Source organism: Idiomarina sp. 28-8 (assembly GCF_000320945.2).
Classification (GTDB): domain Bacteria; phylum Pseudomonadota; class Gammaproteobacteria; order Enterobacterales; family Alteromonadaceae; genus Idiomarina; species Idiomarina loihiensis.
In genome coordinates this window covers 355414-413084 of sequence record NZ_DF266790.1, presented here as the reverse complement: position 1 = coordinate 413084, position 57671 = coordinate 355414, and the positions used below count along the sequence as shown (strand labels likewise).

General features: G+C 46.8%; 60 protein-coding genes and 1 tRNA gene (2 of these 61 only partly in view). 16 read left to right on the top strand and 45 right to left on the bottom strand.

What is annotated here, in order from left to right:
* The 6 genes from lepB to rpoE all read right to left on the bottom strand — a co-directional run.
* Window positions 1-166: the 5' end (the start) of a signal peptidase I gene (gene lepB, locus RJ32_RS06765; RefSeq protein WP_034820508.1), read on the bottom strand. The gene continues 755 nt to the left of window position 1, outside the view; the window shows 166 of its 921 coding nt (coding positions 1-166); the start codon lies at window positions 164-166; its stop codon lies off the left edge, out of view.
* Window positions 167-169: 3 nt separating this feature from the next.
* On the bottom strand, window positions 170-1981 hold the full coding sequence (gene lepA / locus RJ32_RS06760) for a translation elongation factor 4 (protein ID WP_034820506.1): 1812 nt from the start codon (window positions 1979-1981) through the stop codon (window positions 170-172).
* Window positions 1982-2084: 103 nt separating this feature from the next.
* On the bottom strand, window positions 2085-2528 hold the full coding sequence (locus tag RJ32_RS06755; RefSeq protein ID WP_034820505.1) for a SoxR reducing system RseC family protein: 444 nt from the start codon (window positions 2526-2528) through the stop codon (window positions 2085-2087).
* Window positions 2528-3493: a MucB/RseB C-terminal domain-containing protein gene (locus RJ32_RS06750; RefSeq protein ID WP_034820503.1), complete on the bottom strand. Its 966-nt coding sequence runs from the start codon at window positions 3491-3493 to the stop codon at window positions 2528-2530. The genes RJ32_RS06755 and RJ32_RS06750 overlap by 1 nt, the downstream gene beginning before the upstream one ends.
* Window positions 3494-3497: 4 nt before the next feature.
* Window positions 3498-4085 (bottom strand): sigma-E factor negative regulatory protein, encoded by a 588-nt coding sequence (locus RJ32_RS06745; RefSeq protein ID WP_034820501.1) that lies wholly within the window; start codon window positions 4083-4085, stop codon window positions 3498-3500.
* Window positions 4086-4103: 18 nt separating this feature from the next.
* Window positions 4104-4682 carry an RNA polymerase sigma factor RpoE gene (gene rpoE / locus RJ32_RS06740; protein ID WP_011234067.1) on the bottom strand — a complete coding sequence of 193 codons (579 nt, stop codon included), beginning with the start codon at window positions 4680-4682 and terminating at the stop codon, window positions 4104-4106.
* Window positions 4683-4827: 145 nt separating this feature from the next.
* Here rpoE and nadB point away from each other — a divergent pair, with 145 nt between their 5' ends.
* On the top strand, window positions 4828-6429 hold the full coding sequence (nadB, locus tag RJ32_RS06735) for an L-aspartate oxidase (RefSeq protein ID WP_034820499.1): 1602 nt from the start codon (window positions 4828-4830) through the stop codon (window positions 6427-6429).
* On the opposite strand, the gene RJ32_RS06730 is transcribed toward nadB, so the two are convergent.
* Together RJ32_RS06730 and RJ32_RS06725 are read right to left on the bottom strand one after the other, a co-directional pair.
* Entirely contained in the window at window positions 6426-6695 is a 270-nt protein-coding gene (locus RJ32_RS06730; protein ID WP_011234069.1) for a hypothetical protein, read from the bottom strand. The genes nadB and RJ32_RS06730 overlap by 4 nt on opposite strands.
* Before the next feature lie 9 nt (window positions 6696-6704).
* A complete protein-coding gene (locus RJ32_RS06725) occupies window positions 6705-6977 on the bottom strand; it encodes a succinate dehydrogenase assembly factor 2 (RefSeq protein WP_011234070.1) in 273 nt (90 codons plus the stop codon).
* A gap of 80 nt (window positions 6978-7057) precedes the next feature.
* Here RJ32_RS06725 and RJ32_RS06720 point away from each other — a divergent pair, with 80 nt between their 5' ends.
* On the top strand, window positions 7058-7951 hold the full coding sequence (locus RJ32_RS06720; protein ID WP_034820495.1) for a folate-binding protein YgfZ: 894 nt from the start codon (window positions 7058-7060) through the stop codon (window positions 7949-7951).
* Window positions 7952-7955: 4 nt separating this feature from the next.
* Window positions 7956-8438 (top strand): peptidylprolyl isomerase, encoded by a 483-nt coding sequence (gene slyD, locus RJ32_RS06715; protein WP_034820491.1) that lies wholly within the window; start codon window positions 7956-7958, stop codon window positions 8436-8438.
* Between the two features lie 61 nt (window positions 8439-8499).
* On the opposite strand, the gene lysS is transcribed toward slyD, so the two are convergent.
* From lysS to RJ32_RS06685, 6 genes are all read right to left on the bottom strand, one after another.
* On the bottom strand, window positions 8500-10011 hold the full coding sequence (lysS, locus tag RJ32_RS06710; protein WP_034820488.1) for a lysine--tRNA ligase: 1512 nt from the start codon (window positions 10009-10011) through the stop codon (window positions 8500-8502).
* A gap of 36 nt (window positions 10012-10047) precedes the next feature.
* A protein-coding gene (gene prfB, locus RJ32_RS06705) for a peptide chain release factor 2 (RefSeq protein ID WP_110012522.1) occupies window positions 10048-11146 on the bottom strand; the annotation gives its coding sequence in 2 pieces (ribosomal slippage) (window positions 10048-11070 and window positions 11072-11146; 1098 coding nt in all).
* A gap of 39 nt (window positions 11147-11185) precedes the next feature.
* The gene (gene recJ / locus RJ32_RS06700) at window positions 11186-12898 is read right to left on the bottom strand and encodes a single-stranded-DNA-specific exonuclease RecJ (RefSeq protein WP_034820485.1); all 1713 of its coding nucleotides are present in this window, start codon (window positions 12896-12898) and stop codon (window positions 11186-11188) included.
* Window positions 12899-12901: 3 nt separating this feature from the next.
* Entirely contained in the window at window positions 12902-13633 is a 732-nt protein-coding gene (dsbC, locus tag RJ32_RS06695; protein WP_034820482.1) for a bifunctional protein-disulfide isomerase/oxidoreductase DsbC, read from the bottom strand.
* Window positions 13634-13688: 55 nt separating this feature from the next.
* On the bottom strand, window positions 13689-14591 hold the full coding sequence (gene xerD / locus RJ32_RS06690) for a site-specific tyrosine recombinase XerD (RefSeq protein ID WP_034820479.1): 903 nt from the start codon (window positions 14589-14591) through the stop codon (window positions 13689-13691).
* A gap of 100 nt (window positions 14592-14691) precedes the next feature.
* Window positions 14692-15177, bottom strand: coding sequence for a VC2046/SO_2500 family protein (locus RJ32_RS06685; protein WP_034820477.1), 486 nt, complete (start codon window positions 15175-15177; stop codon window positions 14692-14694).
* Between the two features lie 111 nt (window positions 15178-15288).
* Between RJ32_RS06685 and RJ32_RS06680 the strand changes: the two genes are divergently transcribed.
* A tRNA-Tyr gene (locus RJ32_RS06680) sits at window positions 15289-15373 on the top strand.
* A gap of 37 nt (window positions 15374-15410) precedes the next feature.
* Here RJ32_RS06680 and RJ32_RS06675 read toward each other — a convergent pair.
* Window positions 15411-16379 (bottom strand): NAD(P)H-quinone oxidoreductase, encoded by a 969-nt coding sequence (locus RJ32_RS06675; protein ID WP_034820475.1) that lies wholly within the window; start codon window positions 16377-16379, stop codon window positions 15411-15413.
* 84 nt (window positions 16380-16463) lie between these two features.
* Between RJ32_RS06675 and RJ32_RS06670 the strand changes: the two genes are divergently transcribed.
* Complete coding sequence (locus RJ32_RS06670) at window positions 16464-18107, top strand: tetratricopeptide repeat-containing response regulator (RefSeq protein WP_034820472.1); 1644 nt, start codon at window positions 16464-16466, stop codon at window positions 18105-18107.
* Here RJ32_RS06670 and RJ32_RS06665 read toward each other — a convergent pair.
* The 16 genes from RJ32_RS06665 to rpsB all read right to left on the bottom strand — a co-directional run bounded on the left by RJ32_RS06665 (window position 18104) and on the right by rpsB (window position 33815).
* On the bottom strand, window positions 18104-18940 hold the full coding sequence (locus RJ32_RS06665) for a pirin family protein (RefSeq protein ID WP_034820467.1): 837 nt from the start codon (window positions 18938-18940) through the stop codon (window positions 18104-18106). The genes RJ32_RS06670 and RJ32_RS06665 overlap by 4 nt on opposite strands.
* A complete protein-coding gene (locus tag RJ32_RS06660; RefSeq protein ID WP_034820464.1) occupies window positions 18937-19899 on the bottom strand; it encodes a glutathione S-transferase family protein in 963 nt (320 codons plus the stop codon). The genes RJ32_RS06665 and RJ32_RS06660 overlap by 4 nt, the downstream gene beginning before the upstream one ends.
* 94 nt (window positions 19900-19993) lie before the next feature.
* A complete protein-coding gene (gene lpxB, locus RJ32_RS06655; RefSeq protein WP_034820461.1) occupies window positions 19994-21133 on the bottom strand; it encodes a lipid-A-disaccharide synthase in 1140 nt (379 codons plus the stop codon).
* Window positions 21133-21900, bottom strand: a complete 768-nt coding sequence (gene lpxA / locus RJ32_RS06650; protein ID WP_034820458.1) for an acyl-ACP--UDP-N-acetylglucosamine O-acyltransferase — start codon at window positions 21898-21900, stop codon at window positions 21133-21135. The genes lpxB and lpxA overlap by 1 nt, the downstream gene beginning before the upstream one ends.
* Window positions 21901-22356 (bottom strand): 3-hydroxyacyl-ACP dehydratase FabZ, encoded by a 456-nt coding sequence (fabZ, locus tag RJ32_RS06645; RefSeq protein ID WP_011234085.1) that lies wholly within the window; start codon window positions 22354-22356, stop codon window positions 21901-21903. It abuts the gene before it with no gap.
* 14 nt (window positions 22357-22370) lie between these two features.
* Entirely contained in the window at window positions 22371-23396 is a 1026-nt protein-coding gene (gene lpxD, locus RJ32_RS06640; RefSeq protein ID WP_034820455.1) for a UDP-3-O-(3-hydroxymyristoyl)glucosamine N-acyltransferase, read from the bottom strand.
* A gap of 3 nt (window positions 23397-23399) precedes the next feature.
* Window positions 23400-23915: an OmpH family outer membrane protein gene (locus RJ32_RS06635; protein ID WP_051018736.1), complete on the bottom strand. Its 516-nt coding sequence runs from the start codon at window positions 23913-23915 to the stop codon at window positions 23400-23402.
* Window positions 23916-23959: 44 nt separating this feature from the next.
* Window positions 23960-26461 (bottom strand): outer membrane protein assembly factor BamA, encoded by a 2502-nt coding sequence (gene bamA, locus RJ32_RS06630; RefSeq protein WP_034820452.1) that lies wholly within the window; start codon window positions 26459-26461, stop codon window positions 23960-23962.
* Between the two features lie 31 nt (window positions 26462-26492).
* Entirely contained in the window at window positions 26493-27848 is a 1356-nt protein-coding gene (rseP, locus tag RJ32_RS06625; RefSeq protein ID WP_034820449.1) for a sigma E protease regulator RseP, read from the bottom strand.
* The gene (gene ispC, locus RJ32_RS06620) at window positions 27845-29038 is read right to left on the bottom strand and encodes a 1-deoxy-D-xylulose-5-phosphate reductoisomerase (RefSeq protein WP_034820447.1); all 1194 of its coding nucleotides are present in this window, start codon (window positions 29036-29038) and stop codon (window positions 27845-27847) included. Before ispC ends, rseP begins: the two co-directional genes overlap by 4 nt.
* A 4-nt stretch (window positions 29039-29042) precedes the next feature.
* A complete protein-coding gene (locus tag RJ32_RS06615; protein ID WP_034820446.1) occupies window positions 29043-29906 on the bottom strand; it encodes a phosphatidate cytidylyltransferase in 864 nt (287 codons plus the stop codon).
* Window positions 29907-29909: 3 nt separating this feature from the next.
* Window positions 29910-30683, bottom strand: coding sequence for a polyprenyl diphosphate synthase (gene uppS / locus RJ32_RS06610; protein ID WP_034820444.1), 774 nt, complete (start codon window positions 30681-30683; stop codon window positions 29910-29912).
* A gap of 82 nt (window positions 30684-30765) precedes the next feature.
* Complete coding sequence (gene frr, locus RJ32_RS06605; RefSeq protein WP_011234093.1) at window positions 30766-31323, bottom strand: ribosome recycling factor; 558 nt, start codon at window positions 31321-31323, stop codon at window positions 30766-30768.
* 31 nt (window positions 31324-31354) lie between these two features.
* Window positions 31355-32089, bottom strand: a complete 735-nt coding sequence (pyrH, locus tag RJ32_RS06600; protein WP_016341299.1) for a UMP kinase — start codon at window positions 32087-32089, stop codon at window positions 31355-31357.
* 103 nt (window positions 32090-32192) lie between these two features.
* On the bottom strand, window positions 32193-33071 hold the full coding sequence (gene tsf / locus RJ32_RS06595; RefSeq protein WP_034820442.1) for a translation elongation factor Ts: 879 nt from the start codon (window positions 33069-33071) through the stop codon (window positions 32193-32195).
* Between the two features lie 15 nt (window positions 33072-33086).
* Window positions 33087-33815 (bottom strand): 30S ribosomal protein S2, encoded by a 729-nt coding sequence (gene rpsB / locus RJ32_RS06590; RefSeq protein WP_011234096.1) that lies wholly within the window; start codon window positions 33813-33815, stop codon window positions 33087-33089.
* 285 nt (window positions 33816-34100) lie between these two features.
* On the opposite strand from rpsB, the gene map reads away from it, so the two are divergent.
* The 3 genes from map to dapD are packed head-to-tail and all read left to right on the top strand — an operon-like array spanning window position 34101 to window position 38384.
* Window positions 34101-34889: a type I methionyl aminopeptidase gene (map, locus tag RJ32_RS06585; protein ID WP_034820440.1), complete on the top strand. Its 789-nt coding sequence runs from the start codon at window positions 34101-34103 to the stop codon at window positions 34887-34889.
* Between the two features lie 21 nt (window positions 34890-34910).
* Complete coding sequence (glnD, locus tag RJ32_RS06580) at window positions 34911-37550, top strand: [protein-PII] uridylyltransferase (protein WP_034820438.1); 2640 nt, start codon at window positions 34911-34913, stop codon at window positions 37548-37550.
* 9 nt (window positions 37551-37559) lie between these two features.
* Window positions 37560-38384 (top strand): 2,3,4,5-tetrahydropyridine-2,6-dicarboxylate N-succinyltransferase, encoded by an 825-nt coding sequence (gene dapD, locus RJ32_RS06575; protein ID WP_034820436.1) that lies wholly within the window; start codon window positions 37560-37562, stop codon window positions 38382-38384.
* Between the two features lie 3 nt (window positions 38385-38387).
* On the opposite strand, the gene truC is transcribed toward dapD, so the two are convergent.
* Window positions 38388-39098, bottom strand: a complete 711-nt coding sequence (truC, locus tag RJ32_RS06570; RefSeq protein ID WP_011234100.1) for a tRNA pseudouridine(65) synthase TruC — start codon at window positions 39096-39098, stop codon at window positions 38388-38390.
* A 2-nt stretch (window positions 39099-39100) separates the two neighbouring features.
* Window positions 39101-39445, bottom strand: a complete 345-nt coding sequence (locus RJ32_RS06565) for a YqcC family protein (protein ID WP_011234101.1) — start codon at window positions 39443-39445, stop codon at window positions 39101-39103.
* 93 nt (window positions 39446-39538) lie between these two features.
* Here RJ32_RS06565 and RJ32_RS06560 point away from each other — a divergent pair, with 93 nt between their 5' ends.
* Both RJ32_RS06560 and RJ32_RS06555 read left to right on the top strand, forming a co-directional pair.
* Complete coding sequence (locus RJ32_RS06560) at window positions 39539-40570, top strand: DUF3549 family protein (protein ID WP_034820421.1); 1032 nt, start codon at window positions 39539-39541, stop codon at window positions 40568-40570.
* Window positions 40570-40878 (top strand): DUF3301 domain-containing protein, encoded by a 309-nt coding sequence (locus RJ32_RS06555; RefSeq protein WP_034820418.1) that lies wholly within the window; start codon window positions 40570-40572, stop codon window positions 40876-40878. The genes RJ32_RS06560 and RJ32_RS06555 overlap by 1 nt, the downstream gene beginning before the upstream one ends.
* Here RJ32_RS06555 and RJ32_RS06550 read toward each other — a convergent pair.
* From RJ32_RS06550 to syd, 3 genes are all read right to left on the bottom strand, one after another.
* Window positions 40852-41166: a DUF962 domain-containing protein gene (locus RJ32_RS06550; protein WP_034820415.1), complete on the bottom strand. Its 315-nt coding sequence runs from the start codon at window positions 41164-41166 to the stop codon at window positions 40852-40854. The genes RJ32_RS06555 and RJ32_RS06550 overlap by 27 nt on opposite strands.
* A 5-nt stretch (window positions 41167-41171) precedes the next feature.
* The gene (locus RJ32_RS06545) at window positions 41172-41852 is read right to left on the bottom strand and encodes a GNAT family N-acetyltransferase (RefSeq protein ID WP_034820412.1); all 681 of its coding nucleotides are present in this window, start codon (window positions 41850-41852) and stop codon (window positions 41172-41174) included.
* A gap of 97 nt (window positions 41853-41949) precedes the next feature.
* Window positions 41950-42501 carry a SecY-interacting protein gene (syd, locus tag RJ32_RS06540; protein ID WP_034820408.1) on the bottom strand — a complete coding sequence of 184 codons (552 nt, stop codon included), beginning with the start codon at window positions 42499-42501 and terminating at the stop codon, window positions 41950-41952.
* Window positions 42502-42560: 59 nt separating this feature from the next.
* Here syd and queF point away from each other — a divergent pair, with 59 nt between their 5' ends.
* Entirely contained in the window at window positions 42561-43385 is an 825-nt protein-coding gene (queF, locus tag RJ32_RS06535) for an NADPH-dependent 7-cyano-7-deazaguanine reductase QueF (RefSeq protein ID WP_034820405.1), read from the top strand.
* A gap of 4 nt (window positions 43386-43389) precedes the next feature.
* Here the strand turns inward: queF and RJ32_RS06530 are convergent, their stop codons facing one another.
* Window positions 43390-45183, bottom strand: a complete 1794-nt coding sequence (locus tag RJ32_RS06530) for a M61 family metallopeptidase (RefSeq protein WP_034820402.1) — start codon at window positions 45181-45183, stop codon at window positions 43390-43392.
* 151 nt (window positions 45184-45334) lie between these two features.
* On the opposite strand from RJ32_RS06530, the gene RJ32_RS06525 reads away from it, so the two are divergent.
* The 5 genes from RJ32_RS06525 to RJ32_RS06505 all read left to right on the top strand — a co-directional run bounded on the left by RJ32_RS06525 (window position 45335) and on the right by RJ32_RS06505 (window position 51312).
* Complete coding sequence (locus RJ32_RS06525) at window positions 45335-46858, top strand: diguanylate cyclase (RefSeq protein ID WP_034820399.1); 1524 nt, start codon at window positions 45335-45337, stop codon at window positions 46856-46858.
* 74 nt (window positions 46859-46932) lie between these two features.
* Window positions 46933-48288 (top strand): nucleotide 5'-monophosphate nucleosidase PpnN, encoded by a 1356-nt coding sequence (gene ppnN / locus RJ32_RS06520; protein WP_034820396.1) that lies wholly within the window; start codon window positions 46933-46935, stop codon window positions 48286-48288.
* Window positions 48289-48295: 7 nt separating this feature from the next.
* Complete coding sequence (locus tag RJ32_RS06515; RefSeq protein WP_034820394.1) at window positions 48296-48682, top strand: DUF3192 domain-containing protein; 387 nt, start codon at window positions 48296-48298, stop codon at window positions 48680-48682.
* Window positions 48679-50202 (top strand): hypothetical protein, encoded by a 1524-nt coding sequence (locus tag RJ32_RS06510; protein ID WP_034820391.1) that lies wholly within the window; start codon window positions 48679-48681, stop codon window positions 50200-50202. The genes RJ32_RS06515 and RJ32_RS06510 overlap by 4 nt, the downstream gene beginning before the upstream one ends.
* A gap of 105 nt (window positions 50203-50307) precedes the next feature.
* A complete protein-coding gene (locus RJ32_RS06505; protein WP_011234112.1) occupies window positions 50308-51312 on the top strand; it encodes an isocitrate dehydrogenase in 1005 nt (334 codons plus the stop codon).
* A gap of 44 nt (window positions 51313-51356) precedes the next feature.
* Here RJ32_RS06505 and rlmM read toward each other — a convergent pair whose 3' ends face one another.
* From rlmM to RJ32_RS06465, 8 genes are all read right to left on the bottom strand, one after another.
* Window positions 51357-52466 (bottom strand): 23S rRNA (cytidine(2498)-2'-O)-methyltransferase RlmM, encoded by a 1110-nt coding sequence (rlmM, locus tag RJ32_RS06500; RefSeq protein WP_034820389.1) that lies wholly within the window; start codon window positions 52464-52466, stop codon window positions 51357-51359.
* Complete coding sequence (locus RJ32_RS06495; RefSeq protein WP_034820387.1) at window positions 52466-52846, bottom strand: DUF423 domain-containing protein; 381 nt, start codon at window positions 52844-52846, stop codon at window positions 52466-52468. Before RJ32_RS06495 ends, rlmM begins: the two co-directional genes overlap by 1 nt.
* Entirely contained in the window at window positions 52843-53466 is a 624-nt protein-coding gene (locus RJ32_RS06490) for an alpha/beta fold hydrolase (RefSeq protein WP_034820384.1), read from the bottom strand. Before RJ32_RS06490 ends, RJ32_RS06495 begins: the two co-directional genes overlap by 4 nt.
* Complete coding sequence (locus RJ32_RS06485) at window positions 53466-54365, bottom strand: transcriptional regulator GcvA (protein WP_011234116.1); 900 nt, start codon at window positions 54363-54365, stop codon at window positions 53466-53468. The genes RJ32_RS06490 and RJ32_RS06485 overlap by 1 nt, the downstream gene beginning before the upstream one ends.
* Before the next feature lie 97 nt (window positions 54366-54462).
* Window positions 54463-55227 (bottom strand): SDR family oxidoreductase, encoded by a 765-nt coding sequence (locus RJ32_RS06480; RefSeq protein WP_011234117.1) that lies wholly within the window; start codon window positions 55225-55227, stop codon window positions 54463-54465.
* A 20-nt stretch (window positions 55228-55247) separates the two neighbouring features.
* Window positions 55248-56144, bottom strand: coding sequence for a 3-hydroxyisobutyrate dehydrogenase (gene mmsB, locus RJ32_RS06475; protein ID WP_034820382.1), 897 nt, complete (start codon window positions 56142-56144; stop codon window positions 55248-55250).
* Window positions 56145-56171: 27 nt separating this feature from the next.
* Complete coding sequence (locus tag RJ32_RS06470) at window positions 56172-57293, bottom strand: enoyl-CoA hydratase/isomerase family protein (protein WP_034820379.1); 1122 nt, start codon at window positions 57291-57293, stop codon at window positions 56172-56174.
* Window positions 57294-57302: 9 nt separating this feature from the next.
* Window positions 57303-57671 carry the 3' end of an acyl-CoA dehydrogenase family protein gene (locus RJ32_RS06465; RefSeq protein WP_034820377.1) on the bottom strand. It continues 789 nt past the right edge of the window, so 369 of the gene's 1158 nt are visible here — the last part of the coding sequence; its start codon lies off the right edge, out of view; the stop codon is at window positions 57303-57305.

Genomic DNA, 57671 nt, shown 5'->3' with positions numbered 1-57671 from the left:
GTGCCAGTGTGTCAATTTGCTGTTCGGTTAAAGCCTTGGTTGTTTTTGTCTCAACCTCAGCAATAACCGCTTTACGCTTTGGCTTCAGTACTCGCGCATCGTAAAGCCATAACAACCCGGACAGAACGGTAATAACGGTTAAAATAATTGAAAAATAATTGGCCATTTCCTATTTGCCTACTTTTAAAACCGCAAGGAAGGCTTCCTGAGGTACTTCTACGTTACCCAGGTTCTTCATGCGCTTTTTACCCTCTTTTTGTTTTTGTAAAAGCTTCTTCTTACGACTAATGTCGCCGCCATAACACTTAGCTGTTACGTTTTTACGCAGCTGCTTGACCGTTGAGCGCGCAATAACATGGTTGCCAATGGTCGCCTGAATGGCAATATCAAACATTTGTCGCGGAATCAACTCACGCATTTTATCAACTAACATGCGGCCGCGCCCTTCAGCGTGATCACGGTGGGTGATCATTGCCAGCGCATCTACCCGGTCGCCGTTAATCAGTATATCGACACGAACCATGTCCGCAGGTTCAAATTTCTTGAACTGATAATCCAGTGAAGCGTAACCACGACTGGTCGATTTTAACCGGTCGAAAAAGTCCATAACCACTTCTGCCATGGGCAGCTCGTAAGTTACCGCAACTTGTTTACCGTGATAAGCCATAGCCGTTTGTACGCCGCGCTTATCAACACATAAGGTAATCACATTACCCAGAAACTCTTGCGGAACCAAAATGTTGGCTTCCACAATAGGTTCATAAATGGTTTCAATATCGTTAACCGCTGGCAAGTTCACCGGGTTATCTACTTTGACTATGCTGCCATCGGTCTTTTCAACTTCGTAAACAACCGTTGGTGCTGTGGTAATCAAGTCTATGTCGTACTCACGTTCTAAGCGTTCCTGAATAATTTCCATGTGCAGCATGCCAAGGAAACCACAACGGAAGCCAAAGCCAAGTGCCGCAGAATTCTCCGGCTCATAAAAAAGCGACGCGTCATTTAACGACAATTTCCCCAAAGCATCCCGGAAGGACTCATAGTCCTCTGAGCTGATTGGGAACATACCTGCGTAAACCTGAGGTTTGACTTTTTTAAAGCCCGGTACCGGCTCTTTTGCCGGGTTCTTCGTGTTGGTTAGAGTATCACCGACCGGTGCACCCAGAATGTCTTTAATACCCGAAATAACATAGCCTACCTCGCCGGTGTGCAAAATGCCGGTCTCGTGAGGTTTCGGATCAAAATAGCCGACTTTATCAATTTGATACGACTGACCAGTGGACATTACTGTCATTTTCTCGCCGGCGCGCAAGGTGCCGTTACGCACGCGAACCAAAGAAACAACCCCCTGATAATTATCAAACCAGGAGTCAATAATCAGTGCCTGTAATGGCTCTTCTGGCTCGCCCTTGGGTGGCGGTATTTGCCGGACAATACGTTCAAGCACGTCGTCGATACCAATACCGGTTTTTGCGGAGCATTGAACGGCATCCACCGCTTCAATGCCAACAATGTCTTCTATTTCCTGCGCCACGCCCATAGCATCGGCCTGCGGCAGGTCAATTTTGTTCAGTACCGGAACAACTTCCAGATCCATTTCAATAGCGGTATAACAGTTTGCCAAAGTCTGCGCTTCAACACCCTGAGCTGCATCAACAACCAGCAGTGCCCCTTCACAACCCGCCAACGAACGCGAGACTTCATAAGAAAAGTCAACGTGCCCCGGGGTATCGATGAAGTTTAACTGATAGGTTTCACCATCTTTAGCCGTGTAATAAAGGGTTACGCTCTGTGCTTTAATCGTAATCCCCCGCTCACGCTCCAAATCCATGGAGTCGAGTACTTGCTCAGCCATCTCACGGTCAGTCAGTCCACCGCAATGCTGGATCAAGCGGTCGGACAAGGTGGATTTACCGTGGTCAATGTGAGCGATGATCGAGAAGTTACGAATATTACTTTGCTTGAACGCCCTATTCGGCATTGATGATACCTCTGTAAAACTGAATTCTGGAACTTAAAAAATTAGTCCCGATCATACTCATGTTAGCGGCAAGAACAAAGGACTTTATGACAGTTCAGGGGTTTCAGTGCTGAACTTCAGCCGCAACGCTTTCCAGTTTGACCATTGCATTGACTTGAATGTCACGTTTACGGAACCAACGTTTTAGTCCCCAGAAGGTAAAAGCAAAGCCGGTAAAGGACAGTAAGATAACAAAACCTTCGGGTAACGTACCTGTGTTTTCCAGTAGCACAGCTAATAGCAAAAGTGTCAGTATGGGTAAACCGTAAAGCAATAAAGCAAAGCGTGTCACCGCAGTTTCCGGTACTTCTAATTGCACCTGGTCGCCTGGATTAAAGGCTTGTTCGGTAACCACGGTAAACTGCGCATTTCGGTCAGCAAAAACTTTGCTTAAAATGCCGGCACCACAGTTAGACACCTGCGCACAACCTGAGCAGGCAGTTTTTAACTGAGTGGTAACGGTTACGCGATTGCCGTCAACCGCTGTTACTTCTGCTATTTCTTTCATTATTTAACTTCTGCCGCTATGCGTTGGGCCATGGCTAAAGGTACCTGACCCACCACTGTCACAAGAAAGTTATTATAACGCTTTGAGAACAAAGTGTGTGAAGAAGATAGCGCAAGATCGGTTTCCATGCCCTCAGTGAGTTCAGCTACATAAACAGAGTACTCGGCAAGACCATCGGAAAATAAATAGTGGTCAACCGGCGTTGAATCGACAACAAGATTGTGACTTTGTTGACTTAATAATTTGAACCCTCGCGGTGCCCATTGCGGCTCAACACTGTAATTTGTTGCACTTTGCACCCGCAAATCTTTTAGCAGCGGCGGCATTTCAATATTGCTTATTTCTTTGGTTATTTCAGGTGCGGTATTGCGAACCGATAAACTGGTTAATTGCATTTGCTCCACCACATCGCCGGACTGATTCATCATCATCATTTTAAGCGGCATACCGTGCTTACGGTCAATCCATAGTGCGTAGCTGTAACGCTGATTATCGCGGCTTAGAATACGAATATGCTGGGCATTACGACCTAAAACTCTTGCGCCACCGCCTACCGTAACCTGATAGCTATGACTAAGACGTTCAAAGGGTTGAGAAAATGCTGCCGGGAAAATAGCGGTAATAGTATCGGACTTTAATGCGTAGTTACTGGATGAGGTATTAAAGTGGGCAACCTTGTTATTCACTCTTAAGATGCGAAAGTCCGGACCATTCATTTGAATTAACAGTTCGGTACTTCCTGTCTCCGGATCGTTGCCCTGTAGCCACTGATAAGGCTCAATTTGGTCGCCATGTACATGAACTAACGACGCTTCAAAATTCAGTTCAGTTAAAGCTTCTGCCATACGGTTGAACCAGTCAGCACCACTTTCTGCTTGTTCGCTAGCCTGTTGTGCGCTTGCCGAAAAGGTTCCGGCGAATAACACAGCGCCACATAAAATAGACCGGTACAACCGAGTTATCATAGCCTTAATTACCTTTGTTGAGCTCCTGCTCTGACTGCTCATCTTTTGCTGTTTGCTCTGTTTTTTGCTGCAACATCAATTGTTGTTGATGATCAATCAGGTATGACTGAACCTGACGGCGTCTTTGCTGATCGCTGATTTGCGACATTGGCTCAACACGATTCAAACTCACCGGTTCACGGCCACCACCAATGGGGCTGGTCAGCAGAGTAGGTTCTGCGCTGCTACCATCGGGTGTCGCTGGTTGCTGATAAGTTTGCACTGTCATCACCGCAACCACGGCCACACTTGCTGCAACGGCAACTTTAGCGAAAGGCTGGAGCCAACGTGAAGCCGCTTTATTCTGGCTCTTAGAGCGACCAAAACCTGGCTTAACGACATTGGACTCCTGGCTTACGCTGACACGAACACGCTCGCTAATATCAAGGCTGATATCGGAGTTTAAGTCACCTTTTATTGCCGCGCGAATAACACTGTAACGGTGCCACTCCTGCTGAGCCTGTTCATCTTGCAACAGTGCTTCAATTTCATCGGCATTGATGAGTTGTTCATCAAACAGCGCGGATGTTGATTCTGATTTGTTCCGAGACATAGATGCCCCTCTGTTAGTTTACCGTTCCAGCAACGGTCGGAGTTGATTATCTATTGCTTCCCGAGCGCGAAAGATGCGAGAGCGGACAGTACCTATAGGACAATCCATTTCTAGCGCAATTTCCTCGTAACCGAGACCTTCAATTTCCCTTAAAGTAATTGCCCGACGTAAATCATCCGGCAATTCATCAATCGTTTTTAATACCACATCTCGAATCTCATCAGAGAGCATTTGTCTTTCCGGAGAGGCGCTGTCTCTTAGCGCACCGGCTCCTTCATAAAACTCTGCGTCTTCTGCATCAATGTCAGATGCGGGCGGTTTCCTACCTTGCGAAACTAAATAGTTTTTCGCCGTATTAACCGCAATTCGGTACAGCCAGGTATAAAAGGCACTGTCGCCACGGAAGTTCGGTAACGCCCGATACGCTTTTATAAACGCTTCCTGTGCAACATCAGCTACGTCGCCCTGTTGTTTGACATAACGCGATATCAAACTCATGACTTTATGCTGATACTTTTTTACCAGCAGATCAAAAGCTCGGTTATCACCTTGTTGTACTCTTTCGACCAGCTGTTGGTCACTCACCTGTTCGCTCATCCGAGCCTGTTCTCCCTTAACCCAGGAACTGCTGGAACTGGCGGCCCGTCCTGTTTCTTACTGACTGTGACAGAGCCGCATGTAAAAAGTTCGCAAAAATATCGTCAAATGCGTAAAATCGTTCAAAATTCACATTGAGTACTTTATGGAACCTGTTGCAAATTATCAATGCGATGTACTGATTATTGGTTCGGGAGCCGCGGGATTAACTACCGCTTTACAGTTGGCCGATAACTTAAACGTTACGGTACTAAGTAAAGGCCCGCTGACTGAAGGCTCAACCTTTTACGCGCAAGGCGGCATTGCCGCAGTATTCGACGAAAACGACAGTATTGAGAGTCACATCGAGGATACCTTAATTGCCGGCGCCGGCCTTTGCGATCCCGAAGCCGTTAAGTTTACCACAGAAAACGCGCGCGCAAGTCTGCAATGGCTGATTGATGCCGGCGTGGGTTTTGATCAAGTCGAGTCTAAAGACAGCAACCCAGCGTACCACCTGAACCGTGAAGGCGGTCACAGCCATCGTCGCATTCTGCACGCAGCAGATGCCACCGGCAAAGCGGTACAGACAACATTGCAGAAAAAAGCAATGGAGCATCCAAATATTCAGGTGCTGGAACGATACAACGCGGTCGATTTGATCACGGGTTCTCGTATCGGTAAACCTGACGGTTGCTATGGAGCTTATGTCTGGAGCCGTCAGAAAGAACAAGTGGAAACCGTTGCGGCAGGCTGTGTGGTATTGGCTACGGGCGGTGCAAGTAAGGTATATCAGTATACCAGTAACCCGGATATTGCCAGCGGCGACGGTATTGCCATGGCCTGGCGCGCAGGCTGCAGTGTGGCCAATATGGAATTTAATCAGTTCCATCCAACCTGTTTATTTCACCCCAACGCGCAGAGTTTTCTATTAAGCGAAGCCTTGCGTGGCGAAGGCGCTTTGCTGAAACGGCCCGACGGAACTCGTTTTATGCCGGACTTTCATGAGTCTGCTGAATTGGCTCCGCGCGACGTGGTTGCCCGCGCTATCGACTTTGAAATGAAGCGTCTGGGTGCTGTCTGCATGTATCTGGATATTTCTCATAAACCGAAAGACTTTATTCAGCATCACTTCCCTACCATTATGGAAAAATGCTTGTCGCTGGGTATTGATATCAGCAAACAGCCGATGCCGGTTGTTCCTGCGGCCCATTACACCTGTGGCGGTGTTAAAACCGATATGAACGCAGCGACCGATTTACCCAACTTGTATGCTGTTGGTGAGGTTGCCTGCACAGGTCTGCACGGAGCCAATCGCATGGCTAGCAACTCGCTGCTGGAATGTCTGGTTTTCGCCCGTGCGGCGGCTAAAGATATTTTATCTAAACGCCCTCATCAGAAGGCCTTAAATCATATTCCCGGTTGGGATGAAAGTCAGGTAGGTAATTCCGACGAGGAAGTTATAATTCAACATAACTGGCATGAGCTACGACTGTTCATGTGGGACTACGTTGGCATTGTGCGTACCACCAAGCGTCTGGAACGGGCCCTTCACCGAATTCAGTTGCTACAGCGCGAAATTCACGAGTATTACTCGAACTTCCGCGTGAGTAACAATTTACTGGAGTTACGTAACTTAGTGCAGGTATCAGAGCTTATTGTACGAAGCGCTATTAGTCGTAAAGAAAGTCGCGGCTTACACTATACTCTGGACTACCCTGACACATTGCCGGATCCTCAGCCTACGGTGCTGACACCGAAAAGTTAAGGCTCTGACAACTGTTGTAACTGGCGCCGCAGTTTTATCTGCTGCGCCTTTGACAACTGAAACCACCAAACCCGGAGCCAGTGCCGCTTTTCCTGACCTTTTTCTGTTTTATAGGCAAGCGGCAGTAAAACCAACATACCGCCTACGACCAGTGCTTTGCTGAATAATTGACAACGTTCACCCAGCCACCACCAGTAACGTCCGCACGCTGACACAGACAACACGCGCATAGGTCGCTGTAAACGAAAATAACTGTCAGGGTTCACCGCCCGAGTCTATACCTTAACGCGTGACAACATAAACCGAATCATTTCAGCAAGTTCTTCGTCTTCACACTTCTGGTGACCCATAAACCAGGCAAAAAGATCCGGGTCATCGCAGGTAATTAAACGGCGAAATACCGCTTTTTGTTCTTCACTTAGTTCGTCGTAAGCCTGATCAACAAAAGGTTCAAATAATACATCCAGCTCCAGCATGCCCCGGCGGCACGCCCAACGTAAACGACGCTTGTCTTTTAGTGCTTCTTCCGACTGTTTTAACGGCAACATAAAATCTCCGCAGCAATTGCCCTTGTAATTCGATAATGTGCCCTAATATTACCACGTAAGCCATTTAATAAGGAGTCATTGTGGTTGAGTTAACGCAGCATTTTACTGACGCAAATCAGGATCACCTTTCCGTTCAACTGACGGACTATGGTATCCTCTCAGTTTCTGGCGAAGATGCTGACAGTTTTTTACAGGGTCAGCTGACATGTGATTTACGCAAACTCGACCAGGATAATTGCTTATATGGCGCACATTGCGATCAAACCGGAAAAGCATTTAGTATCTTCTGGCTTTATCGCGAAGACGACACCGTTTTTTTAATTATGCACCGCAGCGCAATTGAAGGCTCTTTGGCACAATTAAAGAAATTCGGTGTCTTTAGTAAAGTCACTATTGAAGATGTAAGCGACGACTGGAGCATAGCCGGTGTTTTCGGTAGCAAAGCAGCCAGCGTTGCAGAAGAATTTGATGGCCGGGTAATACAGGTTGGGACCAGTCCCGACCAATATCTGTTACTCAGCCAACAACCAATTTCTACGGATTATCCGCAACCTTACTGGGATGCGTTGGAAATTGAACGGGTTCGTCCACAACTTACGTCTGAGAACATCCAGGCGTTTGTCCCGCAAATGATGAATTTGCAGGCGTGGGATGGAATCAGTTTTGACAAAGGATGTTATATCGGCCAGGAGACTATTGCCCGGATGAAATATTTGGGCAAACAGAAACGGGCGCTCTTTCGCTTATCCGGTAAAGTAACGGCTCAAGTTACTGCTGGTACGCAATTAGAGAAAGCCATTGGCGAGAACTGGCGTCGTGCAGGTACGGTCATTATGGCAGTGAACCGCACCGACACCCAAGTGGACTTATTAGCTGTTTTACCCAGTGACACAGACACTGACACGGCTATACGAGTCCGGGATGACGACGCAAGTCTTCTGGAAATACACTCACTGCCTTATCAATTAGGTTAAATTTATGAGCGAAACCATTGCACCAAACAAAGTCGTGGCTATCAACTATGCCGTTAAAACGGAAGATGGCCAGACGCTGGACCAGTCTAAAGATGGCAGCCCACTGAACTTCATCCACGGTCGTGGCATGCTGATTCCTGGTCTGGAAAATGCACTGGAAGGCAAAAAAGTTGGCGATAGCTTCACTGCAGAAGTTAAACCAGAAGAAGCTTATGGCGAACGTCATGACGGCTTAATCCAGACTGTACCACGTAACCTGTTCGGCGAAAACGAAGTACAGCCTGGCATGCAGTTCCGTGCCAGCACGGATCAAGGCGAGCAGTCTGTTGTTATCGTTGAAGTAAAAGACGACGAAGTAACTGTTGATGGTAACCACCCACTAGCCGGTGTTAACCTGAACTTTGACGTAGAAGTTATTGAAGTTCGTGAAGCGACTGAGCAAGAACTTGAGCACGGTCACGTTCACACTGACGGCGAAGACCACTAAGCGCTGTTTTTGATAAAAGAAACCCGGCTAATTAGCCGGGTTTTTTGTTTCAGAGAGCTAATTAATCCGCTTTTGGGCGCATATGCGGGAACAATAATACGTCGCGAATAGACGCAGAATCTGTTAACAACATAACCAGACGGTCAATACCAATGCCCTGACCGGCTGTTGGCGGCATACCGTGTTCCAGTGCGGTGACATAATCTTCGTCGTAGAACATGGCTTCGTCATCGCCCGCTTCTTTCTGTTCAACTTGCTCGCGGAAACGTTCAGCCTGATCTTCAGCATCGTTCAGCTCCGAGAAACCGTTCGCCAACTCACGACCACCGGCAAAAAATTCAAAACGGTCAGTCACAAACGGATTGTCGTCGTGACGACGCGCCAATGGTGAAACTTCCGCCGGATACGCAGTAATAAAGGTAGGCTGAATTAAACGGTGCTCAGCAACAGTCTCAAAAATTTCAATCTGGACTTTGCCTAAGCCCCACGACGGCTTAACACTGACACCAACCTGCTCGGCAATTTCAGTTGCTGTATTCATGTCATTAAGCTGCTCAATACTCACTTCCGGCATGTATTTAACAATAGCTTCCAGCACGGTCATGCGCTCAAACGGCTTACCGAAATCATAATCCACACCCTGGCTGGTAAACTGAGCAGAGCCTAAAACAGATTCAGCCGCACCGCGTAACATTTGCTCGGTTAAATCCATTAAGTCGTGATAATCCGCGTACGCCCAGTAGAATTCCAGCATGGTGAATTCAGGGTTGTGCCGCGTTGACAGACCTTCATTACGGAAATTACGGTTAATTTCAAACACCTTTTCAAAACCACCAACGACTAAACGTTTAAGGTAAAGTTCTGGTGCAATACGTAAAAACAGCTCCATATCCAGAGCGTTATGGTGCGTGCTGAAAGGACGAGCTGCGGCGCCACCCGGAATAGCCTGCATCATAGGAGTTTCAACTTCCAGAAACTGACGGTCACTTAAAAAACGACGAATATAGTCAATGATTTTAGAGCGAGCCATGAAAGTACTGCGAGACTCTTCGTTGGTAATCAGGTCCAGATAACGCTGACGATAGCGCATTTCCTGATCTGACAGACCATGGAATTTATCCGGCAAAGGACGCAGTGCTTTAGTCAGCAAACGTACTTCGTCAACTTGCACGCTTAACTCACCGGTTCCGGTAATAAACAAGGTGCCAGAGGCGCCGAGAATATCGCCTAAATCCCACTTTTTAAATTCCGTGTTGTAATAACCTTCAGGCAGATTGTCGCGGGCAACATACAGCTGAATTTTGCCGCTCATATCCTGGATGGTCGCGAAACTGGCTTTCCCCATAATACGACGGGTCATCATACGACCGGCCACTTTCACGCGAATGCCCTTTTCAGCCAGCTCCTCTTTGCTCACATCATCGTATTCAGCATGCAAATCGGCAGCCAAAGAATCCCGACGGAAATCGTTCGGGAATGCGATGCCCTTATCGCGAAGCGCCGACAGTTTCGCCTTTCGCTGCGCGATCTGTTCGTTTACGTCTACTTCAGGTGCCTGCGATTTATCAGTCATTATCGATTTTCCTCTGTCGGGATACTTAAATTAAACTTACAGCCCGCTTTTTAAGCTGGCTTCAATAAATGGGTCAAGTGCGCCATCAAGCACAGCCTGGGTATTACGGTTTTCGATACCCGTACGTAAATCTTTGATGCGCGCATCGTCCAGAACATAAGAGCGAATTTGACTGCCCCAGCCAATATCAGCTTTTGAGTCTTCTAATGCCTGTTTCTCTTCGTTCTGTTTCTGTAATTCAAATTCGTACAATTTCGCTTTCAGCTGTTTCATTGCTGAGTCGCGGTTCTTGTGCTGCGAACGGTCACTCTGACATTGCACAACAATGCCTGTCGGTTCGTGTGTTAAGCGAACCGCAGAATCGGTACGGTTAACGTGCTGACCACCTGCGCCAGAAGCACGATAGGTATCAACTCGTAAATCTGACGGATCAATTTCAATGTCTATATCGTCGTCAACTTCCGGGTAAACAAAAACCGAAGCGAACGATGTATGACGACGATTACCTGAGTCGAAGGGCGATTTACGTACTAAACGGTGCACACCGGTTTCGGTGCGCAGCCAGCCGTAGGCGTATTCTCCAACCACACGTACTGTCGCCGATTTAATACCAGCTACATCCCCTTCAGACAGCTCAGTAATTTCCGCTTTAAAGTCATGTGCTTCTGCCCAGCGCAAATACATGCGTAGCAGCATATTAGCCCAGTCTTGGGCTTCGGTTCCGCCGGAACCTGACTGAATATCCAGGTAGCAGTCTGCCGAGTCGTTGTCTTTTGAAAACATACGACGAAACTCTAAAGCTTCCAGCTGTTTTACTAAACCGGACAGCTCTTCATGGGCTTCGTTAAAGGTGTCTTCGTCTTCTGCTTCCACTGCAAGATCAACAAGACCTTCGACATCATCCAGCCCCTGCTGAAGTTTATCCAAGGTTTGTACCACTTGCTCTAATGCCGCACGCTCTTTACCTAAGGCTTGCGCCTTGGGTGGATCATCCCACACATTGGGCTGTTCCATCTCACGGGTGACTTCTTCCAGACGCTCTAACTTAGCATCGTAGTCAAAGATACCCCCTAAGCGAATTACTACGCTCACGCATTTCTTTGATGTTGTTGTAGGTTGCGTTGGTCTCGAACATGCGACTACCTAATTCTGTTAATTCTAAAAGGGGCGTAGTTTAACGTATTGCGCGGATTTGCTCCACCAACAACTGAACGTTTGTGCGTCCGCGAAAGTGATTAAGTTGTGGCTTGTATAAAAGTTCAACAACCGAGGCCTGCTGCGCCGGCCATTGTTGTGTATCAACGTTAAAGGCAATCGCATCTAATAATTCGCCTTGCGGGTGACGCACAACCAATTTTAGATGTCGCTCTCCGACAATACGCTGATCCACCAGCTCAAACTGGCCGTCAAACATAGGCTCGGGAAACTGCTGACCCCAGGGACCTGCACTTTGCAGCATATTCACACTGTCCTGCGAAAGTTGCAGTGTTGTGAGTTCGCCATCAGACCAGAACACACGTTGCTTCTGTTCTTCTGACAACCACTCCGACGCAACTTGCTCCGCCAGTTCAGAAAAGCGCGCCAGATTTTCTTTTTTCATGGTTAAGCCGGCGGCCATGGCATGTCCCCCGAAACGTTCCATAATGCCCGGCTCAAGACTATGAACACGTTCCAGTAAGTCTCGCATATGCAGACCACTGACCGAACGTGCGGAGCCTTTTAGGAATTCATCGTCATCGTTGGCTAACGCAATAACCGGACGGTTCACCTGCTCTTTTACCCTGCCCGCGACAATACCGATAACACCCGCATGCCAGTCCGGCTGATACAAAGTGACTAAATCAGGCACCTGTCCCTGATCAAAGCGCAACTTTGCGACAGCGCTTTCAGCGTGCTCGCGCATTTCCGTTTCAATTGATTTACGTTGCTGGTTTAAATCGTTAAGTTGCTGCGCTAACTGCTGCGCCCGGGTTTCACCCGCTAACAAGCATTCTATTCCCAGCCCAATATCGTCTAAACGGCCTGCAGCATTGATTCTCGGACCCAGAGCAAAACCTAAGTCGCTGGCAGCCAGCTGACTGGCATCACGGTTCGCAACTTCCAGCAACGCCTTAATTCCTGGGCGGCTCATACCTTTACGAATACGGGCTATACCCTGTTGCACCAATACGCGGTTGTTATAATCCAGCGGCACAACATCAGCTACAGTGCCAAGAGCAACGAGATCCAGCCAGTCAGCCAGGTTAGGTAGTGGCTCAACACCTTGTTCACGTAACGCTGAGCGCAACGCAAGCAGAACATAAAACGCCACACCCACACCGGCTAAATTTTTGCTTGGAAACTCACAGCCGTGCTGATTCGGGTTCACTATCGCATTAGCCGGAGGCAGTTCTTCAGGTGGTAAATGGTGGTCAGTAACCAGCACTTGTATGCCCTTTTCACGAGCAAGTGCAATGGCGTCATGCGCTGCAATACCGTTATCGACAGTCACAATTAACTGCACATTCTCTACGGCCAGTTGTTCTACCATGGCAACAGACAGGCCATAGCCGTCAGTCATTCGATTTGGTACACGATAACCCACTTGCTGCAGACCAAAGGCCTGCAGGGCCGACACCATTAATGCCGAACTGGTTGCGCCGTCGGCATCAAAATCACCGCAAATACAAACCTTTTCTTGATTTTTTAACGCATTTAGCAGCAGTTCAACGGCTTTATCGATATCTCTTAACGAAGAGAAATGGAGTAAACCGGAGGCTTTCAAAGATAATTCGTCAGCACGACGGACACCCCGGCGGGCATAAATTTGCCGCAACAAAGGCGGTATTTGTTGCGGCAAAAAGTCATCGTCAACGACTTGATAACGACGTATTTCATAATCACTCATGAATTACTGTGACTCACCTTTTTTAATTTCAGCAATTAAACGTGATGCAGGTAGCGCTCCCGGCACTAAACGACCGTCGGGCAGAACAATAGCGGGAGTACCGCTTACCCCAAACGATTTACCGAGTTGGTAGTGCTCCGCAACCGGATTGGAACAGCTTAAGTCGCCACTGTAATTTTCGTCTTCTTTAAAGGCGGTAATGGCCGCTTTTTTGTCATCCGCACACCAAACCGTCTGTAGCTGCTGCCCGCCTTTGCTACTCATACCACCACGGGGAAAGGCCAGGTATTTTATGGTAATGCCCTGTGCGTGATAGCTGTCCATGTTTTCGTGCAAGCGCTGACAATAACCGCAGGTAGTGTCTGTAAAAATCGTTACCTGATATTTCTCGTCCTCAGCCGGGTACACGATCATATCGTTTTCAAAACCTTTCAGCATTTTCAGACGAACTTTAGCCATACCCGCTTCACTTAAGTTTTCCGGTTCACTGCCGGTTATATCAAACACATTGCCGCTAATCAGCCGTTCACCATCATCTGACACATAAAACATGCCCTGATTAGTCACCGCACGGACATAGCCGTCAATTTCACCAGACTCTGTGGATAACACTTCAATACCAATTTTATTCAGGTGTCGGGTGTCGATTTCATTTTGTTCCGCACTAATTGCCAGCGCACTAAAACTTGCACCAACCAGCCCTACTAATCCAACTACAGACACTAAATTGCGCATAAATACCTCTTAAATTAACTGTCCGAACCCTACCCTGTTACCAGCCAAAATGCAATTAGCCGCGCGGGTGATGCTGAGCATGTAAGGCCTGCAGACGTTCACGTGCAACCTGGGTATAAATTTGTGTGGTGGATAAATCACTGTGACCTAACAGTAGCTGTAAGACACGTAAGTCGGCGCCATGGTTCAGCAAATGCGTGGCAAAAGCATGGCGTAAAGTGTGCGGCGACAAATGTGCGTAAATGCCGGCTTCTTCGGCGTAATGCTTTAATCTGTACCAAAATGCCTGACGTGTTAATAAAGAGCCACGTTGCGTAACGAATATCCAAGGGCTGCTCTTATCCGTTATTGCCGGGCGGCCGTGCTTCAAATACTTGTCCAACCATTCCAGCGCTTCTTCTCCTAAAGGCACTAATCGTTCTTTATTGCCTTTGCCGACAACCCGAACTAGTCCTTGCTGGCGGCTCAACTGGTCATATTGCAGACGAATAAGTTCGGTTACCCGTAGTCCGGTGGCATAGAGCACTTCCAACATAGTCCTGTCACGCAGACCAATGGGAGTTTCTGTATCAGGTTGTTCCAATAGAGAAACCACATCGTCCTCGCTTAACGAATGTGGGATGCTTTGCGGTAATTTAGGGCGTTTAAGGCGTGCTGTTGGGTCTACTGCCACCCACTGCTGTTTTACAGCAAACTGGAAGAATTTCTTCGTCGAACTTAAAAAACGCGAGGTGCTTCGTGGCGATAAGCCTTGCATACGCCGCCACAACAGGTAGTCCTGCAGCACCACTTCATCGGTGTCCATTAAGGATTTTTTGAGCGATAGCAAATATTCACAATAACGGCGTAAGTCACTGCGGTACGCTGCTTGAGTATTATTACTGGAGCCATGATGCAGCCATAGATGCTCAGTAAAAGCATCAATACGGTCTTCGTCCTCTGGGCGGAGTTGCTTCATGGGTTTTGGAAATTAGCGAAATGATAATGTTATTATGCCGCATAGCGAGAGCGGCTGAAACTGCTTGTGCAAAACTCTCCGAAAAGAATCAGGTTAAGCGCTAATGAGTAATGCCTAGTTTCTGCAGAACATCATATAGGCCAGCGGGCCCTTTGTGCTTGTACTCGTCTTTTTCTTCCGTTTGCGGCTGTTTCTTCTTTTCCAGCCGCTGACGAACCCGCCAGTCCAGGTTGTGAAGAAGCTCCAGGGGCAAACGATCAGGCGTTGCATCGGGAATAAGCGGCTGAGGATGAGTCGCGTCCTGTAGTTTAAAGTCTGACAACTGACTGACTGTTGCATAGACACCACTAGCCAGCACCATACCCGGCTTCGCATCTAAAGGCCGCGCTCTGCCTGCGCCAATGCTTCTTTGCCAGTTAACTTGCGCAGGGCGCTCAGAAATAACCGGGTCGTCACCCAAGGCAGACACCCAATAGGCAAACTCGCCCGCGAAGCCGTGATTAACGGCTTCGCTCGCGTGTTGCTCAAAGAAATGAGCGGCCTGATTTTCGACAGCAGCATTCTGTACAGCTGAAACTTGACTCATTAAGACTCTGGATAATCGGTTACAGATACTTCTGTATCGACCAAAGTCCTAAAAGTTTAAGTTTTCTCTTTACAGCTAAGCTAAGACTGTTATTATACGCGCCTCTTGAGTGGAGGGGTTCCCGAGTGGCCAAAGGGATCAGACTGTAAATCTGACGGCTCAGCCTTCGCAGGTTCGAATCCTGCCCCCTCCACCATTTCTTTACTGCACCGTCAGTTGGCTATCAGCCTGAATTACTCTTCCGAAAGCGTTATAACGACCTTACCCTGAGTTTTATTATCTGCAACATAATCCAGTGCCTGCTGAATATCGTCAGCGGCAAAAACCTCATCGATGATAGGTTTTATGGTGCTGCTTTTAAACTTATCGCCAAAATCACGCCACAAACCCTGTAAAATTTTTCCTTTGCGTTCCGGTGATAATGCTCGCAGAGTTGAGCCAATCAGCTTTTGGCGCTTCATCAGCATACGTCCGAAATCAACTTCGCCAGTCACGCCAGCCATTAAACCAATTAAAATAATACGGCCATCCTGTGCCAGATACTGCTGGTCTTTTGCTATAGACTCACCAGCGACAGGATTCAGAATGACGTCGACTTCGCCAAGAGCTTTAACTTCTTCAACAATGTTCTGTTTGTGCCGGTTTATCGCATTCTTCGCACCCAGTTTCAGGCAAAACTCCGATTTCTCTCCACTACCCACTACGGCGGTAAGCTCATTACCACTTTCCCGGCACAACTGGATCAGTGACGAACCCACACCGCTGGCACCCGCATGAGCTAATACCCGCTCTCCGGGTTTTAAGTCAGCTAATTGATAGACATTAAGATAGGCCGTAGCAAAAGTTTCCAGCCAACCCGCAGCTTCTGCATTACTCCAGCTTTCAGGCACCTCCAGTATTTGTTCGGCGGAAACATTCACCTGTTCAGCAAAACCACCACCAGCCAATAACGCGCTGACACGTTGCCCGGTTTGCCAACCATTGACTTCGCTACCTACTTTTTCTATAACACCGCAGACTTCTAAGCCGGGAACAGCTGACGCGCCTTTAGGCGGTGGGTATTTCCCTGCTATTTGCATTAAGTCGGCACGATTAAGTCCGGCGCTTAGTACCCGCAGCTGAACTTCATTAGCCTGTGGTTCGTCCAGTTCAGGGTGGTTCTTCCAGTGTACTTTTTGTTCTGAAATCGCAATTGCTTTCATATCAGCCTCTGTTGCCGCTTAACATTATTGAAATTAGCCAGTATGCTGTCGGTATGAATAAGATCAGGATACTGTTTGACGCAAATGGACAAAACCTTAGAGCTCAATAATAAACGCGTATTATTAATAGATGACCAGAAACCCTTTCAGGTCATGCTCAAAGGCTTGCTGTTAAACTTGGGGGCGCAGGACGTACAAGTCAAGACCACTGGCGAAGCTGGCATTGCCGCTTACATCAAAAATCCGCACGATATTCTGCTGGTAGACTATAACTTGGGGCGTGGCCGCAATGGCCGTCAGGTTTTAGAAGAACTGCAAGTTCGTGGGTTAATGAAAGAGCACACTCTGTTCTTTATTATTACCGGCGACAACACTCGCCCTATGGTACTCAGCGCACTGGAACTGCAACCCGATGATTATTTGATGAAACCGTTTTCACATCGTGTGTTGCGCTCCCGTCTGGTGCGGGCTTATAAACGCCGCATGTGGTTAAAAGACGTATTCAAAGCGCTGACCAATCATGATTATGAAGCCTGTATTGATGCCTGCCAGAAACATATTCAGTCTAACAGCCGTTACAGTAATTACTGCCGCAAACTGCAAATTGAGTTGTACAACAAAACCGGGCAATTGGATAAAGCGGAAACGGCAATTAAAGAATTGCTGGAAGAAAACTCCCACAGTTGGGTCTTTCTAAAACTGGCTGAAACACGGTTATTACAAAACTCTCCCGAAGAAGCGCTGAATATTCTTAATCATTTAATTAAGCGCATGCCTAATGCTGTTGAAGCTTATGATCTGAAAACCGAGTGTTATCTTCAACAGCAACAGTTGGAAGACGCTTTGGAGAGCGCCCGTGATGCCATTACTATGGCGCCATTTTCAATTGAAAGACAAACTAAGCTGGCTCATATTGCCCGCGACAACGGCGACTTTGATATTGCCAAGCAAGCCATGAACAACGTTTTGCAAATAGCCCGTAAATCGGTTTTTCGTAACGCGCATCACTTGTGTAACTATTTACGCAGTATTTTAGATGCGGCCGAAAATAGCGATACACCGCAGCAAATCAGTAAGTATCAGACAGAAGCAACAATGGAGCTACAGCGTGCCCGCTATGACGAGCATCTGTTGCATGCCGATATTTCGTTTGAGGATTTGGAATCCATTTTATTATCGCGTATTGATTCATTTAATGGTCGTTTACGCGAGGCTCAGCAACGCTTAAACGAAGTTGTTGGCGAAAAACTGGCACACAACCAACCTATCAATAAAGACTTATTACCTGACGTTATCGCCATTTTGCTGGATGTCGGGGAGTATGAAAAAGCGAATGCTCTGGCAGCGAATCAGGACGAAAACCCGACTCTTGACAGTTACACCTCTAAAATTTTACAGGCGCGCTTAGCTGCTGCTCAAAAACAGCAGGATAACTTCTTTGAAGTTCACAAAGCGGGCTTAGATGCTTACCAGCAAGGCGATTATATTCGTGCACTGGAACTATTTCGTAAAGCCATGGAAGCCGCGCCCATGAACAGTGGTGCCGCACTTAACTTTATTCAGGCGGCCGTTCGTTATGTCGAAGAAACTCCAGGTGGAGAGCGGGTTCGGCTTAAGAAAGAATGCGATAATTGCTTTAAAGTCTTAGAGGGGCTGCAATTATCCAGTAGCCACAGTAACCGCTATGAGCGGTTACTGGAGCAAACCGAGGGGTTGGAACTGCGCTAACTCAGCTTTTGATTAGCCGCTAACTGACCCGATTGATAGTCTTTAATAGCCTGCTCAATCTGATCCGACGAATTCATGACAAAAGGACCGTATTGGGCAATGGGTTCTTCGATAGGTTTCGCCGCCAACAAAATAAAGCGCGCATTTTCAGTAGCGGAAAAATCTAATGTTTCAGCAGGATCAAGCAATATCAACTCACCCTCTTTCGCTGCTTCTCCATTCACTGTCAGCTCACCTTGATAAACATAAGCCAGACGTCGCTTTTGTCCTTGTGACGGCAAACTGAAGCAGTCACTTCCTAAGTGAACATCCAGCATTAGAAAGTCTCTCCCCGGCGCATTTACAGGGCCATCCTGCTGCTGGTATTGCCCCGAAATAATTCTGACCAGAGCATCACCATTTTTCACTTCAGGAATAGTGGCTGACGGGTAATCGTACCACTCAGGTTCACTCATTTTTTCATCGCCCGGCAAATTGACCCATAGCTGAAAGCCCCACATAAGGCCTTCAACTTGCTTCGGCATTTCGGCGTGAATAATACCTTTCGCCGCTTTCATCCACTGCACACCGCCTGCATCAACTTCACCGCTATTACCGACAGAGTCTTTATGCTCCATAGTACCCGCCAACATATAGGTTAGGGTACAAAAACCGCGGTGTGGATGCGGCGGAAAACCCGCAATATAATCGTCTGGGTTATCGGAGCGAAATTCATCCAACATTAAAAACGGGTCCTGATGTTTTAGCCCCGGCTGATTAATAATACGAGTGAGTTTAACTCCCGCGCCATCCTGCGCAGGCATTCCACGATGTTTGGCTAAAATAACACTCATGACTGGCTACTCCCCTTGTTAGCCCGGTTATGTGCCTGATGGAAATCGATTCCCGGCCCCTTAGGCACTACTTGTGTCGGATTAATGGTTTTATGGCTGGCATAGTAATGCGTTTTAATGTGGTCCATCACTACGGTCTCTTCTACGCCCGGGTGCTGGTATAGCTCCAATAGGTAATTCCACATGTTAGGGTAATCGACAATACGCTTCTTGTTGGTTTTAAAGTGCCCAAAATAAACCGCATCGAAACGTACCAGAGTAGTAAATAGACGCCAGTCTGCCTCGGTGAGCTTATCACCGGTTAAATAACGGTTTTGACTAAGAATACTCTCTACTTTGTCTAAAGCAGCAAACAAGGATTCGTACGCCTCTTCATATGCTTGTTGTGTGGTCGCGAAGCCACTACGGTAAACGCCGTTATTAATGTCGTTGTAAACCCACTCATTAACTTCTTCTATCTGCTTTTGCTTATCTGCAGGAAAGAAGTCCAGTGTATTCCCGGTCAGTTCATTAAACGCTGAATTGAAAATACGGATAATTTCGGCCGATTCATTGTTCACTATGGTCTGATTTTTCTTATCCCATAGGACAGGAACGGTTACTCTTCCAGTGTATTCCGGGTCGGCTTTTAAATACAGCTGATAAAGAAAGTCGGCATCATACAATGGCTCGTTAAGCGGTGCGTCTGAAAACTCCCAGCCATTCTCCAGCATCAGCGGATGTACAACGGAAACATCAATGTGACTTTCCAGACCTTTTAACTTACGGAAGATGAGAGCCCGATGAGCCCACGGACATGCGTAAGAAACGTAAAGGTGATAACGCCCTGATTCAGGCTCGAACTCAGTGCCCTGAGCTACGGTATTACGAAACTGCGATTCGCTACGAACAAAGCGGCCACCGTGTTTTTTGGTGTCATACCACTTGTCGTGCCATTGACCATCAACTAATAAACCCATAATAAACTCCTTTAATTGGTATACCTTTATAATAGAGTCTATTTTTTGGAATTATTAGCGCATTATTTTCTACTTATTATTCTAAAAAATAGAACTATAGAAAGGATTCAACCACATCAGCGGCTTTTTCGCTCGCCGACACCTTCAATTGCTGGTGAATACTCGTAAACTGCTCCAGCAGCGGCTGGTTATCTTGCTCAATTAATCGCACTAGCGCGTGTTCGATTGCCTCTTCCGAAGCTTCTGATTGAGCCAGTTCCGGCACAATTTCTTTACCCGCTAAGAGGTTAGGCAAGGAGAAAAAAGGCGCGTGAAACAAACGTTTAATAATTTGATAAGATAACCAATGGAAACGATAAGCTACCACCATTGGCCGCTTAATCAGCAGAGCTTCGAGCGCGACAGTTCCCGAGGTTAGCAATAAATAATTGGCTGCGGCCATAACTTTTCGACTTTCACCAACGGGTAATGCAATATCCAGTTCCGGACTGTACTGCTCAACTAACTCTCGAAATTGTGTGGCGCGAGCTTCGCTTATCATAGGGGCAACAAAGCGTAGTCCTGGGTATTTTTTCGCTAGCTTGTTCGCGACCTTCAGAAATACCGGCGCCATACGGGCAATCTCACCCTTACGACTTCCAGGTAAAATGGCAAGATACGTAGCATCAGGTTCAAGTTCCAACTCGTTACGTGCTTCTGTTTGTTGCCACTGCATAGGAATGTCATCTGCCAGAGGGTGACCAACAAAGGTTGCTGGTAGCTGGTGCCTGTCGTAGAAATCTTTCTCAAAAGGCAATAAACACAGTACGTGATCCACGGCCTTCCTTATTCCTTTGATACGCCCCTCACGCCATGCCCAGACAGATGGGCTGACATAATGAACAGTAGAAATACCGGCTTTTTTAAGGCGGGCTTCAACCGTCAGATTAAAATCAGGGGCATCAATGCCTATCATCACATCCGGTTGCTCAGAAATAAGATAGTTGACCAGGTTTTTTCTGTGTTTTAGCAGCTTAGGAAGTTGCTGAAAAACCTCAGCAATGCCCATAACGGCCAAATCATCCATAGCGAAGAACGAGTTCATCCCCTGCTCTGCCATTAAAGGCCCGCCGACCCCAATAAAAGTTGCATTGGGGTGACGTTTGGCAATGGCCTGCATTAGCCCGGCGCCTAACAGATCACCCGAGTGCTCACCGGCAACAATAGCTATTTTAGGCGACTGATTGCTGCTCATTACGGACGAATAATGCCTCGTGAACTGTTTTCAACAAAAGCTTTAAACCCATCCAGCACCGGTTCATTTAATGCTGAAATACCTTCCAGGGCTTCGTCTACAGTCAGGCTGGAACGGTACAAAATTTTATAGGCACGACGGACATTTTGGATCTGCTCGGGCGTATAGCCGCGACGCTTTAAACCTTCGGAATTGATTGTTCTGGGCTTGGCGTTATGACCCTGCGCCATCACAAAAGGAGGAATATCCTGAACGATAATAGAGTTAACCGCGGCAAAAGAGTGAGAACCAATATGACAAAATTGATGCACACCACTCATGCCACCCAAAATAACCCAGTCACCTACGTGAACATGGCCAGCCAGAGTAACCTGATTAGCAAAGATATTGTCATTACCTATGACGCAATCGTGAGCAACATGTACGTAGGCCATAAACAGGTTATTATCGCCAATTTTAGTTAACGAGTTATCCTGCACCGTGCCACGGTGAATGGTTACCGACTCACGGATGACGTTGTTGTCACCAATCTCAAGCTGTGTCGGTTCGCCATCGTATTTTTTATCCTGACAGTCTTCACCAACCGACGCAAATTGATAAATGGTATTATTTTTACCAATGGTTGTCGGCCCTTTTAAAACAACATGTGAGCGGATATCGCAGTTGTCGCCGATAACAACATCGGGGCCAATAACCGTCCAGGGACCGACACTAACGTTAGTACCTAGTTTGGCGCTGGGATCGATAATTGCGGTTTCGTGAATCACTTAAACTTCTCTTCTTGCACAAATGATTTCAGCGGTACAGGCAACGTCACCGTCGACTTCCGCGCGACCGGTAAATTTCCAGATACCACGACGTTCTTTTTCGAAGGTAACAAAGAAATCAACGGTATCACCCGGGATAACCTGACGTTTAAAGCGGGCGTTATCGATACCGGCAAAAAGGTACAAATCGTTTGCATTCTTCTTGCTTTCGGTAATTTTAAAGCCTAATAAACCACAAGCCTGAGCTATAGCTTCGAGCAATAACACTCCCGGGAAAATAGGCTTAGCCGGAAAATGCCCATTAAACATAGGCTCATTAAAAGTCACGTTTTTTATCGCGTGCAATGAGTCTTTAGAGTTTGTTTCTATAACTCTGTCTATTAATAAAAACGGATAACGATGAGGCAGTAAATCTAATACGCCCTGAATATCAAACCCTGATTCCGTAATTTTCAAACCTTTCACCTTACTCAATTATTATCGTCAGCTTGTTTTTCTAACTCTTTGACACGCTTGAAAAGATCATCCAGCTGACGAAATCTCGCTCCATTACGTCGCCATTCACGATGTCCACTGGCAGGAATACCTGAGGCATAAACACCTGACTCGGTGATTTCTTTTATCACCATAGCAAATCCCATAATTTGCACGTCGTCGCACACACTAATATGACCGTTAATAGCCGAAGCTCCGCCTATCATACAACGCTTACCAATACGGCAGCTACCTGCTAGTACAGTACAGCCAGCAATAGCCGTGTCTTCATCAATGAAAACGTTATGTGCTATTTGACATTGGTTATCAATAATACAACCCGACGAAATAATGGTGTCATCCAGAGCTCCACGATCGACTGTTGTACTGGCACCAATTTCAACGTTGTCTTTAATAACGACACGCCCCAACTGAGGGATTTTTAGCCATTTACCATTATCAGGTGCCCAGCCAAAACCGTCAGCACCAATAATAGAACCGGAATGAAACAGGCAGTCATCGCCAATAACACAACGATGGTAGATTTTAACGCCTGACCAAAGTGTGCACCCAGAGCCAATTTGCGTTTCAGAGCCAATATAGCAATGTGATCCAATACTGGTGTTATCACCAATTATAGCGCCATCATCAATGACCGTATATTCGCCAATGCTAACATTTTTGCCTATGCTGGCTGACTGCGCAATTTTCGCAGATTCAGCGACACCCTTCGCTGGTTTCGGCGTAGTGTCTAATAGCTGCGCTATTCGAGCAAAAGCCGCGTAAGGGTTGGACACCCGAATCGCGTTATCAATCGCATCGCTGTCGTCTCTTTCAGAGACAATAACAGCACCCGCAGAGGTTGTTTCTAACTGACTTTTGTAACGGCTATTCGCCAGAAAAGCGATAGCGTCACCAGTAGCAGACTGCAAGGTCGCCACGCGCAAAATGGGGAGCTGCGAATTGCCTCGCACCTCCCCACCCACATGGTCAGCCAACTGCTGCAATGTGTACTCAGACATAAATTAGTTACCTGAAGTCATTTTCTCGACAACGGCGTTAGACAAGTCATTATCGGCTTTCATGTAAGTAACCGCGTTGCTTTCAAGAACCATGTCGTAGTCTTTAGCTTCTGCAACAGCAGTAATCGCGTCCTGAACTTTTCCAAGTAGCTTGTTACGTTCTTCATTTTGGCGACTACGAGTATCTTCTTGTAACGCTTTGCTCTTCAGCTGTGCTTCAGAGATCGTTTGCTCAAGATCACGCTCTAACTGAGTTTTCTCAGAAGCGGACATGATTGATGCATCGCGTTCCTGTTTTTGACGCAGTTCCTGAACTTTCTGTTCAAGGCGACGCATTTCTTCAAAGCGATCCTGAAACTCAGTTTGCAGTTGTTCTGAAATTTGCTCACGTTGTGGCAACTGCTGGAATACTTCCATCATATCGACCACACCTATTTTTTGTTGTGCCTGTGCGGCACCAGCAAAAAGTGCTGTGGAAACAGCAACCGCTGCAGCTGTAGATTTAATTAACTTTTTCAAGGTAAAACTCCTTCAAATTTTATCACTATATTTAATTATTATTATCAGAATGTGGTTCCGATATTAAATGAGAACACTTGGGTTTCATCACCCTCAACTTCTTTCAAAGCCCGACCTAACGAGAAAGTTAATGGGCCCATTGGAGATATCCATTGCACTGACACACCAGCCGATGCACGGAAGTCCCCCGGCGAACTATAGTCGGTTAACGGTTGTGGACTGGTATTCTCCAAGTCCTTGTATCTATCGTAGTCGAATTCAGTATCCCAAACCATACCAAAATCAACAAAGACACTAGTTCGTATGCTATTACGCATACCCTCATCAACAAATGGCGTCGGTACAATCAGCTCCACTCCGCCAGACACTTTAGCGTTACCGCCTAAAGAGTAATTGTTTCGCACAAACAACTGCTGGTTACCCGTTTCTGAACTGTAGTTCGGTGTCGGCAACCCCGTAAAGTCCGGAATACCCTCTGAGTTGACCGACTCAGGTACAACATACACAGCTCTGGGGCCCACAGTGTTCGGTTCAAAACCACGTAAGTCACCCTGACCGCCAATACGGAAATACTCCCAGAACGGTAACAGGTAATCATTTCCAGCATCGTCTTCACCGTAACCGTTACCATAACCTAAATTCAGTCTGGTGAGAAATGACCACTGCTGGTCTCGACTTAATGGATAATAGTGTTTGTACTCATAGTTTAAACGAAAATACTTTACGTCACTAAATGGCGCTGAAACTTCAGCACTGGCACGCTGCGACGAACCACTTGTCGGGAACTGTCCTCGGTTTAATGTTACCCGTGACCACCCTGCGTTCAGTTCATAAATGTCGAAACTAATTGGCCTTTCCGGGTTCTGCTTATCTAGGTAAGAACGGTAAAACTGTTGAATTTGCTCAATACTCTGGTTCTGTGAATTCACACTCACTTCTTGGTTTTTATAACCAATACCAAAGTTTAAGCGGTTGATTTCATCAATTGGGAAGTTAAGTCCAGTCGATACCCCATAGGTTTTCTGGTTATAGTTTACGAGGTTTTGTGCATTCCCCGCGTCAAACTCACTCATATAAACCTGACCTGAGAGTCCAACGCCATTCATCGTGAAATAAGGGTCAGAATACGACACGCTGACGTTTTTATTAAACCGGCTGGTACTGATATTAAAACCAACCCGGTTACCGGTACCTAAAAAGTTGTTTTGCTGAACACCGGCATTAAGTTGCAGGCCAGAGTAATCGCCGTAACCAATACCGGCATTAAAGGAACCTGAAGGCTGCTCTTTAACCTTATAAGTCACATCAACCTGATCATCACTGTCTTCAACCCGTTCAGTAGACGTTTCTACAGTTTCGAAATACCCCAGACGCTGAAGACGAACTTTACCTTGCTCTATGTTGCTGTCAGACAACCAGGCACCTTCAAGTTGACGCATTTCGCGGCGTAACACCCGGTCTTTAGTCGCGCCATTGCCTTCAAAGTTAATATGACGAACATAGACACGTTTCCCGGGGTTTATCGAAAACGTAATTTTAACGGTTTTATCTTCGTCGTCGTGCTCAGGAATAGCCTTAACCTCTGGGTACGCATAACCATAGCGCCCATAAAAACGGCTAATCATATCTTCAATGTAAGTAACCTGTGCCGCGTTATAAAGCGTGCCTTCTTCTATTTTAGCGATTTTTCCGACCAGCTCGTCATGCCCTTTCAAGTCGCCAATAACGTCCGTTTCGCTAATATTGTATTTATCACCCTCATTCACATTAATGGTGATATAAATACCTTCACGATCCGGCGTCATAGAAACCTGTACAGACTCCACCCGAAAGCGCAAATAACCGCGGTCACGGTAGAATGACTCCAAGGTTTCCAGGTCACCGCTTAACTGTTGTTTCTGGTAACGCTTTTCACCTATAAAGTTCCACCATGGAAGGCTATCCCGAAGCTCAAAGGTATCCAGTAATAGCTCATCAGCGAACGCCTTGTTGCCCACAATGTTGATTTGCGCAATTTCAGCGGCATCGCCTTCTTCAAAATTCATGCGCAACTCAACACGGTTACGCGGCAAGTCCACGACCTGAACTTCTACCGAGGCATTGTATTTACCAACGCTGTGATAAAAGTCTTCCAGACCTTTTTCTATGCCTGAAATAGTGGTTCTGTCTAAAGGCTCACCAGTAACAATATTATTATCAACCAGGCTTTCCTGAAGCTGCTCGTCTTTAATATCGCTGTTACCTTCAAAGGTGATTTCGGCAATAGTTGGCCGTTCACTAACAGTGAAGATCAAAGTGTCTTCACTTCTGCGCGCATCGATATAGTCGAAATGAGTAGAAGAATACAGTGCACGAATAGCGCTGCGAATTTGCAGCTCGCTAACTTCGTCACCGACTCTCACCGGTATATAGGTTAACGCTGCGCCTAACGCAACACGTTGTAACCCTTTAACTTCAATATCTTCGACAACAAATTCATCTTGTGCGTAGGCTGGTGCTACTGCACCTGCAATCATGGCACTCACTAACAGCTTTTTAAACGTCATTATCACTAGCTACTTATTGTTAATTCGTGACTCAGAATGCGAAACGGGCGATGTCATTTGATATTGCTAACGCCATCAACGCGAATACCAGCACCCCACCAATCCTATAGCAAACGTCTTGCACTCTTTCGGATACCGGCTTACCACGCACCCATTCAATGCTGTAAAACATCAAATGACCGCCGTCCAATACCGGTAAAGGTAATAAATTAATAATCCCTAAATTGACACTTAACAGCGCCAAAAAACTTAAAAAATAAACGAATCCATTGCTGGCACTAACCCCAGCACCTTCGGCAATACTTAAAGGTCCTGCCAGGTTCTTTACAGAAACATCTCCGGTCAGCAGTTTACCTATCATTTTCACGCTAACAACCATCAATTCCCAAGTTTTTTCTGCGCCTTTCGCTAAGCCCCCGAAAAAACCGTATTGATGGGTGAAAACGTAATCCTCTGGCAACGGCTCTGTTACCGGAACTACGCCAAGGTAGCCTATGACACCATTTTGGCTTTCTCGTTCCCCTATTTGAACAGAAATTTGCTGCTCAACCTGGTTCCTCTCAACCGTAAATAAAACGTCCTGTCCCGCCGATTGAGCGATTATCTTACGTATTTCAGTCCAGCTTTCGACACTTTCATCACCAATTCGCGTGATTGTGTCACCTTCTTTTAAGCCACCAACTTCGGCTGGCGAGCCGCTTTCCACCTGACTAAGCTCGGTATACACAGCGGGTTGATACACCTCAATACCCAAACTACCAAAGGTCGATTCCGTTTCAGGATCAAACTGCCAGCCACTTAACTTCAGTGTCCGTTTAACTTCATCACCGTCCGGTGTTCTTAATGTGAGCACCGTTTCATCATCACCTATTGCTGACATAAGCCCCAACTGAACCTGTTGCCAGTCATAGGCTTCAACGTTATCAACTGAGAGAATTTCACTGCCTCTTTCAAGTTGAGCCTCAGCAGCAACAGAGTCGGCTTTTATGTCGCCGATAACCGGTTTCACCGTTGGTACACCAATACCAAACATCAACCATAAAACAGCAACGGCTAATACAAAGTTCGCAACCGGACCCGCAGCAACTATCGCGAAACGCTTGTAAACTGACTGTGCATTAAAGCTGACATCTCGTTCTTCCTCGCTGACATCATCAATGCGTTCGTCCAGCATGCGTACATAGCCGCCAAGAGGAATAATACCCAGTTGATAAACCGTGCCGTCTTTGCCTTTACGTTTCCATATAGCCCGGCCAAAACCGACCGAAAAAGTTAACACTTTTACGCCGCAACGGCGCGCAACCCAAAAGTGTCCAAACTCGTGAAAAGCAACTAAAATGCCCAGAGTTACAACGAAGGAAAAGAAATACCAAATTGCGTCTATCACTGTGCGTACTCCTGCAACCATTTATTGGCCGCTAAACGCGCTTGTTTATCTATGGCTAACAGCGTCTCTAAGCTGTCGGCCTCATCAGCTTGTATTGACTGCAATACCGAATCACAAACCTTTGCAATATCAGTAAAACCAACCTGTTCTTGTAAAAATGCTGCAACGGCAACTTCATTCGCCGCGTTTAAAGCCGTAGTAGCCCACTGCCCTTCCCAACACGCTTCTATCGCCAGTTGTAAACACGGATAACGTTGCGCTTCGGGCTGCTTAAAGGTCAGTTCGGCTATTTGAGTAAAATCTAAGCCAGCCACACCGCTTTCTAAACGCTCCGGATAACCCAGCGAATGGGCTATCGGTGTGCGCATGTCCGGCTCGCCCATTTGAGCAAGTACGGAACCGTCGGTGTATTGCACCATTGAGTGAATAACGCTCTGCGGGTGAATAACAACTTTGAGTTGGTCGCGTGAACAATTAAATAACCAACGAGCTTCAATGTATTCCAGCCCCTTGTTCAGCATGGTGGCGGAATCCACTGAAATTTTCCGGCCCATAGACCAGTTTGGGTGATTACAGGCTGCATTTGCGGTTTGTTGAGGCAACTCATTAAGGGGTAAATCGCGGAACGGGCCGCCTGACCCCGTTAACAATAAATACTGGATACCATGCTCAGCCAGAGCCATAGTACCGACCTGCTGCTGCGCCGCCTGGGGTAAACACTGAAAAATAGCGTTGTGCTCACTGTCGACTGGGATAATTCTAGCGCCGGAACGTTGTGCATGATCAATAAACAACTGACCACTCATAACCAAAGCTTCTTTGTTCGCCAGCAGTACGTCTTTACCTGCATCAATTGCAGCCAGTGTCGGTGATAGCCCGGCCGCACCGACTATAGCCGCCATAACCACATCCACCTCACCAGCCGAGCTCACCTCTGCTAAAGCCTGCTCTCCAGAAACAACCTGAGTTGGAGTCTGTTGACCGAGCAACGTTTTAAGCTCAGCAGCGGCATCTTGTGAGCCCATAACCACATATTGCGGATTATGCTTTACACAAAGCTCAGCCATAGCGCTAACCTGGCTATGGGCAGTTAAGGCAAAAACCTGAAAGTCATCCGGATGCCGCGAAAGAACATCCAATGTGTTTTGACCAATAGAGCCTGTTGCTCCCAAAACTGTAATTCGACGCATAGGTTTAATGCAAAAACTCCAGATAAGCTAAGGTGAAAATAGGCACTGCAGCGGTAAGACTGTCAATACGGTCAAGAATTCCCCCGTGCCCGGGTAAAATTGAACCGCTGTCCTTAACCCCTGCACTACGCTTAAACATGCTTTCGTTTAAATCACCAAATACTGAGGCAACCACAGTAAACAATCCGGTTAAGTAATAACCGGTAAACTGATCGGCCGGCACTTTAGTCCAGTGCGCCACAACCATCATCACCACAAAAGCTAAGGTCACACCACCACAAAGGCCTTCCATAGTTTTACCCGGGCTTACCGCTGGCATCATCTTATTACGGCCATAACGCACGCCGGCAAAATACGCACCAACATCAGCAGCCCAAACCAGCAGTAAAATAAAGAGAACAACCCAGCCACCAAAGAAACGCGACTCATCAATATCAATTGAGCGAACCGTGACTAATGCCGCCCAGGTAGGAATAAAAATTAACAAACCGAATACGCCGACAATGGCGCGGGTTCGCGACCACATACGTCGGCTGGAGGGGTAATTAACGATCATTGCCAACGCAACGACCCACCAGACACCGCCGGCTAAAATGGTGTAATAAATGAGTTTAGAGAGCTCGCCGCCCTCCCATAAATGCTCGTAGGGAGCCAGCCAGGACAACACGCCAATAATGGCACCGACAAATAAGGTGTAAGCGATACGCGCTGAAGTGCGGCGCACGCCCATTAGCGGAGACCATTCCCAGGCGCCCAGCATAAGGACCCCCTGAATAAAAAGAGCAAAGCCCCACAACGGCAGCATAAAAACACCGTACAGTGCCACCGGAACCAGCAATAGTGCTGTAATAATACGTTGTTTTAGCAAGTGTTATTCCTCTATCCGAGTTTCTATGCCTTGCATTAGCACGGTTAATTGTTCGCTCGTTAAACCAAAACGGCGTTCCCGTTGCGCAAAATCTGTAATGGCCTGAGCAAAAGCCGTATCGTCAAAGTCAGGCCATAAGACTGAGGTGAAATACAGTTCGGCATAAACCAGCTGCCATAAAAGAAAGTTACTGATACGATGTTCACCGCCTGTGCGAATGAGCAAGTCCGGCAATGGCTGGTCGGCCATCATCAATTCACCGGCTATTGTCTGTTCAGTAATTTCTGTCGGCTCTATTTCACCAGCTTTCACTTTCTCAGCTAACTTACGACTGGCTTGTGTAATATCCCACTGACCGCCGTAGTTTGCCGCTATGTTCAGATTAAGTCCGCTGTTCTTTCGCGTTTGCTCTTCTGCCTCGCTCATGCGCTTTTGCAAACGTTTTGAAAAAGCCTCTTTGTCACCAACTATGCGCAAGCGAATATCGTTGTCATCTAATTTTTTAATTTCGCTTTTCAGTACTGACATAAACAATTCCATCAATACCGAGACTTCAGTTGCCGGACGCTTCCAGTTTTCACTACTGAATGCGAATAAAGTCAGTGACTCAATACCGTTACGACGAGCGAAAGCAACTGCCTTGCGTACTGCCTCCGCGCCCGCTTTGTGGCCGAAGGTTCTTATTTTACCGCGTTGTTTCGCCCAGCGCCCGTTACCATCCATTATAATGGCAACATGCTTGGGGACTAACTGCTCAATTGACGGTAATTCTTTCATTCAATCTGCCGTAAACATTAAAAAACGCCGTGCGAGTATACCTGACACGGCGTCATAGACCAACGTAGGGAAGGTTTGATGGTTAAATTTCCATCAAATCCGCTTCTTTTGCTTTCAGAGCTTCATCAATTTGCTTCACGAATTTATCGGTCAGTTTTTGAATCTCTTCTTCAGCATTACGTTCTTCGTCTTCAGTAATTTCTTTTTCTTTTAGCAGGTCTTTAATATCACCATTCGCATCGCGACGAATATTACGTACCGCAATACGCCCGTTCTCAGCTTCGGCACGAACAATTTTAACTAAGTCGCGGCGACGCTCTTCTGTCAACGGAGGTAATGGAATACGGATAACTGCGCCTGCTGAGGCCGGATTCAGACCCAAATCAGAATTAATAATGGCTTTTTCAACTGCTGCTGAAGCTGACTTATCAAACACTGTCAGAGCCAGAGTTCTGGAATCCTCCGTGGTGATATTAGCTAACTGCTTAAGAGGCGTGTCAGTACCGTAGTAGTTCACCATGACACTGTCCAGTATACTCGGATGAGCACGGCCTGTGCGTACTTTTGACATTTGACTGCGCAGCGACTCAACACTTTTTTCCATGCGATCTTTAGCGTCTTCTATAGTTTCTTTTATCACTGTCTTATACCCTTTTATTCAATAACTGCGTTTACTCTGCGTTCTTGCTGATAAGTGTACCTTCTTCTTCACCCATTATCACGGCTCGTAAAGCACCCGGCTTATTCATATTAAACACCCGGATAGGTAAAGCGTGATCACGCGCCAGAGTAAATGCAGCTAAATCCATTACTTTTAACTGTTTTTCCAGTATATCATCGTAATTAATATGCTTATACAAAGTGGCATCCGGGTTACTCACTGGGTCATCGGAATATACTCCGTCAACCTTGGTTCCCTTAAGTACGACTTCAGCTTCAATTTCGATACCGCGCAAACAAGCGGCAGAATCTGTAGTAAAGAACGGGTTACCGGTTCCTGCAGAAAATATCACTACACGTCCTGATTTTAGCAAACTGATGGCTTCTGCCCAGTTGTAACTGTCACAGACCCCCGTCAATTCAATAGCTGACATTAAACGTGCGTTAACAAAGGCACGGTGTAAAGCGTCGCGCATAGCTAGACCATTCATTACAGTGGCCAACATGCCCATGTGGTCGCCCACAACCCGATTCATACCCGCTTTTGCTAAACCTTCTCCACGGAATAAGTTACCGCCTCCAATGACTAAACCAACCTGAACCCCAAGTTCAACCAATTCTTTAATTTCCTGCGCCATACGATCAAGTACTTTGGCGTCAATACCAAATGGCTCATCTCCCATAAGGGCTTCACCACTGAGTTTTAACAATATGCGTCGATAACTGGGTTTCGGATGGGTGCTCATCATTGCCTCTACTCTTTCCTTTAGTTTAAAAAAAACCGCGTCCTGAACGCTCAAGACGCGGTTTATAATTTTCTATTTCATGGGGCTGGTCGAGACCACGCTATTAGCCTTTACTCGCTGCCGCCACTTGTGCCTGAACTTCAGAAGCAAAATCTTCTTCTTTACGTTCAATACCTTCACCCACTTCAAAGCGAACGAAAGTAACAACATCAGCACCAGCTTTCTTCAGTAACTCACCAACAGTCATTGATGGATCTTTTACGAAAGGCTGACCTGTCAGGCTGATTTCACCGGTAAACTTACGCATACGGCCTTCAACCATTTTTTCAGCAATTTCTTTCGGCTTACCGCTTTGCATCGCGATATCAACCTGAATAGAACGCTCTTTTTCTACAACTTCAGCTGCAACGTCTTCAGGCTTAACGAATTGCGGGCTGCTTGCAGCAACGTGCATGCACAGGTCGCGAGCCAGATCTTCGTCACCGCCGGTTAAAGCAACAGCAACACCAATGCGGGCACCGTGAGTATAAGTCGCAACAACGTCGCCAGCTTCAAGAGTTTGAACACGACGAACGTTCATGTTCTCACCAATTTTAGCGACTAAGTCTTCACGAGTTTTCTCTACAGTCTGACCGTCGATGTCAGTAGTTTTTAATGCTTCAACGTCATTTTCTTTGTTAGCAAATGCGGCGTTAATAACTTTATCGCCGAATGCCAGGAAGCTGTCATCGCGAGCAACAAAGTCGGTCTCACAGTTCAGTTCAACCAAAGTTGCCTGGTTACCTTCAGATTTAACTAAGATAACGCCTTCAGCCGCAACACGGCCTGCTTTTTTAGCTGCTTTTGCCTGACCGCTCTTGCGCATCAGTTCAATTGCCGCTTCCATATCACCGTCGACTTCCTGCAATGCTTTTTTGCAGTCCATCATGCCAGCGCCTGTGCGCTCGCGCAGTTCTTTAACTAGAGCTGCTGTAATAGCCATGATTCTATTCCTCGATTATTCAGTTGCTTCGACGAAATCGTCAGAGTCTTTCGCTTCAACTTGCGCTGTACGTGCTTCTTTTACCGCTTCAGCAGCAGTGTTCAAGTATAATTGAACCGCACGGATTGCGTCATCGTTACCTGGAACAATGTAGTCCACACCGTCAGGGTTAGAGTTTGTATCCACAACAGAAACAACTGGAATGCCCAGGTTATTTGCTTCTTTAATAGAGATGTGTTCGTGATCAGCGTCGATAACAAACAGAACGTCAGGTAAGCCGCCCATGTTTTTGATACCGCCTAAGCCTTTTTCCAGCTTTTCCATTTCACGAGTATTAACCAAAGCTTCTTTCTTGGTCAGTTTCTCGAAAGTACCGTCCTGGCTCATTGTTTCAAGGTCTTTTAAACGCTTGATTGATTGACGAACTGTTTTCCAGTTAGTCAACATGCCGCCTAACCAACGGTGGTTTACATAGTACTGACCACAGTTAATGGCTGCTTCTTTAACCGCTTCAGCTGCTGCGCGCTTAGTACCAACAAACAGGATTTTACCTTTGTTAGAAGCAACGTGCTGCATATAGCTCAACGCGTCGTTGAACATAGGCACAGTTTTTTCGAGGTTAATGATATGAATTTTGTTACGAGCACCAAAAATGTAAGGTTTCATTTTTGGGTTCCAGAAACGAGTTTGGTGACCGAAGTGGACACCCGCTTTCAGCATGTCACGCATTGACACGTTAGCCATAATATTTTCCTTTTTAGGGGGTTAAGCCTCCATACATCCCATAAGCCGACCTGTTCTTAGACAAGCACCCCGCCTTATGTGTCGATGTATGTGTGGATTATAATTTACATACAAGTGTACTTTGTTGGCATAAGGCCAAAAAAGCGTGCGTTTTATACCATAAAGCCGAGCCCTGCACAACAAAAAACCTTCGCTAACTTCAGCTTTGACCCACCTCAAAGATAGCGAATTTTATCAGTCACTGTTAAACTGTCGGCTTTTCCAGCAGTCATGGACAGGTAGAGAATGACCATCTCAATTAAGACACCCGAAGAAATCGAAAAAATGCGCGCCGCAGGCAAACTCGCCGCCAGTGTGCTTGAAATGATTGGTGAGTACGTCAAACCAGGCGTAACTACGGAAGAACTGGATGATATCTGCCATAAGTACATCACGGATCATAACGCCTATCCAGCACCATTAAACTATCACGGTTTCCCTAAATCGATATGTACGTCCGTTAACCATTGTGTCTGTCATGGTATTCCTGGCCCCAAAAAACTGAAAGACGGCGATATCATGAATATTGACGTTACCGTTAAACTGGATGGTTACCATGGCGACACCTCAAAAATGTTTGTTGTGGGTAAACCCTCAATAATGGCTGAGCGATTAATTAAGGTAACTCAGGAGTCGCTTTATAAAGCTATAGAAATGGTTAAACCGGGTATCAAACTGGGTGACTTTGCTGAAGTTATTCAGAAACACGCCGAAGGTCATGGCTATTCTATCGTTCGTGAGTATTGCGGTCACGGTATTGGCTCCGTATTCCACGAAGACCCACAAATTCTGCATTACGGTGAGGCGGGTACTGGCGAAGAGTTAAAAGCCGGTATGTGTTTCACTATTGAACCTATGGTCAATGTTGGTAAGCGTCACACAAAATTAATGAAAGACGGCTGGACCGTACTGACGAAAGACCGCAGCTTAAGTGCACAGTGGGAACATACATTATTAGTTACCGATAACGGTGTTGAAGTACTGACACTGCGCAGTGATGAGCCCGACTTAGCGCGAGTTATCGAGCACAGCTAACGCATTTGCAGGGGAGAGCCTATGGCTAACGTTCAAGAAGATAAAGACTTTCACGGGCGCTGGCCTGACCGAACCCTGCAACCTTGCCTAAAAGACTACAAAGCGCTTTTAGAAAGTTACCAAAACTGGTCCGCAGCACGTTTTGTCACCGCCGATATTGATGAGCTGGTTCATCACCGTGCGACCTTTTTTGACCAGTTAATTGGTCAGTTGTGGCAGCAATTTCAGCTTGATGGCGAACCGGCAAGCATCTTAGCTGTGGGCGGTTATGGTCGTGAAACTCTGCACCCCGGGTCGGACATCGACCTGCTCATTTTAGTTGGCCCTGAAAATGCTGAAGCCGAAGCTAAGTTGTCTGAAAAGCTCGGACAGTTTGTTACCTTTTTATGGGACCTGCACCTGGATATCGGCCATTCGGTACGTACTATTGAAGATTGCTTCGCTCAGTCAGAAAACGATATCACGATAGCCACAAACCTTATTGAAAGCCGATACCTTTCAGGGGCTGAGTCGCTCTACAATGAATTTCATCAACAGTTGTTAAATGACTTTCCCTGGTCTAGTCGCGATTTCTATCAGGCCAAGTTGGATGAACAGAAGCAGCGCCACCAGCAATACCACAGCACATCTTATAACCTGGAACCGAATATTAAATCGAGTCCCGGTGGGCTCCGTGATATTCAGACCGTAGGCTGGATTGCTAAGCGTCACTTCCGTACTCACTCGGATGAAAACCTGGTTGAGTACGGTTATATGACAGCCGATGAATTCGTTGAATTGCGCGACTGCATGAACTGGCTATGGCGCATACGCTTTGCCCTTCATCTGGAAGCAGGTAAACGCGAAGACCGCTTACTCTTTGACTTTCAGCCAGGCGTTGCTGTTCGCCTGGGCTATGGTAATGAAGGTAAAGCATCCGTTGAAACCATGATGAAAGATTACTTTAAAGTGGTCTTACGCGTCAGCGAGCTTAACCAGATGCTTCTGCAGTTTTTTCATCAGGCGATATTAGGAACACAGGACTTACAACACGCTGAACATATTAGCGATGACTTTGCGGTTGCGAATAAACTGTTAACAGCACGCCACGACAATGTATTCGATAATCACTGTAATATTATCCGCGCTTTTGTCTGCATTGCGGAACATCCGCAAATAAAAGGCATACACTCGAATACCATACGTTTACTCAGAAATGCCCGAGCCCAATTAAGCGAACCGCTAAGCCATGACCCAGAATGCCGCGACTTATTCAATCAGCTGATTCAGCATCCCAGAGGCTGTGGTTTGTCCTTTGCACTGATGCATCACCACAGTGTACTGGCAAGTTACCTGTCGCAGTGGCAACAAATTGTCGGACAAATGCAGTTTGACCTTTTTCACGCCTACACAGTAGATGAACACACCTTTCGTTTAGTGAGAAACTTATACCGCTTTAGTGACGAAGATTATCAGGATCAATTTCCGCTGTGCGAAAAGCTCGTTGCGCAAATGGATCGACGTTATTGCCTGTATCTGGCGGGTATCTTCCACGACATAGCTAAAGGTCGCGGCGGTGATCACTCAGAGCTTGGCGAAATGGATGCGCGTAATTTTTGCCACCAACATGGTTACAGCGAAGAAGACGCCGAATTAGTTGCCTGGCTGGTGCGGCATCATTTAACCATGTCGGTTACCGCGCAAAAGCGGGATATTCATGACCCTGAAGTTATTCAGGACTTTGCCAATCAAGTTTCGACGCTCGAGCGGCTCGATTACCTTTACTGTCTTACGGTGGCAGATATTCGGGCAACTAACCAGTCACTGTGGAACAACTGGAAAGCAACTTTACTGGAAGAGCTTTATAACGCCACTTCTTACTTGCTGCAGCAGGACAGTAATAAGCCTACTCTGGATATTCGCCAAAGAATTAATGAAAATAAAGCCAGTGCAATGGCCTTGCTACTAAGTGCAGGCTTTGAAAAAGCGGAAATTCTGGCTTTATGGGGACGTTTTACCGCAGACTATTTCTTCCGCCATACGGCAGAGCAAATCAGTTGGCATTCACAGCATATTCTGAACCTGCCAAGCGAGCAGTTGCCGCTCATTCTCATTGGAGACGAAAATAACTACGGCACAACTGAGTTGTTTATCTACCATCACGAAGAGGGTCATTTGTTTGCCTCAGTTGCCGGTGTTCTCGACAGTCAGCAACTCAACATTCTGGACGCCCAAATTCTGGCTACCCGCGATGGCTTTGTTATGGATACCTTTGTGGTACTACAACGAGATGGCAAACCGTTAACAGAGCCTCATCGTATTGAAGAGGTAAAACAACAATTGCTGGATGTTCTGCATAAACGGATACCCGTTCCCAGCACTAAGCGGCCATTGTCGCGTCGCATGAAGAACTTTTCGGTGGCAACTGAGGTCACTTTTATACCCAGTAAACACCACGGCCGTACCACCTTCGAGCTGGTGACACTGGACAGGCCGGGGCTTATTGCTAAACTTGCCGCTATTTTACAACAACAGAACGTTATCCTGCTGGCAGCGAAAATCACGACTATAGGCGAGCAGGCAGAAGATTTATTTATTGTCACTACCGAGCAGCAAACCGCCCTTAGCGACAAACAGAAAAAAACATTGAAAGCAAAAATTATCAAAGACCTGGAGTTTTAAATTCTTATCATGGAAAACATAAAGCAGCGCATCATCGATGCATTTGAACAACGTGATCAAATCAATGCCCGTACCGACAACGATGACCTTCGTGAAGCTGTGCGTTACGTTATCGACGAAATTGACCGCGGTGAGTTACGGGTAGCCGAAAAAATTTCCGGTGAGTGGGTTGTTCATCAATGGCTGAAGAAAGCGGTTCTGTTGTCATTTCGCTTAAACGACAACGACCTGATTGAAGGCGGAGAAACCCGCTTCTGGGACAAAGTACCGGCCAAATTTGCTGACTATGACAGTGCCCGTTTCCGCGCCGAAGGCATGCGTGTTGTACCACCCGCGATGGTTCGTAAAGGTGCCTTTATTGGCCGCAACGTTGTCGTAATGCCATCGTACGTTAATATTGGTGCATACGTTGGTGAAGGCACTATGGTGGATACCTGGGCTACCGTGGGCTCCTGTGCGCAAATTGGTAAAAATGTTCATTTGTCCGGCGGCGTAGGCATCGGTGGTGTTCTGGAGCCGCTGCAGGCCAACCCAACCATTATTGAAGACAACTGCTTTATCGGTGCGCGCTCAGAGATTGTAGAAGGCGTTATTGTTGAAGAAGGCGCGGTGATTTCCATGGGCGTTTACATTGGCCAGAGTACCCGTATTTATGACCGCGAAAATGACCGCATTTTATATGGTCGCGTACCTTCAGGTTCCGTTGTTGTACCGGGTTCCTTGCCTTCCGCAAATGGAACGCACAGTCTTTACGCTGCTATCATTGTTAAGCGGGTTGATGCTAAAACTCGTGCCAAAGTCGGTATCAATGCCCTGCTACGCAGCGCGGAATAACTTTTACTTAAGAAATGGCTGGTGAAACTCATCCGGCAGTGGTATTTCCAAATTTATGGACTCGCCACTGACCGGATGTTTAAAGCTAAGTCCAGTCGCTGCCAGCAGTAAACGGTGACAATTAAAGTGCTCGCGAAAGAAGTTATTATGCCGTCCATCACCATGGTTAGTATCACCGACAATGGGATGCCGAATGTGTGCCATGTGTCGACGTAATTGATGCTTGCGCCCCGTTTCCGGTTGCATCTGAACCAGTGAATACCGTGTGGTGTCATGTTTTTTACTGACTTTATAAGGCAGTTCAATCTGCTTTAAACATTGATAATGCGTTACCGCCGGCTGCTTATCTTTATCCGGATCCGCGTCTTTATCAGCAAGCTTATCCAGTTCTTCTTTCAGCGCGTAATCGATAGTACCGTTTTCTGGTACGTAGCCTCGGACCACAGCGTGGTATGTTTTGCTCACTTCGCGCGCGGTCAGTTGCTCTGTCAGAGTACGGGCGACATCGCTGTTTAAGCCAAAGATCAACAAACCGGATGTAGGGCGATCTAAACGATGAACAGGGTAAACGTGGCAGCCAAGTTGATTCCGCAGCATCTGCATTGCAAACTCGCGGGCACCGCTGGCTATACGGCTTCGATGAACCAATAAGCCACTGGGCTTATTAATAACGGCAAGGTGCTCATCCAGATAAACAACTTCTAACTGACTCACCGTTAAACATCTTCCTGCAAGGGGTCAGTTCCGCTGAGCAACACATCAAATTCACGTATCAGTGCAATAAGTTGTTCGTATTGTTCCAGCTCGCTGCGGTAGATATGCGCAGCCATGGGGCTAACGGCAATACCCTCAGGCAAAGGGCGCTTGCTATCCACTAAGGCCCACATTCGGGGAAGCATAATAAACTGCAGCCACTGATGAAACTCCAGCGTGTCGACAGCAAAAGGCTGCTGACTCTCCAACGCCTGCACCGGCGGGTGGTGAGACTGCCATAAGCCAAGACTGTTCAGTTCACGCTCTATTCTATCCAGCAATCGAGCGGCTTTCTGATACTGCTCCATATCAGACTCCGTTACCACATCATTGTATAAACCGATATAATGGCGCCATAGTGATTTAATACGCCTTAAAATTCAAGCAAAAAGGGAGCGCCTGTGTCAGCACCGACCATCACCACCTTGGGTGAGTTTTTGCAAGCCGGCCAAGCCGAATACAAAATATTTGATATTGGCAGATGCCTTACGGAGCTGTCTCAAGAAGAGTTTGCAGCCATTGAGCAACAACAACGTCCATACCCTTACCCCATTGCGCGGCAGGCTCAATTGGCGATACTGTTCCAGCATAAACAACATGATCAACAGCCTTTTATTTGGTTTTTGCAATTTCCGTTGGACGAGCGCGGGCTTTTAAATATAGCCGCACGCAATCAATATCTGGAGTACGTGGTCAATGCATTGGGCCATGAAATTACCGGAGAAATGACCGAGGAGCAGCAAAAACAACTGCAGCAAAACCCTTATTTATTAACGCCGAATGAGCAACAGCGCGCGGCTTTGCATGCCAGGGTTCAGCGCCAGCAAAATTTGTCGCCGTCTATACATTTTGAAACGGCGGAAGCGTATTTGAGGCAACCTGAAAACGGCATAGACTGGCAACAAATAGGCGTACAGGGGTTACACGACTGCTCTGCCCGCTTAGAACAATTGCCCGAACTGAGCAAAGCCATAGCAACCCATTTCTCTCATTACCCGAGTGCTGTGCGCCAGCCGTTAGCGATTGCGCTTGAGCAACAAAGCCTGACCCCACCGGTAAGAGACGCTCTGCTGCAGAACCTCGATAGCAGTAATGCTCAACTGTGCACTGACAGTTTGCGCGCGCTGGCCTCAGCGTCAGCTCATCCTCGGGTACAAAAAGCAATAAACAAGCTGGTTCCAAATGCCAATGCCGATCAGCTCGTTGTTATTGCTGCGCGTTTATGGTCAGTGCTTTGCGAAGAACAAAATCTGTTGCGCTACTTGGACGCCATCGCAAAGCTTGATAACTCATTATTTGATGCATTATTCCAGGATATTATTGCCCTGCCGGACATACGTCCGTTACTGTTATCCATTATTGCTCAACAAAAACAGTCTGCGGCGGTTAATGAAGCATTAAACCGATTAAAACAACAGACTCAGGGAAGCTAATGAATTTACTCGATGTCATTGTTTTACTGGTGCTGGTAACAGCAATATGGGTGTTCTGGCAACATCGACAACAGTCAGAAAGTGCGCAAAAGCATGCGGTATTTTACTGTAAGCAGCAAGGGCTTCAGTTTTTAGACATTCGTCGCGAAGAGACACGTTGGTCATTTAAAGGCAGCCAACCGGGCTGGCGTAGTACCTTTAAAATGGGCTTTTGCAGCGACGGCGAAACTCGTTATGAAGGCGACTTAACCCTTCATAACCAGCGTTTGGTAGGCGTTGAATTACCGCCCTTTAGAATTCCCGCTTAATAACCGGACCCAGGCGTCTTTATACATAACCCAGTCACCCATTAAACTATACAAAGGATACTGGAAAGTGGCTGGTTTATTCTTTTCAAAAATAAAGTGACCGAGCCAGGCAAAGCCATAACCAATAATCGGCACGGCTAACAACCACCAATAGCTTGCACTAACTAGCGCATAAAAAAGTACAACTAAAACCAGGGTACTTCCAATATAGTGCAGCACCCGGCAGCGTTTATCGCTGTGCTCCCGTAAATAATAAGGATAAAACTCCTTAAAACTGGAATAACTCATTTTACTCAGCCTTGCTGCCGTTCATAGAACAGGACTTCACCGGGCAGCTTTTCAACTTCGATCTGAGCTTGTATGCGGTAGCCGCGCTTTTTAAAAAAAGCCTGATAATCCGAACGAGTGACGTAAACCGCTATCCCTTGTGATTCCGGGTCTTCTTCGAAAACCGCTTTGGCAGCTTCAACAAGTAAGTGCCCCACGCCCTGCGACTGATATTGTGGTGCTACCGCAATAAATGCCAGCATATGGTAAGGCACATCCGGCATCGCTTCCTGAATTAAGCGTTCCTTTTCAAGTACCTGTTTCGTACTCAAAAAACCAGCCGTGAGCAACATGCTTATCCGCCAGTGCCAGAAACGCCCGGGACCAAAGCTTTTGCCAGGACGGGTAAGACATGCGACACCTAATAGTGTGCCGCCGTCTCGAATACCAATAATAGGTTGTCCGCTTTCCCAGAAAGCGTTCAAGTCTTCCCGGATAGCCGCCCGTAAACGCTTATCGTAGTCAGGTTTGTCTGACCGGAAAATCTTTTGCAGCAATTCATCATCGTAATAAGTCTGGAACAAAAGCGAGGCCGCTAATTTCAAGTCTTCAGCAACAAGATAAACCAGCTCGCCCTGAACATGCTCACTGCTGTTTTCACCTGCCTCATCAATTTCGCTTTCTGTTTTTTCTGTCAGACCCTGCATAGTGAATAGCCAATTGTTAGTTTTTCATAACACCAACTTAACCATTTTTCGGAAGTCTGTCGAGAGCCATTTATCCGCTATTCCGGCAAAGCTGTCATCAAGAGTTTTTGCCTGCATCAACTTGAGGCTGACAATTCTCAAGCCAGTCAGCCAATGAGTCAGACAGAACTTCGTGTTGTTCCTTACCTACCCACTCAAGTCCAACCGCACCACTTTGGTTATCTAGGGTTACCAACAAGCCGTCATCCTCGCTACCTAAACCAATAAAGACCGTTTCAGGTTGTTTCAAACGACGCTTCATTAAAATGTGACCAGTAATATTCTCTAATAAACGTTCACCATCTTCTGCACTCTGCGTCTGTAGCAAGCTAATTTCGTGCCCCTGATAATCAAGCGCAAGATCTCCTGAGTACCAGCGGCCAAACAAAGTTTTAATACTCTCATGGAAACTCATTTCCAGAGCACTCTCAAGATCATCAAAGTTTAGCGCTTCGGGTTGCCGGCACGGCGTCCATTCAACCGTATTCTCATCAATAACAGTTCCGTAAATTGGGCTATTCCACTCTTCTACATATTCTGTGTAGCGCACAGGAACATTTTCCTGGTAGCGCGTTATTAGTGCATCGATTGATTCTTCTAACGTCTTCATCTGGTACTTACACCTCAGAAAATTTACAATACAGCCATTGTACTTACGGAGCGACTTAAATGCCAAAGAAGGACGCACTAGACCATTTATCTCTGGGTCAGCACACCGACTACCCGAATGAATATGACCCGAAGCAGCTGCAACCAGTACCCCGCTCACTGAATCGGGAACCCATAGGGCTTAAAGACAAGCTACCTTTTTCGGGTGTGGATTTATGGACCGGTTATGAAATTTCCTGGCTAAATGCAAACGGACTTCCACAGGTTGCGGTAGGTTATTTTGTAGTGCCTGCCGAAAGTCCTAATCTGGTCGAATCCAAGTCGTTTAAGCTATACTTAAACAGCTTCAATGACTCGCGTTTTGACACTTGGGAGCAGGTGCAACAACTGATGGAAACCGACCTGTCCGCTTGTGCCGGTGCGCAGGTTGAAGTCAAGCTGGAACATTTATCTGAGCTGGAAGGTAAATCCGTGGCGACTTTCCCGGGTCATTGCATTGACGATCAGGATATTAGTATTTCGCATTACGACTATCAGCCGTCACTACTTGCTACAGAACAAAATGACACAGAAGAAGAGCTACACAGTCATCTGTTAAAATCGAACTGTCTGATAACCAATCAACCCGACTGGGGTTCGGTTTACATTCATTATCAGGGTCCGAAGTTGGATCGCGCTGCGCTGCTGGCTTATCTGGTGTCATTCAGACGCCATAACGAATTCCACGAGCAATGCGTTGAGCGCATTTATCAGGACTTGAAAGCACTAGGAATGAAGAAGTTGACGGTTTATGCCCGTTACACTCGTCGTGGCGGCCTGGACATAAACCCATTTCGTTCAGACTTCGAGCCAGCGCTGCAAATGCAACGCATGGCCCGACAATAACTAATTAAGCGTTAGGGTGCGGAATTTGTAACCATTGCAGGAAACGAGCTTTCTGTTCAGCAGTAGGCTCGTCTAATGGTTCTATTTTCGCGTCAGTTGCAGGAGTTGGTTGCACCGTTAAGGTCTTCTTGTGCAACTGGTCGCGACGGAAGAATGTCACTTCAATAGAATCACCCGCTTTATATTCAGCAAAAGCTTCTTTAAAGCGACCATCAACTACGGTATGTCCGTCATAAGCAACAATGACATCACCCGGTGTAAAGCCCGCTTCCCAGGCCGGGCTGCCTTTACTAACCCGGGTCAGTTCCATGCCGCCACTGGCTTCATTAGCACTCCAGCCGGCCCAGGCTTTTTCAACGCTGTCTTCGTCCTCACCCTGCTCATACACCAGTTCTAATCCAACTTGCTCCAGCATACTTTCAAATGGAATATCTGCCGCCGGACTTTCAACATTTTCCTGCCACCAGCCCTGCCAGGACTTACCCGTTAAGTCTTTCAAAATAGTTAGCACGTCGGCTGAAGTGAAGCCCTGCTCATCGGCATCGAAGCGCTGATACAACTCATTATGTACGTCACGATAGCTAACTTCCCCATCGGTTGTTTTCAACAACTCGCTGTCCAGCATCCAGGAAACCAGAGCACCTTCCGAATAAATATTCACAGAATCGTTGTGCGCGCGATCTCCATATTGATCAATCCACGCCTCAAAAGAGGCTTCAGCCACTGACATAACATCCCGGCCTGGCTTTGCTCGGTAACGGTCAATGCTGGTTGCCACCCGCTCAAAATACTCAGACGGTTCCATAATATCCGCCTGTAATAACAAATGATTCTGGAAGTAGCTGGTTGAACCTTCAGCAATCCAGAATAAATCAGTGTAGTTTTCTTTTTGATAATCGTATGGAACCAGTCCATCCGGACGATAAGCTTTCACGTTCCAGGTATGCACAAACTCGTGTGACGCTGTGGACATAAACGACAAGTAATCATCGCGACTGGCAAAGCTGTATCTGGGGCGCTGGATAATCGTCGAGTTTTTGTGTTCCGTTGCACCACCAGCCCCAGTCGTCGCGTGGATCATAAAGACATAACGCTCAAATGGGTAACTGCTCCAAATCGAGTCACCGGTGGCCACGAGCTTTTGTAAATCTTCGACCGTTTTTTCAGCGTCGTAGTTACCCTCACCCCAGAATACGACTTCATAATCGCGATCATCCTGAGTGAATTCATAGTGCTTGCTAATGCCTGTTTCTATTGGTGAATCAACTAAGACATCCCAATTTGCGGCCGAGAACTGATGTGCGCCATCTCTGTCCATACCGGAATAACTCTTCCACTCACCCGGGACATCCAGAGAAACTGACACAGGCTCGTCACGCCACGCATCGGCATACATGAATACAGCGGATGCATCTAAATAGGCATGGCTGTCATCAATGTGACGGCTGCGGCGACCAAGTTGATTCGCGTAAATTTCGTAATCTACGGTCACTTCGCCGCTGTTTTCAGGTAAGTAAACTCGCCAGGTGCTTTTATCAACTTTTTCCCAGCGAAGTTTTTCACCATTACTCTGAACTTCAAAATCACGAACACCGTTCGCTAAATTTAAAATGCGATAATAACCTGTTCTCCAGGCTGGCATCTTCACATCCAGAAACTTAGCATCACTGGCCGGGAAGGTAATCGACACTTCACCCTTGTGGTGCTCAGGTTGCGTTAAATCAATTTTATAGTCGGTATTTGCTAATACAATGGAAGGTGCCAACATAACACCAACAGCTAATAAGCTCTTGCGCACAGTTTATCTCCGTTAGTTTCGCTTTATTTGTTAGTTAACTTGTTCAAAGACTACCACAATTCACCAATAGTAAATAAATTCAGATAGGTTAGACTTTATCTGATTAATTTTCGTATTATGCGTATTGACTTCAATATTGGGTAGGTGAGCATTGACAATACCTGAGACACCACAAGAGCAGGTTCAGCATCTTAGTAAGAAGCTGCGACAAAGTATCCAGTCACGCAAACAGATAGAAGACGACTATCAGCGCGACTCACAGCGTTACTCGAATTTTGTAAATGATCTTTGTCTGGCGTTAAATGGTGTTGACAGTGAGTTAGACGGTTTACTGCATAAATTACGTGGTCATCTTCAGCAAAATGCGTCCGCCGCGGTGCTAGAGCCCATGATGCAGCAAGTGGGAGAGGTAATTTCTCAGCATACTGTCCGTATGCAAACTCTTCTTAGAGAAAGCAATGAAAGTATCCAGTTAGCTTTACAACACGTTAAGCCCCGCGATAGCAACGGCAAGAGCCAGCTACAAAAAATAGCAAATGAGTTTGAGCAACCCACAATGACGGTTTCTCATTATTTGCCCCTGGTTAATCAATTGCTTGCACTTTCTTATCAGCAGCAAGGTACTCAGACTGAGACCCAAGTAACTCAGTACCAAAATCAATTGGTTGATTTACTAAGTGAAGTGGAATTTCTGGGCAGTGCCGCAGATACCCTGCAACAAGTGAAAGTAGCTTTACAAAAGCCACAGACCAGTGAAACCTTGCTAGCTATCACCTTAAAGGTTATGCGGCTGGTATTTAACAACATTAACGATGAACGCCGCTCAGCGCAGCTGTTTCTACAACAGTTAAATGCATCTTTAGAATCTGTTCAGAGTGTCTTAGGTCAAACCATAAATCATTCTGCAGACTTTGCTGATCAGCGACTGCATCTGAACCAGCAACTAAAAAGTGGCGTTTCTGAGATAAAGGCTTGTGTCACTGACGCGTATGAACTTAACGATTTGAAAGAGTCTGTCGGTTTGCAGTTGCACCGTTTAGGTGAAACTTTGAATCAGCACCTTCAGTTGCATGATGAAGAACGTCAAAGTTTCCATAGCAACACACAAGCCATGGAACAAAAACTTCGTGAAACCGAAGCGCAGGTTTTACACTATAAACAGGAGCTGGCTAAACAAAAGTTCCGCAGTTTACAGGACAACCTGACCAAACTGCCTAACCGCTCTGCTTTTGATGAACGCTTGAATCTGGAGTTCCAGCGCTGGGGCAAAGATGAAACTCCGCTCAGCATAGCGATTATCGACGTGGATCATTTTAAGAACATTAATGATAGCTTCGGCCACATTGCCGGCGACAAAACCTTACAAGTTATTGCAGGTACTCTCAGCAAATCGTTAAAAGAATCGGCCTTTGTTTGTCGCTATGGTGGCGAAGAGTTTGCTATCATATTCTGTTCTGATGGACAAAGTGCCTATCAACATATAGAGAATACGCGGGAGAAAGTGGCTAATATCCCGTTTAAATTTAAAACCGACGATATACGCATTACTATTTCCGCAGGAATAGCTGAATTTAAATATAATGAAGATACACCGCTGGCGGTTTTTGAAAGAGCCGATAAGGCGCTCTATGAAGCAAAAAATAGCGGGCGCAATAAAGTTATCGCAGCCAAATAGAAACCAACGCTGATGATCACCGCCGGCACAAGGATGACGCCGAGTCATCGTTATTACAGGAGTATGGAAAAATAATGAGAGCAAGTATTTCTCCAAGAGGCACCATGTCTCTTTTGTCGCAACTGGAAATAGAACGTTTAAAGCAATCCTCAAACAGCCAACTTTATAAATTATTTCGTAATTGCTGTCTCGCGGTTTTAAATGCCGGAAGTAATACCGACAGCAGCGCTGAAATTTACGATAAGTATAAAGATTTCGCCGTTAATATTATCCGCAAAGAGCGCGGTATTAAAATTGAGTTAATTGAGCCGCCGGCAGAAGCTTTTGTTGATGGCGAACTCATTGTCGGTATTCGTGAATTACTGGAATCGGTATTGCGCGATATTCTCTTTACCGGAGAGCGCTACTCAGAAGAAGAACTGAAAGACGCTGACAGTGCTACCCTAACCCACGTGGTGTTCGATATTCTACGCAACGCCCGCACTATTCAGGCCATGCAAGAGCCCGATATGGTTGTTTGCTGGGGCGGTCACTCGATTAACGAAGCTGAGTACAAATACACTAAAGAAGTGGGTTATCAGTTGGGTTTGCGTGGCTTAAATATCTGTACCGGGTGTGGTCCGGGTGCAATGAAAGGCCCGATGAAAGGCGCGACTATTGGTCATGCTAAACAGCGTATTAGTGGTGGGCGTTATTTAGGTCTTACTGAACCGGGCATTATCGCTGCCGAGCCACCCAATCCTATCGTTAACGAACTGGTTATTTTGCCCGATATTGAAAAACGCCTGGAAGCCTTCGTTCGCTGTGCGCACGGTATTGTTATTTTCCCGGGGGGCGCTGGTACGGCTGAAGAACTGTTGTATCTTCTTGGCATACTGATGCACCCGAAAAACCAACAACAAAGCTTACCGGTTATATTAACAGGCCCTGAAGCGTCTAAAGATTACTTTGATGCGCTGGATACCTTTATTGTTGAAACTCTGGGTGAAGAGGCTCGCGGATTCTATCGTATTATTATTGCAGACCCTTCAGGTGTTGCGCAGCACATGCACGCCGGAATGGCAGCAGTAAAACAATATCGCCGTGATTCTGGTGACGCTTACTACTTTAACTGGACCTTGTTTATTGATGAAAACTTCCAGCGCCCGTTCTACCCGACTCACGAAAATGTCGCGTCGCTAAACCTGCACCCGGAACAGCCTAAAGAAGAGTTAGCAGCGGACTTACGCCGTGCATTCTCAGCTATTGTTGCCGGTAATGTGAAAGATGGCGGCATTCGCCAAATTCGGGAAAAAGGCGTATTTACCATTCACGGTGAAAAAGAGTTAATGAAACGACTGGACGTATTGTTAAGAGCATTCGTCGAACAAGGACGTATGAAATTGCCAGGTTCGGTGTATCATCCTTGTTATAAGGTTGTTACTGACTGAAGGATTTATGAAAAATAAAGTCTTTGTCATACTCGCCATTGGCGCTGTTTCTTACCTAGCCATAGTAGGAGCAGTGCTGATGCTTTATCAGGCTGATCCTGCTGATTTACAATGGCAGGAACGAGAAACCTACAACGCCAGACAAATTGGTCAGTTGGATCTCGGTATGTCCAAAGACAGCGTTATTCGTATTTTAGGCTCACCCGATATCAACGAAGCGAAAGCCTCCTCTGAAGGTGACATGCAAGTTCTGTTTTATCGGACTCATCACGTGACTTCTGACGGAATAACGACTAAAGATGAATGTACCCCTTTGGTTTTTCGCGATAATAAGCTTATCGCCTGGGGCAACGACTCTTATCGTGACTATCAGAATTATCAGAGGCGAGAATGAGAAAGCTGACCGAGTGTTGTGAAAAAGCAGCTAGTTTACTGAAACAACACGACGTTCGTCAGCTTTATCGTCTGGTTCAGTTTATTGATGAAGAGTATCAGCAAAACCGCTGGCCGGAACTACTTCCCCTTTACGCTCAGCAACATGCTCCGGGCAATAACCAACTAATAAGTGAGTTACTCGCGGTTTGTGTAACCGCACTGCATTGTGGTTACCAATGGTCTTTGCACTCGCATTACCGTCGAATTCTGGCCGCTGCTTGTGTCAGTGAGAAGCTTAACCCGGACCCTTCTCACTGGAAGCAGCTGCATTTAAGACAGCCGCTGTGGCTTTCGGCTTTAGAGCCTTTAACACTAAAATCCGCTGACATTGTCGTTTTTCGCTATTGGGTTAACGCCTTAACTCAGGTTCAGTTGCAATGCTGTGAGCCTACTCAAGCTTTTTTCCCTTTATTAAACAGCGAATTCCGCTATCGCTTCTGGACACTGTTAAATCAGCAGGATGCGTTTCCGATAAGGCTAACCGGGCAAAAGTTTTCACACCATAAGAACCAACAGACCGCTGTACTTTTAGGTTTTGAAGGAAAGCACCAGATTCTGGCTTTATTACATAAGCTGGACAGCCCGTTTTATGTCAGCCCGAACGAGACACAAAACTGGCAAGTTAACGACAAGCCTTTGACTCAGGAACAAATGAACGCTCTGGCTCAGCACCGGTTACTAAAACACGAGCAAAAAAGTGCAACACAACAAACGCCCAGACAACTGTTACGCGCAATAAACCGTTACGCCAATGCCAGTGGCGCCTTAAACGCAGTAATTCAGCAAATTAACCAGCTACCCTTTTTAGCCAGCAGTCTACATGCTGCCGTGCATCAGAGCGAACGCATTGGCAACAGCGAAGCCAGTCGTATGGACTTAAAGCAATCTTATTTATGGCTAGGCTCTAAACGGGCTTCCGTTATTCTTGCTACCGCTTTTTTGCAGCATCAGTTTTCATTAAATACCATTCCGCTGCATAACGCATTAATGCAAAAGCTCGGCTTACTGACAACAACGCTACAGCACTTATCGGCAGAAACCGGCGTTAGCCTGCCAACCCCGGCACCACTACTTGCCCTACTTTCAGGCTCCGATCTTTTTCGTCACCCGGAGCTGCTTAAATCGGCAAAGTGGCCTCGCCCGCGAGAAATAGAACACTGCTACAGTACAAGTTGGGTAGGCTCTGCACTGGATATCAGTGACTTCCGTCGCAGTCGACAATTAGTTAAGCGCTGGCAATTGCCTCCGGCTACCGAAAATTTATTAAACCCGGATAAAGCCGAATCCAATAAATTAGGTGCACTATTTTTTTTAGCTCATTATTTAACACTAAGCACTTATTATCCCGATGTCTCGTTAAGCAGTTCAGTAAAATCGATGCTAAAGTCTTATTGTCAGCAACTGCAAATAAACAGTGAGCAACTGACCCGAATTAAAGCCAAATCGGCTTTTGAAAGTCACTGTTACTCACCGTTATAACCTACATTCACTGACTGAATAATGCTTTGCTAGTCAGTATTAGCGCGGCAATGGTAGAATTACCGTTCCTGTTTTTGTTGTAACACGGTTTAAAGGAATCAATTCATGAGTAGAACTATCACAGTTATTCCAGGTGACGGCATCGGTCCGGATATTGTCGAGTCTGCAACAGCCATTCTTGATAAAGCAGGTTGTGACTTTGAATATGAATACGTCGACGCTGGTTTAACTGCTTTGGAAAAGACCGGAGAGTTATTACCTCAGAATACTCTTGATGCGATTGAACGTAACGGTGTTACATTAAAAGGTCCACTAACCACTCCGGTTGGCGAAGGCTTTACCTCTATTAATGTCAGCCTGCGTAAACATTTTTCGTTATACGCTAACGTACGCCCTGTGCTGTCTTTTACCGGCACTCAGGCACGCTACGAAAACATTGATATTATTACCATTCGTGAAAATACCGAAGGTATGTATTCGGGCTTAGGCCAGAAAGTGTCTGAAGACGGTAATGAAGCCGAAGCAGTCAGCAAAATTACCCGGGAAGGCGCTGAGCGCATTGTTCGTTTCGCCTATGAAACCGCACGCCGAGAAGGCCGTAAGAAAGTCACTGCGGTACATAAAGCCAATATTCTGAAGTCCACTTCTGGTCTATTCTTAAAAGTAGCGCGTGAAATAGCTGAAGAGTATCCGGACATTGAATCAACAGAAATGATTGTTGATGCTGCCTGCATGCGCTTAGTTATGAACCCTGAAGAGTTTGACGTTATTGTTACCACCAACCTGTTTGGCGATATCCTGTCAGACCTGTGCGCAGGTTTGGTCGGCGGCTTAGGTATGGCACCCGGAGCTAACATTGGTAAAGACTGTGCCATTTTCGAAGCTGTACACGGCTCAGCCCCGGATATTGCCGGTAAAAACCTGGCAAACCCAACCTCAGTTATCTTAGCGTCAATTCAGATGCTGGAATACTTAGGCATGCAAGAGCAAGCGGAAAAAATCACCAAAGCATTAGAAGATGTGATTTCCAGTGGCGATCGAACCACTCGTGATTTAGGCGGTTCGCACGGTACCACTGACTTTACTCAGGCGGTTATTGAGCGTCTTTAAAGCGAACGGCATAGCCTGAATGAACTCAGGCTATGCCTTTAAAACTAACTGCGGGGCAACCAGCGCAAGTGTACGGTAATTTCTTCACGGTCGTGGTATAGGTGCTTGGCCTGAATTTCAAACGGCTTACTCCCCTCGGTTTGTAGCTGTTCTTTAATCTGATCCAGGTAGCCTTTAACTGCGGCATAGCGCTGACGCATTGGTAACTTAAGGTTAAAGATGGCTTCTTCACAATCACCTTCGAGTAACCAACTGGTCATCAGCTCGCCGACACGTGCGGGTTTTTCAACCATATCGCACACCAGCCAGGTAACATTTTTGCGTTTTGGGCGGAATTTAAAACCGTCTTCCTGAATGTGCTTAACCTGACCGGTTTCCATCAAGGATTCTGCCATTGGCCCGTTGTCCACAGCCTGTACCATCATACCGCGGCGTACCAGCTGATAAGTCCAGCCTCCTGGCGCAGCACCAAGATCTACCGCCTTCATGCCCGAATGAACACGTTTTTCATGCTCGTTTTCAGGCACAAACACCTGAAAGGCTTCATCCAGTTTTAACGTTGAGCGGCTTGGTGCCTCTTTTGGCATACGCAAACGCACAATGCCACCGTTATGGATGGTTTGGTTATAGCTGTATGAATACCCCACCAAAGCATGTGCTGCATTGACAAATAACACGTGTAGCATTGGTCGTTTAGCTAGCGGTTTATTACTTAAAAGCTCTTCTTTACGCAACGCCTGACGCAGCGGCACGCTAAACTTACGGCAGAATTTGGATAGCTGGTTAGCTTCGTTAGTATCTGGAGTTCCCACTCGTAACTCACCAGCCAGGCCAAACGTTTCCTGATGAGGTTTTAATACCTTAATGACTTCGCTGGCACGGTCTTCAATACCGGCCACTTTAACCGGCCCCAGTAAGGCAAACATTTCGCGCGCAAAAACCAGGTCTTTCAGCGTCAGTTTACGGGCAATATGCTCTGCTTCTTCGTGCTGGCAATGGTAGGTAACGTAAGCTTGCTCGGGTTGTGTCTGGCAATAACCATAAACACCCAGTTCCGCGGTTTTATCCTGAATTTCAGCCGCGCAATCACCTTCGAACCCTGCACGACACAGCAATACAATGCCACTACCTCTGCCGTTAACAATCTCACTCATTAACTACCTGCTCCTAACTTCATTGCGCCAACTAATAAACTGACCCAGCCAGCAATAAATAATAACCCGCCAATAGGCGTTATAGGTCCAAACCATTTAACACCGGTAAGTGCTAAGGCATACAAACTGCCGGAAAATAAAACCACGCCGGCCAGCCACAAATAGCCGCTGGCAACAAACCAGACCGACTGTGACTGCTTTAACCAAAGCGCTAAAGCAAACAATGCCAATGCGTGATAAAACTGATAAGTGACGCCGGTCTCAAAAGCACTCAGCAAACTCTCACTTAATTTCGATTTTAAACCGTGCGAAGCAAAAGCGCCCAACATAACGCCGGTACCGCCTAAAATGGCGGCCACAATTAAAAATATCTGACTCATTGAATAAACTCCTTAATGGCATCTGTGGCCTGTTGCCAAAGCTTAGGCGTATTCGCCGCTTTAGCTTTAGTCGCGGCAAAACCATGATCCGCACCCTCTAGCCACTGCAACTGCCAGTTATGCGGCAACTCCACGCTTTGCCCCTGCTCCGCTCTTTTTAAAAGAGGCTTACTAAACGGGTCCCGTGTTCCCTGCAAAATAAGGCCGGGCGCCTGTGTCATCTTTAATTCTTCAAGCCGTGACTTCTCAGGTTTTTGCGGCGGATGGAACGGAAACCCCAAAGCAATTACTGCTTTCGCGCCGTATTTATCGGCTAAACGCAACATCACCCGGCTTCCTAATGACTTACCCATCAAAACTAACGGCTTATTATCTTGCTGTAATTCGCTCAGCAGTTTATCAATCGCATCGACCAGTGCCTGCATGTTATTCGGCGGCCGTGGCTTTCCAGTTTCACGAACCTTTTCCCAATACGGAAAATCCGGACGCACAAGCTCCGCGCCAAGCGCTATGCCCTGCTCCGCAAAGAAATCCATAAAAGCTGTGTCGGGACCGCCTCCTGAACCGTGCAAAAACACGATGCGGAACGCTCCTTCCGGGTTCTGTTGTTGATAACGCATTATTGGTTAAACTCTTGCTCTTCTTTTTGAACCAAGTTTAGCAGCCACTGACGGAAGGTCGCGATTTTACCTATCTCCGCCTGATTGTCACGACAAACCAGATAAAACGCTTTATTCCGCTGCAGTGCCTGAGGGAAAATGCGAACCAGGTGGCCACTGTCAATTTCGGACTTCACCAGCACGTTATTGGCTAATGCAATGCCCTGCCCGTGAACCGCCGCCTGTAAAGCCAGGCTCGAATGACTGAATACCGGTCCATTATCACCTTTATACTGAGGTAAGCCCACCAACTGAAACCAGTCCTTCCAGGCATTACGGGTTTCATCGTGCAGCAAGGTTTGCTTGAATAAATCTATCGGTTCTTTGATATTCGCTTTGTTCAATAACAACGGCGAACAAACCGGCCATAAATATTCTTCATGCAATTGGTATGCTTTTACCCCGGGCCAGCGGCCATCGCCATAGTAAATAGCAACGTCTACGTCGTCGGTTAACGAACCACTAATTTCATCTACCGCTTTAATACGAATGTCCATATCCGGGTGTTCTTCGCGAAAACTACTAAGCCGCGGAACAAACCATAAAATAGCGAAACTGGGCGGAACCGACACGGTCAAAGCGCCGCGTTCAGACACTAACCGAAGTTTATCGGTGGCCTGCGCCAGTTGCTCAAAAATATCCCGTAATTCTAAATAGTATTCCTGTCCTTCTTCGGTCAACAGCAACGAGCGGTTACGTCGAATAAAAAGTTTAAGTTCAAGAAAGTCTTCTAACGCTTTTACCTGATGACTGACTGCGGCCTGAGTCACAAATAACTCTTCGGCGGCTTTGGTAAAACTAAGGTGACGCGCTGCCACTTCAAATGATTTAAGCGCGTTTAAGGGAGGTAATTTCCGCATGTCATTAACTAAAAAGCGTCTCTGTTTAGTAGATACCCACCACTATAACAGAGACGCCCTTTCTTCGGCTATTTATCATTACTTTATCTAATGTGACTTACAACCGGACGCCACCGTCAATTTCGACCACACGGCCGCTGAAGAAGTCATTTTCAATAATGTAGCGAGCACTGTGAGCTATTTCATTGGGCTGGCCCCAGCGTTTTAGCGGAACCATAGACAACGCACGATCAACCGCTTCAGGTTTCATCTGTGCCGTCATTGGAGTTTCGATAAAGCCCGGTGCGATGGCACCACAGCGAATGCCGTAGCGACCTAATTCACGAGCCCAGGTGACTGTCATGGCAACCACACCGGCTTTCGTTGCGGAATAGTTAGTCTGTCCCATGTTGCCGGCACGCGCGACGCTGGAAATATTAATGATAACGCCTTTCTTACCAGCTTTTACCATCTGCGCTGCGGCTTCACGTCCGCACAAGAAGGTACCGGTGAGGTTTACATCCAGTACTGACTGGAACTGCTGTAATGGCATTTTCTGTTTCAGTTCGCCGTCTTTGAATTTAATCAGCAGGCCGTCGCGCAGTAGACCGGCGTTGTTTACCAACACATCAATGCCATCAAACTCTTGCTGAATTTGTTCAAACACGGTTTCTACCGATTCTTCGTCGGTAATATCAACTTCATAACCAACCACTTTGGCTGCACCCAGCTTTTCACATTGCTCCTGAGCTTCACCTAATACGTCGCCGTTAATATCGATAAGCGCAAGTTTGGCACCTTGTCTGGCGAAATCTTCAGCCATCGCAAGGCCCAGCCCCTGAGCACCACCGGTAATAACAATGACACTGTCTTTAATTTGCATGTGTTTCCCCAACTCTTAGGTTACTTCTGTGACTTAGGTGCCACATAATTAAAAATACTGGAAAAATCCTGGCGACCATGACCTTGTTCAGACCAGCTGTGGTAAAGGTTGCGAGTCAGTGATCCCATAGGCGTTGCGGCACCGCTTTCTAATGCGGTTTGTTGCGCCAGCCCTAAATCTTTAGCCATTAAGTCAACCAGAAAACCGCCCTGATAGTCATTGCTTGAAGGCACGTTATCCATTACCCCTGGGCACGGATTATATACCTGTAATGTCCAGTTGCTACCTGAGCTTGCCAGCATAATTTCCGATAAAACTTTCGGGTCCAGCCCGTTAGCCCTACCTAATTGCAAAGCTTCTGAAGTCCCCACCATTAATACTGACAACAACATGTTATTACAGATTTTTGCAATCTGTCCGGCACCGACATCACCGGCACGGAAAACATTTTTCCCCATGTCGTTAAGCACAGTGCGAGCCCGGTCGACGTTCGTTTCTGTGCCGCCACAAATAAAGGTTAAGGTACCCGCCTTCGCGCCACCAACACCGCCGGAGACCGGGGCGTCGATAAAGGCAATACCTGCTTTCTCTAGTTGTTCACCCACATACATAGCGGTTTCAGAAGAAATGGTACTGCAGTCAATGACCAACTGATCTTTATTCAGCTTGTTGATTAGACCGTCGTCACCAAGGTAAACGCCTTTTACGTGACGGTCTGCAGGCAACATAGAAACCACAAATTCAGCTCCATCAATTGCCTCAGCTGCTGTTTTCGCGGCCTGTGCACCGTCAGCAACTATCGCTTTAAGCGCTTCTTCCGATAAGTCAAAAGCCTTAACCTTGTGGCCGGCTTTTGCCAGGTTGCTGGCCATAGGGCCGCCCATGTTACCCAGTCCAATAAATCCTACGGTTGCCATACAGGCACTCCTTCTTGTTAATTCGTTTTATTTATCAAGATCGGCTAGTGGATGCGTTCGCTCGCCCCAGGGCGGTACAAAGAATGCATCAACCTCTTCCGCTGGTACTTCGGCTACCGAGCTATGCTGCCATTGTGGATTCTTATCTTTATCAATCAGCAGTGCCCGAATACCTTCCGCAAAATCACCACGAACTGCACAGTTACAGGACAAGGTTAGCTCTAAACGGAAACAGTCAGCCAAAGACAAGTCAGAGCCTTGCTGCAACTGGTTCCAGACCAGGTGCGATGTAAATGGACAACCATTGGCCAAGTTCTTCCGCGCACGCGCCAGCCATTTATCATCGGTTTCGTCACTGACAATACGTTCAGCAATTTCACCGATATCATTGCCTGTGGTTAACTTAGTAATCAACGACTGATGCGGCTCAACCTGTGGATTCGGCAAAGATGTGGTGTCACTACTAGCAACCGAACTCAGTAAGTCCGTCACTTTTTGTTTATTCAGAGCCTCGGTATTGCCCCACTGAACTTCCTTCAGCTGATTCAGAATGCTTTCTTTGCTTTCATGACCAACAAAGTGATCGGCCAGGTTCAGATACAGCGCATCGTTCGCATTCATCGTCGCGCCGGTAATGCCTAAGAACAAACCGCAACCTTGTGGCATGCGGTTAAGGAAGTAGGTTGCACCAACATCCGGGTACAAGCCAATAGTCACTTCCGGCATAGCCAGTAACGAACGTTCGGTCACAATACGGTGGCTGGCGCCATTCATCAGCCCCATACCGCCGCCCATCACAATGCCGTCACCCCAGCAGATAAAGGGCTTAGGGAATGTCTGGATAAAGTAGTCCAGTTGATATTCCTGGGTGAAGAAGTTTTCGACTTCTTCCACTAATTTGCCCGGCTCTGCCTGCATGGCTTTATACATAGCCACAATGTCACCACCGGCACAGAAGGCTTTTTCACCAGCACCCTGCAACCAGACACAAGCAACTTTGTCATCTTCTGCCCATTTTTTCAGCTGCGGTAACAGCTTTTCAGCCATCGCCAGACTCAGGGCATTCAATGATTTCTCGGAATTTAACGTAGCAACGCCGATGACTTTGTCACCGGCGTTCAGTTCTTCAAAAAGTACAACGTCTTGCATGGAATCTCCTTACAAGATTTCGCGATCGTTATCCGCCAGAATGCGACGTCCAATAATCATGCGCATCACTTCGTTTGTGCCTTCCAGGATCTGGTGCACACGAACATCACGCACATGGCGCTCTAACGGATACTCTTTAATGTAGCCATAACCACCGTGCAACTGCAGTGCGTCGTTACACACTTTAAAACCAACATCGGTCGCAAACTGTTTTGCCATAGCACAATAGGTAGTTTTATCAGCGTCGTTGTTATCGACTTTACTGGCTGCCAGACGCACCATTTGACGGGCTGCAACCAGCTCAGTTGCCATATCGGCTAACTTAAACTGTAACGCCTGAAATGCCGCCAGCGGCTTACCAAACTGCGTACGTTCCTG

Coding starts and splice junctions, on each gene's coding strand:
- RJ32_RS06470 (WP_034820379.1), bottom strand. CDS start 57,293: ATGCAAGACGTTGTACTTTTTGAAGAACTGAACGCCGGTGACAAAGTC.
- RJ32_RS06725 (WP_011234070.1), bottom strand. CDS start 6,977: ATGTTGCCGTTAAAACAGTCGGAAGAAGCACTAAAAGACAAGCGTCGT.
- recJ (WP_034820485.1), bottom strand. CDS start 12,898: ATGAGTGATTATGAAATACGTCGTTATCAAGTCGTTGACGATGACTTT.
- rpsB (WP_011234096.1), bottom strand. CDS start 33,815: ATGGCTAACGTGTCAATGCGTGACATGCTGAAAGCGGGTGTCCACTTC.
- mmsB (WP_034820382.1), bottom strand. CDS start 56,144: ATGGCAACCGTAGGATTTATTGGACTGGGTAACATGGGCGGCCCTATG.
- ispC (WP_034820447.1), bottom strand. CDS start 29,038: ATGCGTCGAATTACAGTTTTGGGAGCAACAGGCTCTATTGGTCAAAAC.
- RJ32_RS06490 (WP_034820384.1), bottom strand. CDS start 53,466: ATGCGTTATCAACAACAGAACCCGGAAGGAGCGTTCCGCATCGTGTTT.
- lepA (WP_034820506.1), bottom strand. CDS start 1,981: ATGCCGAATAGGGCGTTCAAGCAAAGTAATATTCGTAACTTCTCGATC.
- RJ32_RS06745 (WP_034820501.1), bottom strand. CDS start 4,085: ATGTCTCGGAACAAATCAGAATCAACATCCGCGCTGTTTGATGAACAA.
- rpoE (WP_011234067.1), bottom strand. CDS start 4,682: ATGAGCGAACAGGTGAGTGACCAACAGCTGGTCGAAAGAGTACAACAA.
- rlmM (WP_034820389.1), bottom strand. CDS start 52,466: ATGAGTGAGATTGTTAACGGCAGAGGTAGTGGCATTGTATTGCTGTGT.
- dsbC (WP_034820482.1), bottom strand. CDS start 13,633: ATGCGCAATTTAGTGTCTGTAGTTGGATTAGTAGGGCTGGTTGGTGCA.
- xerD (WP_034820479.1), bottom strand. CDS start 14,591: ATGAAGCAACTCCGCCCAGAGGACGAAGACCGTATTGATGCTTTTACT.
- RJ32_RS06670 (WP_034820472.1), top strand. CDS start 16,464: ATGGACAAAACCTTAGAGCTCAATAATAAACGCGTATTATTAATAGAT.
- lpxB (WP_034820461.1), bottom strand. CDS start 21,133: ATGAGCAGCAATCAGTCGCCTAAAATAGCTATTGTTGCCGGTGAGCAC.
- RJ32_RS06660 (WP_034820464.1), bottom strand. CDS start 19,899: ATGGGTTTATTAGTTGATGGTCAATGGCACGACAAGTGGTATGACACC.
- glnD (WP_034820438.1), top strand. CDS start 34,911: ATGGCTAACGTTCAAGAAGATAAAGACTTTCACGGGCGCTGGCCTGAC.
- syd (WP_034820408.1), bottom strand. CDS start 42,501: ATGAAGACGTTAGAAGAATCAATCGATGCACTAATAACGCGCTACCAG.
- RJ32_RS06480 (WP_011234117.1), bottom strand. CDS start 55,227: ATGCAAATTAAAGACAGTGTCATTGTTATTACCGGTGGTGCTCAGGGG.
- RJ32_RS06505 (WP_011234112.1), top strand. CDS start 50,308: ATGAGTAGAACTATCACAGTTATTCCAGGTGACGGCATCGGTCCGGAT.
- tsf (WP_034820442.1), bottom strand. CDS start 33,071: ATGGCTATTACAGCAGCTCTAGTTAAAGAACTGCGCGAGCGCACAGGC.
- RJ32_RS06515 (WP_034820394.1), top strand. CDS start 48,296: ATGAAAAATAAAGTCTTTGTCATACTCGCCATTGGCGCTGTTTCTTAC.
- RJ32_RS06665 (WP_034820467.1), bottom strand. CDS start 18,940: ATGAGTGTTATTTTAGCCAAACATCGTGGAATGCCTGCGCAGGATGGC.
- slyD (WP_034820491.1), top strand. CDS start 7,956: ATGAGCGAAACCATTGCACCAAACAAAGTCGTGGCTATCAACTATGCC.
- RJ32_RS06750 (WP_034820503.1), bottom strand. CDS start 3,493: ATGATAACTCGGTTGTACCGGTCTATTTTATGTGGCGCTGTGTTATTC.
- RJ32_RS06545 (WP_034820412.1), bottom strand. CDS start 41,852: ATGCAGGGTCTGACAGAAAAAACAGAAAGCGAAATTGATGAGGCAGGT.
- bamA (WP_034820452.1), bottom strand. CDS start 26,461: ATGACGTTTAAAAAGCTGTTAGTGAGTGCCATGATTGCAGGTGCAGTA.
- RJ32_RS06675 (WP_034820475.1), bottom strand. CDS start 16,379: ATGAAAGCAATTGCGATTTCAGAACAAAAAGTACACTGGAAGAACCAC.
- RJ32_RS06555 (WP_034820418.1), top strand. CDS start 40,570: ATGAATTTACTCGATGTCATTGTTTTACTGGTGCTGGTAACAGCAATA.
- RJ32_RS06550 (WP_034820415.1), bottom strand. CDS start 41,166: ATGAGTTATTCCAGTTTTAAGGAGTTTTATCCTTATTATTTACGGGAG.
- RJ32_RS06565 (WP_011234101.1), bottom strand. CDS start 39,445: ATGGAGCAGTATCAGAAAGCCGCTCGATTGCTGGATAGAATAGAGCGT.
- RJ32_RS06510 (WP_034820391.1), top strand. CDS start 48,679: ATGAGAAAGCTGACCGAGTGTTGTGAAAAAGCAGCTAGTTTACTGAAA.
- nadB (WP_034820499.1), top strand. CDS start 4,828: ATGGAACCTGTTGCAAATTATCAATGCGATGTACTGATTATTGGTTCG.
- ppnN (WP_034820396.1), top strand. CDS start 46,933: ATGAGAGCAAGTATTTCTCCAAGAGGCACCATGTCTCTTTTGTCGCAA.
- RJ32_RS06485 (WP_011234116.1), bottom strand. CDS start 54,365: ATGCGGAAATTACCTCCCTTAAACGCGCTTAAATCATTTGAAGTGGCA.
- pyrH (WP_016341299.1), bottom strand. CDS start 32,089: ATGAGCACCCATCCGAAACCCAGTTATCGACGCATATTGTTAAAACTC.
- RJ32_RS06685 (WP_034820477.1), bottom strand. CDS start 15,177: ATGAGTCAAGTTTCAGCTGTACAGAATGCTGCTGTCGAAAATCAGGCC.
- RJ32_RS06755 (WP_034820505.1), bottom strand. CDS start 2,528: ATGAAAGAAATAGCAGAAGTAACAGCGGTTGACGGCAATCGCGTAACC.
- queF (WP_034820405.1), top strand. CDS start 42,561: ATGCCAAAGAAGGACGCACTAGACCATTTATCTCTGGGTCAGCACACC.
- lpxD (WP_034820455.1), bottom strand. CDS start 23,396: ATGTCTGAGTACACATTGCAGCAGTTGGCTGACCATGTGGGTGGGGAG.
- RJ32_RS06495 (WP_034820387.1), bottom strand. CDS start 52,846: ATGAGTCAGATATTTTTAATTGTGGCCGCCATTTTAGGCGGTACCGGC.
- map (WP_034820440.1), top strand. CDS start 34,101: ATGACCATCTCAATTAAGACACCCGAAGAAATCGAAAAAATGCGCGCC.
- uppS (WP_034820444.1), bottom strand. CDS start 30,683: ATGAAAGAATTACCGTCAATTGAGCAGTTAGTCCCCAAGCATGTTGCC.
- dapD (WP_034820436.1), top strand. CDS start 37,560: ATGGAAAACATAAAGCAGCGCATCATCGATGCATTTGAACAACGTGAT.
- lysS (WP_034820488.1), bottom strand. CDS start 10,011: ATGACTGATAAATCGCAGGCACCTGAAGTAGACGTAAACGAACAGATC.